This is a genomic window from Micromonospora sp. NPDC048830 (genome assembly GCF_043198215.1).
Classification (GTDB): Bacteria; Actinomycetota; Actinomycetes; order Mycobacteriales; family Micromonosporaceae; genus Micromonospora.
Map to the genome: position 1 here is coordinate 1 of NZ_JBICUP010000018.1, position 57671 is coordinate 57671.

The window sequence follows — 57671 nt, forward strand, 5'->3', positions numbered from 1 at the left end:
GAGGACGACGCGATCGAGTACGTCAAGGCGCTGCTGTCGTACCTGCCGTCGAACAACCTGGACGAGCCGCCGGTCTTCGACGCCCCGGCCGACCTCGACATCACCGACTCCGACCGGGAGCTGGACACGCTGATCCCGGACTCGGCCAACCAGCCGTACGACATGCACCGGGTGATCGAGCACGTCCTGGACGACGAGGAGTTCCTGGAGGTCCAGCCGCTCTACGCGCAGAACATGGTCGTCGGCTTCGGCCGGGTCGAGGGGCGGCCGGTCGGCGTGGTGGCCAACCAGCCGATGCACTTCGCCGGCACGCTGGACATCGCCGCGTCGGAGAAGGCGGCCCGGTTCGTGCGCACCTGCGACGCGTTCAACATCCCCGTGCTGACCTTCGTGGACGTTCCCGGGTTCCTCCCCGGCACGGGCCAGGAGTGGGACGGCATCATCCGCCGGGGCGCCAAGCTCATCTACGCGTACGCCGAGGCGACCGTCCCGAAGGTCACCGTGATCACCCGCAAGGCGTACGGCGGGGCGTACGACGTGATGGGCTCCAAGCACCTCGGCGCCGACCTGAACTTCGCCTGGCCGACCGCGCAGATCGCGGTGATGGGCGCGCAGGGCGCGGTGAACATCCTCTACCGGCAGGAGCTGGCCGCCGCCGAGGACCCGGCGGCGCTGCGCGCCGAGCTGATCGCCGAGTACGAGGACACCCTGGCCAACCCGTACATCGCGGCGGAGCGCGGGTACGTCGACGCCGTCATCGCGCCACACGAGACGCGCGCCCAGATCGTCCGCGCGCTGCGCGTGCTGCGCACCAAGCGCGAGACCCTGCCCCCGAAGAAGCACGGCAACATCCCGCTGTAGGGATGAGGAAGGGCCCCTGTCAACGCATCCGGTATGGCAGGGCGCCCTTCCCACCCCGCTCCGGTGAGCGGGATCGGTGTCGGGGGCCGGTCAGCAGGGCGGGTTGGCCGCCGCGCACATGCGGCTGGCCGCGACGGTGGCCAACCGGCGCAGGTCCCGCTCGGTGCCGTCCCGGCCGACGTTGATCACGGCAACCAGGTCACCGGCGCGGACCACCGCGGTGCTCGTGAGCCGCGCCGGTGACCCGAACCGCTGGCCGGTCTTCAGGTTTCGCGCCTGGCTGACCGAGTGCCGCAGCAGCACCGACTCACCGCCGGCGAAGTTCCGGTCCACCACCTGCCAGCGGTGGACCGCCTCGGCGTCGATCACCTTGCCCTGCCACTGCGTCGGACCGCGGGACCGCCAGTTGTCACAGGCCGCCAGCATCGTGTCGAGCCCGGCGAACAACCGCACGCCCACGTCTGGCGCGACCCGGTAGACGTCCTGGGACAGCACGAAATCACCCGGTACGGGTCCGGCACCGGCCGGGCCCTGCCGCACCAGGGTCACGGAACGCGAGTAGCGCGACGGTTCCCAGTCCGCGGTGAGCCGCTGGGACCGGTGACAGTAGATCAGCTGCTCGTCGACGCTGATCTTCTCGCCGAGCCCTGCCTGGCTCAGCGCCTTGCTCCTCGTGTGCACGTCGGACGGCACGAGCAGCACCTCCAGCGGCACCTCGGCCGGTACCCATGGCGACGGCCCGACCGTGGCCGCCACCGACGGCGACGGCCCGACCGTGGCCGCCACCGACGGCGACGGCCCGACCGTGGCCGCGACCGACGGCCGACGGGGTCCGGCCATCCCGCCGCTGACCGCGACGGCGGCCGACGCGACCACCAGCACGGCGGTCGCGGCGGCGATCACCGTACGCCGGCTGCGGCGGCGGGCCCGGGCCCGGATCTCCGCGGGCTCCGGCCAGCGCACCGCCAGCAGGCCCCGGTGCAACTGTTCGGCGAGCGTCAGGTCGTCACGCATCGGCGGCCTCCTCGAGGTCAGAGACGGCGAGCAGCCCGGCGAGCGCGGCACGCCCCCGGGAGAGTCGGGCCTTGACGGTGCCGACCGGGGCAGCGGTCTCCCGCGCCACCTCGGCGACCGGCATGCCGAGCAGGTAGTACAGGGCGAGGGCGATGCGCTGTTCCTCGGGCAGCCGGCGCAGCGCGGCGACCACCTCGACGGTGTCGGTGTTCGGCGGCGGGGCCGTCTCCTGCACCCCGTGCCGCAGGTACGCCCGGGCCCGGCTGCGCAGGCTGCGCCACCGGCTCACCGCGATCCGGCTGGCCACCACCCGCACCCACGCCTCCGGGTCGTCGTACCTGCTCACCGTCGACCAGCGCTGCCAGGCCCGGATGTACGCCTCCTGCACGGCGTCCTGGGCCTCGGCGAGGTTCCCGGTGAGCACGTAGACGAAGCCGAGCAGCCGTTGCCGGCTCCCCCGGTAGAACTCGTCGAACCCGTCGACGTCCGGCACCTGCTACCTCCCCCGCCTCGGTCTCAGGGGACACGCGCGGGACGGGGGCGGCGGTTGCCGGCTCAGCCGCCGGGTTTCCGACCCCGGCGTGATCCGGCTCCCGGCCTGCCCGTTCCGGTCCTCCGCCGCGATCAGAGCGCCCAGGCCGGTCCTCCGCCGAGATCAGAGCGCCCATGCCGGTCCTCCGCCGCGATCAGAGCGCCCATGCCGGTCCTCCGCCGCGATCAGAGCGTCCAGGCCGGCGCGCGGGAACCCGCCAGCGGGGGCGTGCGTCAGCCGGTGAGGCCGGCGTCGGTGAGGATCGGGCCGGCCAGCAGCGCGGCACCGGCGGCCAGGGCGAGCAGGTTGACCAGTGCGAACAGCGTCACCCACAGCAGCGGCGGGAACGGGGTGAGCCGGGCCAGTTGGTCGGCGTCCGACTCCGGCAGCCGGCCCCGGGCGCGCAGCCGCTGGAGTTCGGCCACCGGCCGTACGCCGCCGAGGAGCAGGAACCAGACGGACGTCCAGGCGAAGGCGGCCTGCACCTGCGGCGAGGCGTACCAGGAGACGGCGAGCACCACCCCGCCGGTGACCAGTAGCGACAGCACGCCGAAGACGTTGCGGACCAGCACCAGCATGGCCAGCAGCAGCGCCACGGCCACCCAGAGCAGCAGCGTGATCCGGTTGCCGCCGAGCAGCCAGGCCCCGGCCAGGCCGACCAGCGACGGCGCGACGTACCCGGCGAACAGGGTGAGGATCATCCCCGGGCCGCTGGGCCGACCGGCCGACAGGGTGAGGCCCGAGGTGTCCGAGTGCAGCCGGATGCCGTGCAGCCGGCGGCCGGTGAGCAGGGCCGCCAGGGCGTGCCCGCCCTCGTGGGCGATGGTGACGGCGTTGCGGGCGATCCGCCAGGGCGTACGGGCCGACACCACCAGCAGCGCCACCGCCGCGGTGACGAGCACGAGCAGCGGCGGCGGGTCGGGCTGCGCGGAGAACAGTCGGTCCCAGAGCGCCGTCAGGCCGTCGATCGACACCATGGGGCGCGAGCCTACCCGGCGCGGCTGCGGGCCGGCGGGTCGCCCGAGCAGGGGTGCCGCCCGTGCGAGACTGGGCGGTGACGCGCGGAGCAGGAGGTGTACGGGATGACCGCGGCGCCCCTTGAGCCCCATATCGGGCCGTGGACCGAGGCGGACTATTTCGCCCTCGGCCCGACGCTGGATCGCGTCGAACTGCTCGACGGGGGTCTGATCGTGAGCCCTGCCCCGAGCAAGCGACACCAGTCGGTGTCCCGCCGTCTCGCCAACGCCGTCGAGGCGGCGGCCGACGCGCAGGGGCTCCTGGTGTTCGAGGCCGTCAACGTCCGGCTCGGCGTCGACCGGATCGCCATCCCCGACCTCGTCGTGGCGGAAACCGACGACGAGGGCACGGTCGTGGAAGCCCCCGAGGTGGCCCTGGTCGGCGAGATCGTCTCCCCCGGCAACGCCGCAGCCGACCGGGTGGTCAAGATGCAGCTGTACGCCATCGCCCGGATCCCCTGGTATCTGCTCGTGGAGCCGGACGGCGACACCCACTCGCTGCGGCTGTTCCGGCTGGACGGCCAGCACTACGTCGAGGAGTCGGTGGCCAAGGCCGGCGAGGTGCTGGTGGTGACCGAGCCGTTCCGGCTCCGGATCGATCCCGCCGCGCTGCGCTGACGTGGCTCGCGCGTTCCGCGTCGCCCGTCTGTCGGGCTCCATGAGCGTGCGTTGGCGCCGCGACGTTCCAGGCGCATGATCGGATCGGACCTCTACGGTCGGGCGGCGGCCGGGGCCCTTCGGCCAGGCTTGACGTCGAAAGGAGGCCTCGTGATCGCGGCACTCAACCGGCTTGTCGACCTGGTCGAGAAGCACCTCACCGAGGAGTTCGACGTCAACGGATTGGCCGGGGCGCTCGGCACGACCGAATACCACCTGCGCCGGATGTTCTCGTCGTTGGCCGGCATGCCGCTGTCGGAGTACGTGCGCCGGCGCCGCATGACCGTCGCCGCTGCCGATGTCGTTCGGGGCGAGGACGATCTGCTGAGCATCGCCGTCCGCCACGGGTACGGCTCGACCGAGGCGTTCGGACGCGCGTTCCGGGCGGTCCACGGCGCCAACCCCGGTGACGTTCGCCGCCACGGAGGCCCCCTTCGCACACAACCGCAGCTCAGGTTCCGCCTGACCGTCGAAGGGAGCATCCCCATGGACACCCGCATCGTGGACCGCCCCGCGTTCCGGCTCGTCGGACACGCAACCCGGGTTCCGCTCATCCACCAGGGCATCAACCCGCACATCCAGCAGCACATCACCGCGCTGCCGCCGCAGGAGCATCTCCGGCTGAAGGCCCTCAGCGACACCGACCCCGGGGGGCTGCTACAAGTCTGCGACGACCTCGACTCCGACGGCACCGAGGGCAGCGAACTGACCTACCTGCACGGGGTCGCCGCGTCCCGGGACACGCCGGTCCCCGACGACCTCGACGCCATCGAGGTACCGGCCGGCAGGTGGGCGATCTTCCGCACCGCCGGACCCCATCCGCAGGCCCTGCAGGACACCTGGGCCGCAACCGCGACCGAGTGGTTCCCCTCCAACCCGTGGCGTCTGCGGCCGGGTCCCTCGATGGTTGCGATCCTCGAGCGCGCGGACGACTTCAGCACCGCGACCTGCGAGCTGTGGCTACCCGTCGAACCGACGTGACGGACCTGCACGGACCTGCGCGAATCCAGCACGGGCAGTGTCTCCGGCATCAGCGGCAACGTCGACGCCACTACTGGAACGGCGACCGTACCCGGCTGATCGCCCTGGCCCACAACACCGCCTGATCGTCGCGCCCGCCCGGTTCCGACTTCCCCGGGGAGAGCCGGTCGGCGGCGGCGGGATCGGCTGCGACCGTACGGTCGCGAGCTGGTCCTGCCGCCGCCGACCGATCCATCCGCGTTGCCGTCCGCCCGGTTGTCAGGCCCGCCGCCACGCGGTCCGCGAACGTCGCGGGCCGAGGTCAGGCCCGCCGCCGCGCCATGTGCGGCACCGTGACCGGCGCCGGCCGTCGCACGTCCTTCGAAGCCACCGTGGACCGTCGCGTCATCCGCCAGGCGGCCACCCCGGCGACGGTGACGGCCACGACGCTGAGCAGCGCGACCAGTACCGGAAGGCCCACGCCAACCAGCAGCAGCACCGCGTCGCCGAGCGCGACCAGCATCCACAGCGCCAGCCGGGGCCGGCGGTCGGTGAATCGGCGTCCCATGTCGTACCTCCTTCCGTCGTCGGGGTTCAGGTACCCCGCCCGATGGAAGGTCATGCGAATGGCTTTCGCGCCGGCCCGAATTCCCAGGCCGGCGGGCACCGTCAGTCCTGCCTGTCCGGCTCGAAGTTCTGCGCGATCAGCTCGAACTCGTCGAGGTTGGCCTCCCACTCGGAGGCGGCCACCTCCCAGCGGATGGCGTAGCCCCGGTCGCTGGCGGTGACGAAACCCCGGTTGCGGACATGGATCCGGGTGTTGTCCCGAGTCTCCAGCCACTCCCAGTCGGCGCAGGTCTTCCAGAACCCGTCGACGCTGCGGATGCTCAGGTACTTGTAGTCGTTGACCCTGCTCTTCCGGTCGGGCTCGATCGCCCGCCACGCGGCGGCGGCGTCGCGCTGCGGCGTGCTGGTCCGGTCGATGACAACCTCGCGGACGCCGTTCGGCTCCCGGAACTGCACCCAGGTTCCGCCCGCGCTGCGCCGCCAGCCCTCCGGCAGCGGCATCGAGAAGCCGGTCGGGTCCCGGTGCAGCTTCCACCCGGCGGGCAGCACCAACCCTGTCGGGCTGGCCGACGCGGTGGGGCTCGGCGGGGCGGCGCTGGTCGCCGACGGGGCGGGCGCGGAGGTGGGTGCCGTCGACGGCTCGCCGGGCCCCGCGCTCGTGGTGGCGCCGGCCTGCTGGCCGCCACCGCCGGGCTCATCCTCGTCGCCGCCGCGCAGCAGCGGTACGGCCACCAGCAGACCGAGCAGCAGCACCGCGACCAGCGCGCCGACGAGCAGGTTCCGGCGGCGGTTGTCGGGGCGCGTACCGGGAACGACGGCGGCCCGGCCCGACGGCGCCGGCGGGCTCACCGGGGCCGGCAGCACGGAGGTCCGCCCGGCCCGCTCCCGCGGCTCCTCGGCGGTCGGCTCGACGCGGGTGTCGTCGAGCGGCACGGGCGGGGCGACCTTGGCGGTGGGGTCGTTGTCCGGGCGCGACGCGGACGACTCGACCAGCGCGGTCGGGTCGGCGTCGGGACGCGAGGCCGGCGGCTCGACCTTGGCGGTCGGGTCGGCGTCCGGGTGTGACGCGGGCGGCGCGACCTTCGCGGTCGGTGCGGCGTCCGCGCCGTCGGCGACCCTGGCGGTCGCGTCGTCGCCGGTCGCCGCCGCGCTCGCGGAACCCGGCGGCGTGGTGGCCTGCGCGTTCGCGGCGGCGGGCGGCGAGACCGGCCGGTCCGCGGGCTGACCGGCGGGACGCGGCGCGGGCACGACGGTCGGTCGCGGCAGGCGCATCCCGTCCGGCTTCGGCCGGCGTACGCCCTCCAGCAGCGAAATGCCCTTGGACCGGCGCCCGGCGGCCCGGCGCAGCAGCCGCTCGGCCTCGTCGGCGTCGATCCGCTCGGCCGGGTCCTTGCGCAGCAGGCCGGTGAGCACCGACTTGAGCGGGCCGGCGTTCTTCGGCGGCGGCATCGGCTCGGTGGCCAGAGCCGCCAGCGTGCCGATCGCCGACGGCCGGGCGTACGGCGACTTGCCCTCGACGGCCGCGTAGAGCGTGGCGCCCAGCGACCAGAGGTCCGCCTCCGGCCCGGCGGTGCCGTCCTTCGCCCGCTCCGGCGCGATGTACGCCGGCGAGCCGAGCACCATGCCCGTCCGCGTGACGTTCGGGTCGCCCGGGATCGTGGCGAGGCCGAAGTCGGTCAGCACCACGCGACCGTCGTTGCCGAGCAGCACGTTGCCCGGCTTGACGTCGCGGTGCATCACCCCGGCCTTGTGCGCCGCCTTCAGCGCCCCGAGCACCCCGAGGCCGATCTCCACCGCCTTGGCCGGCGAGACCGGACCATCCTCGGCCAGAGTGTCCTGAAGGGACCTCGACGCGACATACTCCATGACGATCCACGGATCGCCGTCGGTGCGCAGCACGTCGAAGATGCGGACCACGTTGATGTGGTTGAGCCGGGCGATCGCCCGAGCCTCCCGAAGGGAGCGTTCGCGCATCTCGCGGCGCTCCTCGGGGGTCAGACTGGGCGGCGGGACGAGTTCCTTGATCGCCACGTCGCGGTGCAGCACCTCGTCGCGCGCCTTCCACACCCGGCCCATGCCGCCCTGGCCGAGCGGCGAGATGAGCCGGTACCGGTCGGCAACGAGTTGGGGAAGCGGGTTCGACATCGGGGGAGACGGTACCCGCACCGCGCACCGCGCACACCGCCGGCACGCCACTGTGCGGCGAAGGTCAAATTCTGGTACGCGTACGCTGGGGGCCATGCCTGCCGATGAGCCGCTGTTCCGGGTGACCCGGGGCGTACCGACCGCCGCGGAACTGGCCGCCCTGGTCGGCGTAATCGTCGCGCGGGCCCGCCCCGTCGCCGCGCCCGCGCCGGCCGCCGTCTCGGCTTGGACCCGCAGCGGCCGCCCGACCAGCGCGGCGCTCGCCGCCGGTCCCGGCGCGTGGCGCGCCTCCGGCCTGCCGCGCTGACGCTGAGGTGCCGTACGGGGCTGACGGGTGTCACGGGGAGCGGTTAACCTCACTCAGGGAGACGGCGCCGTGACGGGTAGGGAGGGCCATGATCCCGGAGGAGGACCTGCCAGCGCCCTGGTTGCGTGGCTATGGCGGCATCGAGGCAGACATCCGCCAGATGCGTGAGTTCGCCGACAAGCTCCAGGCCGAGGTCGAGCGGAACTACGCGCCGCACCTGTCGCACATCGCAGACGACATGAAGGCCCCGATCCCCAACCCGGCCGACGCGTTCGTCGAGCTGGTGCAGTTCCTCCAAGCCCACAACGAAACCCAGCAGGCCGCCGTCGCGATGGTCTGGTCCGTCGGTGGCGCCACCGGCCACCTGGCCGCCGCCGCCGACCGGATCGCCGCCCAGTACGCCGACGTCGACGCGTTCGCGGCCGCCCGCGTCTCCGACGTGGAGCATGCCCTCGCCGACCCCGGCACCGCCGCGCCGGCCCGACCCGCGCCCATCCTGCCCGATCCCACCAGCCCCGAGAGCGGGGCGGGGCGGCGGGTGCTGCCGTGATCGAGCGGGGCAGCGGCCGGACGTCCGGCCTCACCGACTGGCACCTGATGGACCTGCTCAGCATGTGGGCCTGCGTGCAGGACCACGACACCACCGGGCACTGGAAGCAGGTCGCCGGCTGGCGCAAGGTCTGCGACCTCGCCCAGGCCCACCTGGGCCGCCTCCAGGAGTACCGGCGCGGCCTGGCCGAGGCGTGGCCGCCGGCCACCAACGCCGCCGCCCGGACGTACATCGCCGAACTGGACGACCTGATCGAGAAGGTGCAACACACCCACGACGCGGCCGCCGCGAACTACGACGCGCTCGCCGCCGCCACCCGCGCCATCAGCAGCGCCCGTGTGGAACTCAAGCCGCTCTACGAGGCGTACGTCGACAAGCTCCAGCAGAAGCGGACGTACGAGGCGACGCTCGCCGACCCGAAGGCGTTGATGGGCAGCCGAATACCCGACAAGCCGGTGACCGACGCCGACCTGGAACGACTCAACGTTCAGGCGCGGAGCCTGATGTACGGACTCAGCGGCGAACTACAGCAGGCACAAGTAATGCTCCGCCAACCCCCACCGCCGCCAAAACTTTCAACTCGGGATCCTTCGAGCCCTGACCCGTATGGCACCTCCATAACTGCGCCGATCATTCCACCAATCGCACCAATGCCAATATCCGCGACACACGTCGCTCCGTCCGCCAGTCAAAGGTCAACGGTTTTGAGACCAGTCTCCGCACCAACAGCTTCAAGTATGGGTCCTGTACTTGGAGGCGCCGGCACTGGGACTGCTATCATTCCAACAACGCCTACTACTCCAAGTACTTCACCTACACCCGCCAACCCCTCAGCAGGCATCGGGATGCCACCGGCATTGCCGCCAACCTCAACCGGGGCAAATCGCCTCGGCGAAGCGAAGCAGCGATGGGGCCCCGGCTTTCCATCTAGTCAACTCGGAAGTGGCAGCCCGAACTCCGTTTCGCCCAGCCAGGGCGCGAAACCACTACCACCCAGCGGGGTCATCGGCGGAGCTCCAGGGGCAGTAACCGGCCAACCGGGGCAAAATTCACCCCGGCGAGTCAATCCGGTGGGTGGTGTCATCGGAGGTGGTGGCACTGGAACTTCACCGATCGGAGCCGTGGGTTCCCGACCAAGCAACGGCCGCGGAGCGCATGGGGCAGTTCGCACATGGCATCCGGTTAGCAGTCATAGCATGAACGACAGTGATGGGTTTAGCGGCTCCCGACGACGTCAACGGCCTGGCGAAGAGTCTCCGCGGTGGGACCCAGATCATCCGTGGGCAGTCGAAGAAGGAGTTCCTCCGGTAGTCCGTTCCCCTCAAGACGATGGCCCGGTCGATCCCGGAACAGCTATCGGCTTGGGTCGGTGAAACATCAACTCCGGCGGGCAGTCCTTGCCGCAACTACAATTCTTGCGGCAGGCGCGCTGACTCCGCCTCCGGTTCAAGCAATATCCCGAAACGAGGATCGCGTTCGTGGCGATCAGTGGCATTTGCGCTATTTAAGAACGGCCGAAGCTCATCGAATAAGCAAAGGGGACGGGACTATCGTCGCCGTGCCCGACACAGGGGTATACCCACATCCCGACCTGGCCGAAAATCTACTCTCCGGCAAAGACATCGTGGCCGGCGGAGGCAACGGATGGTCTGATGCGAGCGGCCACGGCACTGGAATGGCAGGGCTGATCGCAGCACATGGAAGAAAGAGTAATACTGGCGCCCTCGGAATCGCCCCCAACGCCAAGATCCTACCGATCTTTGTATCGCCACAAGGCGGTGCTGAGGCAGACGCCCTCGCGGCTGGCATCGAATTTGCCATCAACCGCCATGTCGACGTAATTAGCATTTCCAGCGGAGGAGGATTAACTGCAAGGCTCCGAACCGCCGTTGAGGCGGCAGTGCGAGCGAACATTGTTGTAGTAGCAGCGGCCGGCAACTATCCCGAAGACCCGGGAGTCATCTACCCGGCGTCACTTCCTGGAGTAATCGCGGCGGGTGGGATTACCCGCACAGGAGAGCACGCCGCCATATCGGTTACTGGACCAGAGGTAGATGTTGTCGCACCCGCTGTTGACATCTACAGCACCAGCATCAATGGCAAGTACCGGAAGGGCACCGGCACCTCCAGTGCTACCGCGATCGTCGCTGGTGCTGCTGCCCTCGTCCGCTCCAAGTACCCCGACCTTCCTGCTGACGAGGTCGTGCACCGGCTAACCGCCACCGCCGTCGACAAGGGTCCACCCGGCCGGGACGACCAGTACGGCTACGGCGTCATCGATCTCGTCGCGGCCCTGACGGCAGACGTGCCGCCGCTGGGGTTCGAATCGGCGGTGGCCAGCGCTCCGGCCGACGGCGGCGGGACCGCGACGGCCGCTGCGGAGGCCGCCGACGAGGGTGACGGTGGGGCGACGGCTCGCGGTCTCGCCACGCTGGGCGTGATCGTGGCGGCTGGGGGCGCGTGGGCACTGATCGCCCGCCGTCGTCGGCGCGGTGACGACCCGCCTCCACGCATCAGCAGGTGACCGGAGTCCACGTCAGCCGGCCCGAGGTGCTTTCCCCCGGCACCATGGCGGCGACATCGCGCCATCCCACTCGCCGGACACCGCCATATCGGCGACATTGGGCCATCCCGCGGTCCGGATGCCGCTATGTCGCCGACATGGGGCGCAGCGCCGGCCCCCGCCCGGCGGGCCCCCGCCCGGCGGGCGGGCGATCGGGCGGGCGGGCGATCGGGCGGGCGGGCGACCCGCCAAAGCGGTGTCGGGGTGCGGACCACCAAGCGCCGGGGATCAGCCGGTAGCGTCGGCGGCGTGCCGAACTCGATGCCGCTCCGTCTCGTGCTCGCCTCGGCGAGCCCTGCCCGTCGCAAGCTCCTCCAGGCCGGCGGGATCGAACCCGACGTGCTGGTCAGCGGCGTCGACGAGTCCCAGGTGGTCAGCGAGCGGGCCGAGGACCTGTGCCTGGAGTTGGCCCGGCTGAAGGCGCAGGCGGTCCTCGACCGGCTGCGGCCGACCCCGGACGCACGGACGCTGGTGCTGGGCTGCGACTCGGTGCTCGGTTTCGACGGCGAGATCCTCGGCAAGCCGGCGGACGCGGCGGACGCGACCCGGCGGTTGAGGCGGATGCGTGGACGCAGCGGGGTGCTGCACACCGGCCATTGCCTGATCGACGTGACCAGCGCGTCCCGCGCCGAGGCGGTCGCCTCGACCGTCGTCCATTTCGGGGACATCACCGACGACGAGATCGACGCGTACGTCGCGACGGGTGAGCCGCTCGCGGTGGCCGGTTCGTTCACGATCGACGGGCTGGGCGGGGCGTTCCTGAACGGTATCGAGGGCGACCCGGGGACGGTGGTCGGGTTGTCGCTGCCGCTGCTGCGCCGGCTGCTCGGCGAACTGGGCCTTCGGATCACCGATTTGTGGACGAAGGTCGCGCCCGGGGGCCAGTCCGTCGAGCCGCTCGGTTAGCGTCCATTTCATGACGACCAAGACGCTGCCGCTGACCCCGGAACTGCACGAGTACGTCGTCGCCCACGGGTCCACGCCGGACGACGTGATGCGGGACCTGGCACAGGAGACGCACGCCGCGCTGCCCGACCAGGCGACGATGCAGGTGGCGCCCGAGCAGGCCGCGTTCCTGACCTTCCTCACCCGGACGCTCGGGGTGCGGCGGGCGGTGGAGGTCGGGACGTTCACCGGGCTGTCGGCGCTGGCCATCGCCAAGGGGTTGGCCGAGGATGGCCGGTTGACCTGCTTCGACATCTCGGAGGAGTACACCGGCATCGCGCGGCGGTACTGGGCCCGGGCCGGCGTCGAGGACCGGATCGAACTGCGCATCGGTCCGGCCGGGGACACGCTGCGCGAACTGCCGTACGAGCGGCACCTGGACCTGGCGTTCATCGACGCCGACAAGGTCGGGTACCCGGTCTACTGGGCCGAACTGGTGCCCCGGATGCGTCCGGGCGGGGTGATCGCGGTCGACAACACGCTGCGCGGGGGTCGGGTGGTGGCCCCGCAGAACGCCGACGACCGGGCGATCGCCGCGTTCAACGACGAGATCATGGCCGACGTCCGGGTCGACGTGGTGATGCTGCCGATCGCCGACGGAGTCACGCTCGCCCGCGTCCGCTGATCGCCCACCCACGGGACTCCAGCCGCCATGTCGGCGACGTGGGGCCTTCGCACCCCGGGGACACCGCCATGTCGGCGACATGGCAAGGGCCCGAGCCCGCCCCGCCAGGGCCCGAGCCCGCCCCGCCAGGGCCCGAGCCCGCCCCGGTCAGGCGCCCACCGGGGCCGGTGCCGGGGTGTCGCTCGTACGGCCGGACCGCAGCGCGCGGCCGAGCCGCAGGGCGAGCAGCACCGCCGCCGCGATGAAGCCGGGCAGCAGCAGGAAGGCCAGGTGCGGGCCGACCATGTCGGCCACCCAGCCGAGCGCCACCGGCGCGATTCCGAAGCCGACCGCCATCGAGTACGACGCCCACCCTGCCGCCTTGTCGGCCGCCGGCCCGGCGACAGCCAGGGCGATCGAGATCGCCAGCGGGTAGTGCAGCGCGTTGCCGAGGCCGAGCACGACGAGTCCGCTGACCGCCAGCCAGCCGATCGGCGCCGTCCAGAAGACGGCGAACCCGGCCAGGGAGGTCCCGAGCGCGACCAGCAGCAGCGGCACGGGCGGGTAGCGCAGGGCGCCCCGGCCACCGACCAGCCGGCCGAGGAACATCCCGGAGACGATCGCCGCGACCGCCGCCGAGGCGACTCCGGCGCCGAGTCCGGAGTGCGAGCGGAGTACGTCGGCCGTCCAGAGCGACAGGCAGACCTCGATCGATCCGGTTGCGGCCATCAGAAACCAAGCGATCCAGTACGCCCTGGGCAGCGGTCCGCGACCGGCGCGGGACGCGACGGCCGGCGCGGTGGCGGGACCAGCAGGGGCGGCGAAGGAAGCAGCCGGAGCGCTGGAGGAAGCAGCCGGGGCGGCGGAAGAAGCGACCAGGGCGGTGGAAGAAGCGACCGGGGCGGCCGTGCCGGGCAGCCGTACCCGGAAGGCCAGGGCGGCGAGGGCGACCAGCGCGATCAGGCCTACCTCGACGGCCATCACCGGCCGCCAGCCGAGCCCCGCGCCGACGGTCGACCCGATGACCAGCGGGGCGAGGATGCCCATGCCGGCGCAGGCGGCGTTGGCCTCGGTGAGGGCGGCGGGCGCGGCCGGGCCATGGTGGGCGGTGAGCACGACGTTGACCCCGCTGACGACCATCATGCCGAAGGTGGCGATCACGACGACCGCGGCGAGGGTGGCGGGCAGTGTCCGCAGTGCACCGAACGCGGTGACGCCGGCGGCGACCCCGGCGAGGCCGAGCCAGGTGGCCGGGCCCCGTCCGACGCGGCGGGCGACCGGAGCGAACAGCGCCCCGCCGAGCATCGCGCCGACCGCGATGGCGGTGCTGTGCAGGCCGGCGACGGCGGCGCTGGTGCCCTGCTCGTCGCGCAGCAGCGGGACGACGGGGCCGAAGCCGTACAGGAAGAAGCCCCACAGTCCCAGTTGGGCGTAGACCAGCCAGGTGATCTTGTCATGGGCGAGGCGGGGCACGCTCGTTACGCTACGCGCGCCGCACGAGCACTCCGACCCTGGTGAGAGGCAATTCTCGCGGTTGGCTCACGGTGAGAAGGGGCGCTTTCCCTACCGGAGGGGTCCTTCCTGTCACGGTCGGCGGGCGTCGCGGGCGAGCTGAACGGGCGGGTCAGGCAGGCGACGAATCCCACACTGAGCGATCGTTAGGGCCGACGAGGGTGGCCGATACACTCCCGGTCAGTAGCCTCCCGGGGAGGAGCCCCAAGATGCGCAAGGTACTCATCGCCAACCGCGGCGAGATCGCCGTCCGCGTCATTCGCGCCTGCCGCGACGCCGGGCTGGGCAGCGTCGCCGTCTACGCCGACTCCGACCGGGACGCCCTGCACGCCACCCTCGCCGACGAGGCGTACGCCCTGGGCGGCGACACCGCCGCGGACAGCTACCTGCGCGTCGACAAGCTCATCGAGATCGCGGCCAAGGCTGACGCCGACGCGGTCCACCCCGGCTACGGCTTCCTCTCCGAAAACGCCGACTTCGCCCAGGCCGTCATCGACGCCGGGCTGACCTGGATCGGCCCCACCCCGCAGGCGATCCGCGACCTCGGCGACAAGGTCACCGCCCGGCACATCGCCCAGCGCGCCGGCGCCCCCCTGGTCCCGGGCACCCCGGACCCGGTGGCCAGCCCGGACGAGGTGATCGCCTTCGCCGTCGACCACGGCCTTCCGGTGGCCATCAAGGCGGCCTTCGGCGGTGGCGGGCGCGGGCTCAAGGTGGCCCGCACGATGGAGGAGATCCCGCAACTGTTCGAGTCGGCCACCCGCGAGGCGGTCGCCGCGTTCGGCCGGGGCGAGTGCTTCGTCGAGCGGTACCTGGACAAGCCCCGCCACGTCGAGGCGCAGGTCCTCGCCGACCAGCACGGGAACGTGATCGTGGTCGGCACCCGGGACTGCTCCCTGCAGCGCCGGCACCAGAAGCTGGTGGAGGAGGCCCCCGCGCCGTTCCTCACCGATGCCCAGCGCGCCCAGATCCACGACTCCGCCAAGGCGATCTGCCGGGAGGCCGGCTACCACGGCGCCGGCACGGTGGAGTACCTGGTCGGCGCGGACGGCACCATCTCCTTCCTGGAGGTCAACACCCGGCTCCAGGTCGAGCACCCGGTCACGGAGGAGACCGCCGGCATCGACCTCGTCCGGGAGCAGTTTCGCATCGCCGACGGCGAGAAGCTGCGCCTGACGGAGGACCCGATTCCGCGCGGGCACTCCATCGAGTTCCGGATCAACGGCGAGGACCCGGGCCGCAGCTTCCTGCCCGCCCCCGGCACCGTCGCCGCGCTGCGGTTGCCCACCGGCCCCGGCGTCCGGGTGGACGCGGGCATCTCGGCGGGCGACGTGATCGGCGGCAACTTCGACTCGCTGCTGGCCAAGGTGATCATCACGGGCGAGACCCGTACGGAGGCGCTGGAGCGGGCCCGCCGGGCGCTGGACGAGATGGTCGTCGAGGGCATGGCCACCGCGCTGCCGTTCCACCGCCTCGTCGTCCGCGACGAGGCGTTCACCGCCGAGCCGTTCGCCGTGCACACCCGGTGGATCGAGACCGAGTTCGACAACACCGTGCCGCCGTTCACCGCCGCCGGTGGCGCGGCCGGGGCGCCGGCCGAGCGCGAGACCGTCGTGGTCGAGGTGGGCGGCAAGCGGCTGGAGGTCACCCTGCCCGCCGGCCTCGGCGCGGGTACGGCGGCCGCGGCGCCCGCCGGGAAGAAGCCGGCCCGCCGGGGCGGTGGGGCCAGGGCCGGCGCGGCGGTCAGCGGCGACACGCTCGCCTCCCCCATGCAGGGCACGATCGTGAAGATCGCCGTCGCCGACGGGGACACGGTCGCCGAGGGCGACCTGGTGGTCGTGCTGGAGGCGATGAAGATGGAGCAGCCGCTGCACGCCCACAAGGCCGGTACGGTCAGCGGCCTGTCCGCCGAGGTCGGCGCGGTGATCTCCGCCGGCGCCGCGATCTGCACCATCGCCTGAGGTCTGCGGGCCCCTCCGCTTGGGAGGGGCCCTTCCCATGCCTGGACGGGCTCAGCGACGGGCTCAGCGACGGGCTCAGCGACGGGCTCAGCGACGGGCTCAGCGGAGCGCTTCGGCCGCCGCCGCGTGGACGGCGTCGGTCAGCGCCCCCAGCACCACCGAGTCCAGCCGCCAGTGCTGCCAGTACAGGGGGACGTCGACGGTCCGGTCGGGATCGAGGTCCACGCACGCCCCGCAGCCCAGGTCGGCGGCGGCGAGTTGTTCGGGTACGAGACCCCAGCCCAGCCCGAGCCGGATCGCCTCGCTGAACGCCGGCACGGACGGCACGTAGTGCACGGGTGGGGCGAGTTCCCGCCCGGTCACCGATCGCAGGAACCGGTGCTGCACCCGGTCCTTGCGGTCGAAGACGAGCATCGGCGCCTCGGCGAGCGCGGACGCGGTGAGTCCGTCGGGGAACCAGCGGTCGACCAGCGCGGGGGTGGCCAGCGCCCGGTAGCGCATGGCGCCCAGCGGGCGTACGCGGCAGCCCTGCACCGGCTCCCGCTGGGCGGTCACCGCCGCCATCACCGAGCCGTCCCGGAGCAGTTCGGCCGTGTGGTCCTGGTCGTCCTGGCGGATGTCGAAGGACAGTGCCAACTCCCCCGGCAGCCGGGCCAGCGCGCCGAGGAACCAGGTGGCGAGCGAGTCGGCGTTGACCACCACGGGCACCCGGGCCCGGGTGCGCGCGCTGCCCAGCGGGCTGCGCGCGTCGGCCAGCGCCTCGCGCTCCAGCAGGGCGAGCTGACCGGCGAGCCGGAGCAGGGGGCGGCCCGCCTCGGTCACCCGGCACGGCCGGGAGCGGCGGACGAGGACCTGCCCGACGGTCTCCTCCAGCGCCTTGATCCGCTGGCTGACCGCCGACTGGGTGACGTGCAGCAGCCGGGCGGCGGCCTCGAAGCTGCCCTCGCCGGCGACGGCGGCGAGCGTACGGAGCTGGGTGGAGTCGAGCCCTTCCATCAGCTCAGCTTATGAAACGTCAGAAAGTTCAGTTGGACGGGGCTTACCGTCCGGCCGTAGCGTCGCCGTCGTGCCGTACCCCGACCTGATCACCTCGGCGGCAGCCGGGTTCTCCGTCTCCCTCGCCCTGATCGTCGCGATCGGGGCGCAGAACGCGTTCGTGCTGCGCCAGGGCCTGCGGCGGGAGCACGTCGCGCCGGTCGTCGTCGCCTGCGCCGCCTCGGACGCGCTGCTGATCGCGGCCGGTGTGGCCGGGGTCGGCTCGGTCGTCGCGGGCCGGCCGGCGCTGCTGGCCGCCGTCCGGTTCGGCGGGGCGGCGTTCCTGCTCTGCTACGCGGTGCTCGCGGCGCGCCGCGCGCTGCGCCCCGACGCGCTCGTGCCGACCGACCGCCCGGCGGCCTCGCTGCGGGCGACCGTCCTGGCCTGTCTCGCGTTCACCTACCTCAACCCGCACGTCTACCTGGACACCGTGCTCCTGGTCGGCGGGATCGCCCAGCAGCACGAGCACCGGTGGGTGTTCGGGGCGGGCGCCGCGGCGGCCAGCGTCGTCTGGTTCACCGCGCTCGGCGCCGGGGCGCACCGGCTCGCGCCGCTGCTCGCCCGTACCGCCGCCTGGCGGGTGCTCGACGGCGCGGTCGCCGTCGTCATGGCCGGGGTGGCGGTGGCGCTGCTCGTGGGGTGAGCCCGCGGCGGCGGCGTTTTCCGCGGCCATCGGTCGGCGGGGACGCGGGGCAGCAGGAATGATGGCCCGGTGCGCTTCCTTCACGGCGCGGCTCCCGCGCACGACCTGACCTACAACGACGTCTTCATGGCCCCGGCCCGCTCGGAGGTCGGCTCCCGGCTGGACGTCGACCTGGCCACCGCCGACGGCACCGGCACCACGATCCCGCTGGTGGTCGCGAACATGACGGCGGTGTCCGGCCGGCGGATGGCCGAGACCGTGGCGCGGCGCGGCGCCATCGCGGTGATCCCGCAGGACATCCCGATCGAGGTGGTGGCCGACGTCGTCGCCTGGGTGAAGCGGCGGCACCTGGTGCACGACACCGCGATCACGCTCGGCCCGACCGACACCGTCGGGGACTCGATCCACCTGCTGCCCAAGCGCGCGCACGGCGCGGTGGTCGTGGTGGACGACGGTGGCCGGCCGCTCGGGGTGGTCACCGAGGCGGACACCGTCGGGGTGGACCGGTTCGCCCAGCTCCGGCACGTCATGTCGACCGAGCTGCACACGGTGCCGGCGGAGGCGGACCCGCGTACCGGGTTCGACCGGCTCTCGGCGGGCCGGCGGCGGCTCGCGCCGGTGGTCGACGGCGAGGGCCGCCTGGTCGGGGTGCTGACCCGGCAGGGCGCGCTGCGCGCGACCCTCTACAAGCCGGCGGTGGACGGCCGCGGCCGGCTGCGGATCGCGGCGGCGGTCGGCATCAACGGCGACGTCACCGGCAAGGCCGCGGCGCTGCTGGAGGCGGGGGTGGACACGCTGGTGGTGGACACCGCGCACGGCCACCAGGAGCGGATGATCTCCGCGCTGCGGGCGGTCCGCCGGCTCGACCCGGGGGTCCCGGTCGCGGCAGGCAACGTGGTCACCGCCGAGGGGGTACGCGACCTGGTCGAGGCGGGCGCCGACATCGTGAAGGTGGGCGTCGGGCCGGGTGCCATGTGCACGACGCGGATGATGACCGGCGTGGGCCGCCCGCAGTTCTCGGCCGTGCTGGACTGCGCGGCGGCGGCCCGCGAGTTGGGCCGGCACGTCTGGGCCGACGGCGGGGTGCGGCACCCCCGGGACGTCGCCCTGGCCCTCGCGGCCGGCGCGTCGAACGTGATGATCGGATCCTGGTTCGCCGGCACGTACGAGTCCCCGGGCGACCTGTACACGGAGGCGGACGGCCGGCGGTACAAGGAGAGCTTCGGGATGGCCTCGGCCCGCGCGGTCAGCGCCCGGACCGCCGACGACAGCCCCTTCGAGCGGGCCCGCAAGGCGGTCTTCGAGGAGGGCATCTCCTCCGCCCGGATGTACCTGGACCCGAGCCGGCCCGGCGTGGAGGACCTGATCGACGAGATCATCGCCGGGGTGCGCAGCGCGTTCACGTACGCCGGCGCGCGCGACCTGGCGGAGTTCCACGAGCGGGCGGTCGTCGGGGTGCAGAGCGCCGCCGGCTACACCGAGGGGATGCCGCTGCCGACGAGTTGGTGAGCACTGGGTGACGAAACGCGCCGCGGGCAGTGACTTGACCGCGGCGCGTACGTTGCGCAGGGCGGGGATTCACGGGCGGCCCGGGGAAATTCGTTTGGCCCCTTACTTTCAGGGAGCTAACGTGGAGCGCGTGAATCTGGTCTGCCTGGACGACGTGCCGCTCGGTCGCCTGCTGGCCATCGCCGGCCATGTGGTGGGCCAGCGGTGGAACCGCTACCTCGCGGAGGAACACGGCCTCACCCAGGCCGGCATGGCCACCCTGATGACCCTCGCCCGGTTCGGCGAGCTGCCGCACCGGGCGGTCGCCGAGCTCTGCTTCGTCCGCCCGGCGACCCTGACGGGCATCGTCGACACCCTCGAGCGCGACGGCCTCGTCGAGCGCCGGCGCGACGAGGCGGACCGGCGCAGCGTACGCCTGGCCCTGACCCCCGCCGGCCGGGAGCGGGTCGCGGCGGTCACCACGATCATCCATTCCGGCAGGCCGCTCACCTCGGTCGACGCCGACCCGGCGAAGGCGGCCGTGATCCGGGAGTTCCTGCTCGAAATCATCAGCCTGGGAGAGGAGCCGTACGTGACGATGCCCGAGGCGAGACCGGAGGGGCCACCGTGCTGATCCGGCTGCTCCGCGCCTTCCTGCGCCCGTACCGCCGGGCCCTCACGGCGGTGGTGGTGTTCCAGTTCGTCGGCACGATGGCCTCGCTGTACCTGCCGAGCCTCAACGCCGACATCATCGACCAGGGCGTGACCCGCGGCGACACCGGCTACATCCTGCGGACCGGCGGCTGGATGCTGCTGGTCAGCCTCGTGCAGATCGCCTGCTCGATCGCGGCGGTCTACCTCGGCGCGCGGACGGCGATGGGGTTCGGCCGGGACGTCCGGGCCGCGGTCTTCGGGCACGTCAACCGCTTCTCCGCCCGCGAGGTGTCCCGCTTCGGCGCGCCCTCGCTGATCACCCGCAACACGAACGACGTGCAGCAGGTGCAGATGCTCGTGCTGATGAGCTGCACCATGCTCGTCGCCGCGCCGATCATGAGCGTCGGCGGCGTGGTGATGGCGCTGCGCGAGGACGTCGGGCTGTCCTGGCTGATGCTGGTCTGCGTACCGGTGCTGGCGATCGGGCTGGGGCTGATCATCCGCCGGATGGTGCCCGGGTTCCGGCTGATGCAGACCCGCATCGACACGGTCAACCGGGTGCTGCGCGAGCAGATCACCGGCATCCGGGTGGTCCGGGCGTTCGTCCGGGAGCCGTACGAGACGGAGCGCTTCGGTCGCGCGAACGCCGACCTCACCGCGACCGCCCTGCGCACCGGCCGGCTGATGGCCCTGATCTTCCCGGTGGTGATGCTGGTCCTCAACGTCTCCAGCGTCGCCGTGCTGTGGTTCGGCGCGGAACGGGTCGACGCCGGCCAGATCGAGGTCGGCGCGCTCACCGCCTTCCTGCAGTACCTGATGCAGATCCTGATGGCGGTCATGATGGCCACCTTCATGCTGATGATGGTGCCGCGCGCCGCGGTCTGCGCCGAGCGGATCGTCGAGGTGCTGGACACGGAGTCGTCGGTGGTGCCGGCGGCGCGCCCGGTGACCGAGGTGGCCGCGCGGGGCGAACTGGAGCTGCGCGACGTGCGGTTCCAGTACCCGGGGGCGAGCGCGCCGGTGCTGCACGACATCTCGTTCCGGGCCACGGCCGGGCGCACCACGGCGATCATCGGCAGCACCGGCGCCGGCAAGACCACACTGCTGTCGCTGATCCCCCGGCTGGTGGACACCACCTCGGGCACCGTGCTGGTCGACGGGGTGGACGTCCGTGACCTGGCCCCGGACGAGCTGTGGCGGCGGATCGGGCTGGTGCCGCAGCGGCCGTACCTGTTCAGCGGCACGGTCGCCAGCAACCTGCGCTACGGCAACCCGGACGCCACGGACGAGGAGCTCTGGGCGGCCCTGGAGATCGCCCAGGCCCGCGACTTCGTCGCCGCGATGCCCGGCGGGCTGGACGCCCCGATCGCGCAGGGCGGCACGAACGTCTCCGGCGGGCAGCGGCAGCGCCTGGCGATCGCCCGGGCCCTGGTCCGCCGGCCGGAGATCTACCTCTTCGACGACTCGTTCTCGGCGCTCGACCTCGGCACCGACGCCCGGCTCCGGGCGGCGCTGCGGCCGGTCACCGCGGACGCGGCGGTGGTGATCGTGGCCCAGCGGGTCTCCACGATCGTCGACGCCGACCAGATCATCGTGCTCGAGGACGGGGGCATCGTCGGGATGGGCCGACACGCCGAACTACTGGAGAGCTGCCCGACGTACGCGGAGATCGTCGCCTCGCAGCAGACCGCGGAGGTGGCAGCCTGATGACCGCCGTACCTGAGCAGAAGCGCGCCCCGGAGGCGGCGGCGCCGAAGCGACTGCCGCCCGGCGGCCAGCGCGGCGGCCCGCCCTGGATGGGCGCCGGCATGCCGGCGGAGAAGTCGCTGAACTTCGGGCCGTCCGCCCGCCGGCTGCTGGGCCGGCTGCGACCGCACCGGCTCCAGCTCGTCGTCGTCATCGGCCTGGCCGTGGTCAGCGTCGGGCTCAGCGTGTACGGGCCGAAGGTGCTCGGCCACGCCACCGACCTCATCTTCAGCGGGGTGATCGGCCGGCAGCTGCCCGCCGGGACCACCGTCGAGCAGGCCGTCGCGGCGGCCCGGGCGAACGGCAACGACAACTTCGCCGACATGCTCGCCCGGATGGACGTGGTGCCCGGGGTCGGCATCGACTTCGCCGCGCTGGGGCGGGTGCTGCTGCTCGCGCTCGGGCTCTACCTGGCCGCGAGCCTGCTGATGTGGTGGCAGGGCTGGCTGCTCAACGGCATCGTGCAGCGCACGGTGCTGCGGCTGCGCGCCGACGTGGAGGACAAGCTCAACCGGCTGCCGTTGCCGTACTTCGACCGGCAGCCCCGCGGCGAGCTGCTCAGCCGGGTCACCAACGACATCGACAACATCGCGCAGAGCCTCCAGCAGACGCTGAGCCAGCTGCTCACGTCGCTGCTCACCGTGGTCGGCGTACTCGCCATGATGTTCTGGATCTCGCCGCTGCTGGCGCTGGTCGCCCTGGTCGCGGTGCCGCTGTCGGTGATCGTGACCGGGCAGATCGCGAAGCGGTCGCAGCGGAAGTTCATCGCCCAGTGGGCGCACACCGGCGAGCTGAACGGCCAGATCGAGGAGGCGTTCACCGGCCATGAGCTGGTCAAGGTCTTCGGCCGGCAGCGCGAGGTCGAGGCAGCCTTCCACGCCAAGAACGAGGAGCTGTTCCGGGCCAGCTTCGGCGCCCAGTTCATCTCCGGGATCATCATGCCGGCGATGATGTTCGTCGGGAACCTCAGCTACGTCGCGATCGCCGTGGTCGGCGGCCTGCGGGTGGCGTCCGGGTCGATGAGCCTCGGCGACGTGCAGGCGTTCATCCAGTACTCCCGGCAGTTCACCCAGCCGCTGACCCAGGTGGCCTCGATGGCGAACCTGCTCCAGTCCGGGGTGGCCTCCGCCGAGCGGGTGTTCGCGGTGCTCGACGCCGACGAGCAGAGCCCGGACCCGGCCGTGCCCGCGCGGGTGACCGACCCGCACGGCCGGGTCGAGTTCGAGCACGTCTCCTTCCGGTACGAGCCGGACAAGCCGCTGATCGAGGATCTGTCCCTGGTCGCCGAGCCGGGGCACACCGTGGCGATCGTCGGCCCGACCGGCGCGGGCAAGACCACCCTGGTCAACCTGATCATGCGGTTCTACGAGCTGGACGCCGGCCGGATCACCCTCGACGGCGTCGACGTCACCACCCTGGCCCGGGACGACCTGCGCGGCCGGATCGGCATGGTGCTCCAGGACACCTGGCTGTTCGGGGGCACCATCCGGGACAACATCGCGTACGGCCGGCCAGGCGCCACCGAGGAGGAGATCGTCGCCGCCGCCCGGGCCACGTTCGTGGACCGGTTCGTGCGCAGCCTCCCCGACGGCTACGACACGGTGATCGACGAGGAGGGCAGCAACGTCAGCGCCGGCGAGAAGCAGCTCATCACGATCGCCCGGGCGTTCCTGGCCGAGCCGTCGCTGCTCATCCTGGACGAGGCCACCAGCTCGGTGGACACCCGCACGGAGGTGCTGCTCCAGCGGGCGATGGCGGCGCTGCGCTCGGACCGCACCAGCTTCGTCATCGCCCACCGGCTGTCCACCATCCGCGACGCCGACCTGATCCTGATGATGGAGAACGGCCGGATCGTGGAGCAGGGCACCCACGAGCAGCTCCTCGCGGCGAAGGGGGCGTACCACCACCTCTACCAGTCCCAGTTCAGCCAGTCCGCGGTCCCGGAGGCCGGGCCGGACCCGGCCGCCGTCGAGCCCGCGTCCGTGTAGGGCGGGCATGACCGGGGGCCGACCGCCGACGACCCGCCCCGGACCGCGGGGCGGGTCGGGGCCGCGGCGGATCGCGCGGCCGTCGCGCAGCTGGAGGACGACCCATCTGCGGTTTCCGCGCCGTCGACGCCCCGTGCTCCCCGGCCAGCCGGAACCAGGTCACCGCCCGACGGTAGCCGGATGGTCACCTTTCGCGATTGGCTCCCGTGTGGTTGCATCGATGCACTACGGTCCATGGACATGATTCCGCCCCTCGACCCACGACGGGCCTCCTCCCCTCCGGGAGGTTTCCATGCACAGAGGCGGACATGTCGAGCCGCTTCGTCCACGCCGAGGAGTTCTCGACATTCGAAGAACCGCTCTGCCACGTGGGAGCGCCGGGAGGCGGGCCGGTAACGCGGACGCAGCGTATCCGACCTGCTCACCCAGCATGATCGCGGGCCGGAGAGGGGCGGGCGGCCGACACGGGACCTGCCGGCCGCCCGCGGCGGCCCGGTCGTCGGGAACGGGGGGCCCGACGCGCTCGGGGCCGCGCGCCGACAACGGTACGCGCACGCAGGCCGATCCGCCGCCCGCCACCGTCCGGAAGCCGAGGTCACGGGCCGGATGGCGGCCGGTCGTGGGGGCGGACACCTGCCGCGTCGTCACCTTTCGTCGCTTCGTTTCGTTCCATCCTGGTGGCCCCGCCGTGTGCGTAGTCACCACCGGCCAGGGGCGGTCCCGGTGACGCGGGGCACGGCGTCAGGCTCGGTTCACCCGATCAGCCGGACCCGGCGAGGTGACAGTGGTGCCCGAACTTCTCACTGACGTCACGTCGCCGCTGTGGGCGTACCTGGTGCTGCTCGGTCTGCTGGTCGTCGACGCGTTCGTGCCCGTCATCCCCACCCAGGCCCTGATGATCACCGTCGGGGCGCTCACCGTGTACGGCGGGCTGAGCCTGCCGCTGGCGATCGGGGTCGGCGCGCTCGGCGTGTTCGCCGGCGACCTCGCCTGCTACCTGCTGGGCCGCAGCGCGCCGGACCGCCGCCGGTCCCGGCAGGCCGAGCCGAGCCGCGCCCGCCGGGTGGCCTACCGGGTCACCCGGGGCCTGAGCCGCCCCGGCCCGCTGGTCATCCTGCTGTGCCGCTTCGTGCCCGGTGGCCGGATGGCGGCCTGCTTCGCCGCCGGGCGCAGCCGGTACCCGTACCGGCTGTTCCTCGCCTACGAGGCGGTGGCGGCGGGCAGTTGGGCGACGTACGGGGCGCTGGTCGGACACCTGGGCGGGATGGCCCTGACCGAGTCGGCCTGGCGGCTGCTGGTGGTGGCGGCGATCGCGGCGACCGGGTTCGCCGCCGCCGGGTGGGCGATGACCGCGATCGGCGCCCGTAACGCCGGCACGGAGGCCGGGACCGAGGTTCGGGTCGGAGCCGACCAGCCGGCGCACCCCAGCTCCTCCTCGCGTGTCCCCACCGACGGCGGGTGAGCTGTCCGTACGCCCGGAACATCCACCTCGACGTCGCCCGGCAGCGGCACAGCCGGTAGGGGAGGTCCCGGGGTCGGGGGTGGGTGGCCGTCCCGGATCCGTTTCGGGTGGCCCAGGCGACAGGCTGGGGCATGCCCGAGAACCGGACGTGCGGACTGTTGGCCCTCGGCGGGATCGCCCTGGCGGCGGCGCTCGCCGTGCTCGGCCACCTCGAGGTGAACGACGATCTGAACCCGTGGTCGCTGACCGTCAGCGACTTCGCCGTCTCCGACCGGGGCGGCGTCATCGACGTGGCCATGGCGGTGCTCGCCGCCGCTACGGCGCTGCTGATCCGGGCCCTCTGGCGTACCGGACCGGGGCCCGACGCCGGCGGGTCGCGGCCCGGCGGCAACGGTCCGGGGCCGGCCGGCGGCGGACCGTCCGGGCGGGCCGGGCGGCGGCGCGTCGCCGGGATGTTCCTGGCCGCCTGGACCGCCGGCCTGGTCACCGCCGCCGTGGTGCCCACCAACGAGCCCGGCCTGCCGATGGACACCGCGGCCTACCTGCACCGGTACGCCTCGGTGGTCGCCTTCCTCGCGTTGCCGGCCGCCGGCTGGCTGCTCGCCGGACTGCTGGGCGGCGGTGCCGGCGGCTGGGTGCGCGGACTCGCCCTGGCCAGCCTGCTGCTGGCCGGGGCGATGGTCTGGTCCGCCTATCCCGGCGAGCGCATGCTCATCGGGCTCGCCGAACGCCTGCTCATCCTCGCGGAGGTCGCCCTGCTCGGGGTGCTGGCGGCGAGCCTGGCCCGCCGACCGGCGCGGGAGATCACTCCAGTTCGTGGAGCATGAGCTGGCGGGCGGCCTCCGTGATCGAGCCGGACAGGCTCGGGTAGATGGTGATGGTCTGCGCCAACTCGTTGACCGTGAGGTTGTTCTCCACGGCCATCGTGATGGGCAGGATCAGCTCGCTGGCCTTCGGGGCCACCACCACGCCGCCGACCACCTGGCCGCTCGCCGGCCGGCAGAAGAGCTTGACGAACCCGTCGGCGAGGTCGTCCATCTTCGCCCGGGCGTTCCCCGACAGCGGCAGCATCACCTGCCGGGCGGGCACCTTGCCGGCGTCCACCTCGTTCTGGGAGACCCCGACCGTGGCCAGCTCCGGGTCGGTGAAGACGTTCGCCGCGACCGTACGCAGCCGCAGCGGCCGGACGGCCTCGCCGAGCGCGTGCCACATGGCGATCCGCCCCTGCATGGCGGCGACGCTGGCCAGCGGCAGCACGCCCGTGCAGTCGCCGGCGGCGTAGATGCCGGGCACGTTTGTCCGGGACACCCGGTCCACGCTGACGTAGCCGCCCCGGGCCAGCTCGACGCCGTACTCGGCCAGGCCCAGGCCGGCGGTGTTGGGGATCGAGCCGACGGCGATCAGCGCGTGCGAGCCGTACACCCTGCGGCCGTCGGACAGCTCGACCTCGACGCCGGTGGGCGAGCGGCGGACCGCCTCCGCGCGGGAGTTGTTGAGGATGCTCATCCCCCGGGAGCGGAAGACCCGCTCGATGGCCATGGCCGCGTCGGCGTCCTCGTGCGGCATCACCCGGTCCCGGCTGGAGACCAGGGTGACCTCGACTCCCATGGCCAGGTACGCGCTGGCGAACTCGGCGCCGGTGACCCCGGAGCCGACCACGACGAGATGCTCGGGCAGCTCGGGCAGGTCGTACACCTGGCGCCAGGTCAGGATGCGCTCCCCGTCGGGTACGGCGGTGGGGAGCTGACGCGGGGTGGCGCCGGTGGCGACCAGCACGGTGGACGCGTCGATCGGGTACTCCGCGCCCTCGGCCGGCGTGACGATCACGCGGTGGGTGTGGCCGAGCGTGTCCTCGCCCATCCGGGCGGTGCCGGGGACGAACGTGACGCCAGCCTTCACCAGCTTGGCGTGGATGTCGGCGGACTGGGCCAGCGCGAGCCGCTTCACCCGTTCGTGCACCGCCCGGGCGTCGACGGTGACCGCCTCCAGCCCGTCGGAGTGCACCCCGAACTCCTCGGTGTCCCGGTACCCGGTGACCACCTCCGAGCTGGCGATGAAGGTCTTGGACGGGACGCAGTCGGAGAGCACGCAGGCGCCCCCCGCGCCGTCCGCCTCCACCACGGTGACATCAGCGTCCAGCTGGGCGGCGACCAGGGCCGCCTCGTACCCGGCCGGCCCCCCGCCGATGATCACGATCTGGCTCACAGCGCCCGCCCCTCGCCCATGTTCACAGTGACTTTCTTCTCCCGAACGCGTCCGACACGCACCGTCGTATTCTCCCCCACCCGTCCGCCGGGCTATCGTCATCGCCGTGCGTCATTACGCCGCCTACGGCTCAAACCTGGACCCTGCCCGGATGCGCGCCTACTGTCCGCATTCGCCGATGGTGGGCATCGGCTGGCTGGAAGGCTGGCGCCTCACCTTCGCGGGCGAGGGCACGATGGGCTGGGAGGGCGCGGTCAGCACCGTCGTCGAGTCCCCGGGGGACCGGGTGTTCGTCGCGCTGTACGACATCCACCCGTACGACGCCGCCCAGCTCGACGAGATCGAGGGGGTGACCGCCGGGACGTACCGCAAGCTGCACGTCCGGGTCTCCACCCTCGACGGGGACGTGACCGCCTGGGTCTACGTCTTCGACGGCTACGAGGGCGGTCTGCCGACGTCGTGGTACCTGTCGGAGATCGCGACCGCGGCCGAGAAGGCGGGCGCGCCCGCCGACTACGTCAACGAGCTGCGGTCCCGGCCCACCGGCACCGCGTCGGCGTAGCGCGTCTCCCGCGCCCTGTCGGCGTAGCGCGTCTTCCACGCCCCAGTCTGCGCCGTCGGCGCGGCAGGCGGGCTGGCACCCCCCGCACCGGGTCGCCTGTCACACACCCGTGGCGGCGACCGTCCGCTCGTACATGTCGGTCCAGCGCACCTCGCTCAGCCCCACGGACCGGTAGAGGGTGACCGGGGCGGTCGGGTTGGCCAGGTCGACGCCGAGGCCGGCGGCGGCGCGGCCCTTCGCGGCGTACGTGGCGAACGCCCGGCGCAGCAGCGCGGCGCCCACCCCCCGCCGCCGGTACGCCGGCAGCACCGAGAGCGTGCGTACCCAGCCCGAGTCCTGCTCCAGCGCCTGGTCGGAGGACTGGAGGACGCCCGCCGGCTCCCCGTCGACCTCGGCGACGAACCACTCGTCCCAGACCTTGCCGGACGACGGGATCAGGTCCCGCCACGCCTCGAAGCCGAGCGGCTCGTAGTCCGGGGTGTCCCGGAACGCGGTGTCGAAGATCCGGTGGAACAGCCGCAGGTCGGCCTCGTCGTCGGCGCGCAGCGGCCGGACAGTCACCCCGGGCGGGGGCGCCGGCTCGGCGGGCAGGTCCGCGAGGGAGCGGCTCATCCGCACGTACCGCTTGACCCGGGCGAAGCCGGCCTCGGCCAGTTCGGCCGCCCAGCGGGTCTCCGGGGCGTAGACCCCGCAGCGGACGGTCAGCGCCGGCAGGCCGCGCTCGGCCGCCCGCTCGGCGACCCGGTCGAGCTGCCGGGCCAGCAGCGGGGCGCGCAGGTCCGCCCCGCGGTCGGGGTCGACGAGGACGTCGACGAACTCCCGGCCGGTCCCGCTCGGGTTGTCCACGAGGGCCCAGGCGACAGCGACGCCGTCCGGGTCGGTGACCAGCCAGGAGTCCCGGGCCGGGTCGAAGAAGGGTGCGGTCAGCACGGCCTTCACGTCTTCGGCGTCGAAGTCGGGGTGGCCGATCGCGAAGGTGTCGGCGACGTGCACGACGGCCAGGATCGCCGGCACGTCGTCGAGGGTGGGGCGGCGGGCGGTCCAGCCGGCGGGGAGAGTCACGGGGCGATCCTGGCAGCCGACCGTGGTCCGCGCCGCTGATTTTCCGCCCGCGTCGCGCCGCGTCGCTTGCGGCGGCGGCCCGCGGCGGCGCTCGCGTCCGGCGGCGGTACTCGGCGACGGCCCGCGTCCGGCGGCGGTACTCGGCGACGGCCCGCGTCCGGCGGCGGTACTCGGCGACGGCCCGCGTCCGGCGGCGGCGCTCGACGGCAACCGGCGGTGAGCGGGGTGTCCCGCCATACCGCAGGCGTCAGGAAGGGACTCTTGCCTGCACCTCGGCGCGGACGGCGGCGAGCAGCTCCAGCAGCTCCGCGCCCTCACCGGGGGTGAGGGCGCGGAACGCGACCGAGGCCAGCCGGGCGGTCACCGCCTCCGCCCAGAGCCGGCGACGCACCAGCGGGGCGACCCGCGGGTACGGCGGCGGCCAGCCGCACGCCAGCGCGCCCGCCTCGCCCTCCGGCCCGGCCAGCACCGCCTCCAGCGGCGTCATCCCGCCGGCCCGCACCGCCAGCAGGTACGCCCCGGCGAAGTGCTCGCGCAGCAGCAGCAGGCCGACGGCGGCGCGGGCGCCCGGGGAGTCGTCGGGCACCGGCATGGCCCGCCAGGCGGCGAAGAGCGGCATCGCGCTGTCGTCCGCCGCGTCGACCACCCGGTGCAGCAGCCCGGCCAGCCGGGCCACCCCCGGGAGCTCGGCCAGGTGCTGGACGCCCCACCGGCAGCACTCGGCGAGGTTCGCCGTCGCCACCTCGGCCGGGCGTACCACCCGGGTCGCGGCGTCCCAGCCGTCGGCGACCGCGTCGGGCGCGACGAAGCCGAGGGCGGCGGCCACCGTGGGCGCCCGGACGTCGCCGAGCGCGCCCGCCCGGCCGGTGATGTAGAAGGCCCACCCCGAGATGCCGAGCAGGCGGGCCCGGCGCAGGGTGCCCGGGCAGCGGCTGAACGCCTTCCCGAGTTCCAGCACGTACGGCTTGCTCGCGGCGGCGAGCTGCTCCGGCGTCATCGTCAGTCAGTCTGCACCGCCGTCGCCGCCGACGGCAGCCCCCTCTTCGGCGTCGAGCGCCTCGATGGCCCCCTCGACCTCGCCGGCGCGGCGCCTGGCGGTGGTGACCGCCCGCTCCGCCGAGCGCCGGGCCAGCTTCCGCCGGCTCAGCTCCTGCTCGGCCTCGGCCCGGCGGCGCTCCAGCTCGGCCAGGGAGCGCTCGATGTCGGCCAGTTCCTCCGCGCCGTCGCGCTCGGCGCCCGCGGCGGTGGCCAGCTCCGCCTCGGACCGCTCCTGCTCGGTACGCGCCTTCGTCAGCTCCCGTTCCAGCGCCCGGCGCTGCCGCGCCCGCTCGGCCCGGGCCGCCCGTTCCGCCGCCCGCTCGTCGCGTTCCCGCCGCGCCCGGTCCCGTTCGGCGGCGCGGTCCCGTTCGGCGGCGCGGTCCCGCGCGGCGGTCGGCTTCCGTTCGGCGGCGGGCTCCCGTTCGGCGGCGGGCTCCCGTTCGGTGGGGCGGCCGCCCCGCCGGGGGGCCGGTGCGGGCTCCTCGCCCCCGGTGACCAGGCGCAGCTGGGGACGGGGCACCTCACCAAAGCCGGCGTAGCTGGCGGCCCGCAGCAGCCGGCCGGACCGCACCTGCCCGGCCACCTCGGCGTCGGCCAGCGCGGCGTTGAGGGTGGCCTCCACCTCGGCCAGCGGCAGCTTCCCGGCCGGCGGGCCGCCGTCGGCCTCGGCGGCCAGGTGACGCACCTCGGCGACGAGCGCGGCGACCACCGCACGCCGCTGGGCGGACAGCTCCCGCAGCCGGGGGCCCCGCAGGTCGCGCTGGGCCGCGCGCAGCGCCTCGGCGAGCTGGGCCAGGTCGGCGACCAGCTCGGGGCGGCGGATGGCGAGCAGGTTGACCAGCCACGCCGCCACGGTCGGCCGGCGCAGCCCGGCGATCTCCCGGGCGGCGGCCGGATCGCCGGCCCGGCGGGCCTCGGCGACGGCGGCGTCCCGGGTGGCGACGAACCGGTCCGGCGGCTCCGCGTACAGGCGCCGGACCAGGTCCTGAGGGGGTGGCACCTCGGTCAGACGACGAACCGGCTGCCCGGCTCGAGGCGCTGGTACTCCGTCTTGGACAGGGCGGCGTACTGGCGGTTGTAGACGGCGAAGCCGTTGTCGTTGAGCAGCGCGTCGTGCAGGGCGTACGCGCGGCGCGGGGCGACGGCCCGGATGAAGTCGAGCACCTCGGAGAACTTGCACCAGGGGGCGTGGATGGGCGCGAAGAGGGTGTCCACCGGCGTGTCCTCGGGCACCACGAGGGAGTCGCCCGGGTGGTAGACGGCATCGTTGATCAGGTAGCCGATGTTGTCGATCACCGGGATGTCGGGGTGGATGACGGCGTGCCGCCCGCCGTACGCGCGCACCGGTACGCCGGCGGCGGTGAACGACTGGCCGGGGGTGACCGCATCCAGTGCCTCGGCCGCGTCGCCGAGGACGCCGGCCAGCGACGCCGGGCCGTGGACGCGGAACGGCCGGCGGTCGAGCTGCCGCGTGATCGCCTCGGCGTTCACGTGGTCGGGGTGCTCGTGGGTGATCAGCACCGCGTCCGCCCCGTCCAGCGCCGCCGGGTCGCTGAACACGCCGGGGTCGACGACGAGCACTCCCCCGTCGTGCTCGACGCGGAGGCAGGAGTGGGCGTACTTGGTGACCTGCATCGTGACTCCTGGGTTGTCGAATCGTGACGTCCTCAGCGCAGTCTGCCGGAACCGGCGCGACGGCGCGTCACGTCTGACGTATCGCCCGACGGCCGCCAGGCCCACGGGAAACCCGACGGCCGCCAGGCCCACGGGAAAGACGATCGGAGCAGGGATGGACGGACGGAACAGACGCACGCTGCTGGCCGCGCTGGGGCTGGCGGCCATGCTGGCGATGGGCGGGTGCAGTGGGTTCCGCGGGGACTCGAACGCTGAGGACTCCGCGGCGGTGGCGCCGGCGGGCGGGCCGGGGACCGGCCAGCAGGCGGCGGGCGGCGCGGACGCGAAGGCCGGCGCCGGCGGCGGCTCGCCGGACCTGCGGGTCGACCAGCGGTCGATCATCTACACGGGAACGATGCGGGTCGCCGTGGACGACGTGGACGCCGCCGCCCGCGCGGCCGTCGACCGGGTGACCGGGGTGGGCGGCTTCGTCGGCGGCGACGAGCGGCGCAGCGGGGGCGCCGACGCCCGGGCCCAGCTGACGCTGCGCGTGCCGGCCGACCGCTTCGCCGGCGTGCTGGAGGACCTGGCGAGGCTCGGCCGGCAGGAGCAGCGTTCGGTACGCACCGAGGACGTGACCGAGGAGACGATCGACCTGGACGCCAGGATCGCCACCCAGCGGGCCCGGGTGGAGAGCGGCCGCAAGCTGCTGGCCCGGGCGACCTCGATCGGCGACCTGGTGACGATTGAGGGCGAGGTGGCCCGGCGGGAGGCGGACCTCGCCTCGCTGGAGGCGAAGAAGCGCCGCCTGGCCGACCTCACGGCGCTGTCCACGATCACGCTCACCCTCGTCGGGCCGGAGGCGGGCGGCGCGGACGAGGAGCCCGGCACGGGCTTCCTGGCCGGCCTGCGCGGCGGCTGGAACGCCCTCGTGGCCTCGGTGAACGTCCTGCTGACCGTGCTCGGCGCGATGCTGCCCTTCGCGGTGCCGGTGGCCGTGGTGGTGGCGGTGCTGCTGCGGCTGCGCCGCCGCAGGCGGGCGCCGGCCGCGCAGCCGGCGGCCGGCGTCAGCCCCGGGGCCGTCAGCGAGCCGCCGCCAGTGCCCGCAGCGCGGTCTGCACCATGACCCGGACGCCGGCCGGAATCGCCCGCTCGTCCACGTCGAACGAGGCGCGGTGCAGGTCGACGTTCGGGCCGGACCGGCCGACGCCGAGGCGGGCCAGCGCGCCGGGGACGTACTCCAGGTACCAGGAGAAGTCCTCGCCGCCCATGCTCTGCGGGGTCTCCGCGACGCCGTCGGGGCCGAGCGCGGCGGCGGTGGCGGCGGTCAGCACCTGGATGGCCCTGGCGTCGTTGGTCACCGGCGGCCGGCCGCGCAGGTACTCCAGGTCGACGGTGGCGCCGGTGGGGGCGATGACGTCGCGGACCACCTGAGCGACGATCTTGGGCGCCTGCTCCCAGGTGTCGCGGTCCATCACGCGCAGGGTGCCGGAGGCGCTCGCCTCGGACGGGATGACGTTGTACCGGGTGCCGGCCGCGGCCTGGCCGAACACCAGCAGCAGCCCGCTGTTGGCCGGCACCCGGCGGCCGACCAGGGCGGGCACCTCGGTGACCAGCCGGCCCAGCGCGTCGACCAGGTCGACGGTCAGGTGCGGGCGGGCGGTGTGCCCGCCCGGGCCGGTGAGCCGGACGGTGACGTTGTCGGCGGCGGCGGTGATCGGGCCGACCCGCAGGCCGATCCGGCCGACCGGCTGGTTGGGGTCGCAGTGCAGGGCGAAGATCTGCACCACGTCGTCCAGGCCGCCGGCCTCGATGACCTCCAGCGAGCCGCAGGGCAGGATCTCCTCGGCCGGCTGGAAGATCAGCCGGACCCGGCCGTCCAGCTCGCCGAGGTCGGCGAGCTGGGCCAGCAGCATGCCGACGCCGAGCATGACGGTGGTGTGCACGTCGTGGCCGCAGGCGTGGCACACGCCGTCCTTCGTGGACCGGTACGGCACGTCCTTGACGTCGGTCAGCGGCAGCGCGTCGATGTCGGCGCGGAGCGCGACCACCGGGCCGTCGGGGCGTCCGTCGATGTCACAGATGACGCCGTTGCCCTTGGGCAGCAGCCGCGGGTTCAGACCGGCGAGCGACAGCTCGCGCGCGATCAGGGCGGCGGTCTCGAACTCCTCGCCGGAGAGCTCCGGGTGGGAGTGGATGTGCCGACGGGTGGCGATGAGGCGGGGTAGCCGGAGGTCGAGCAGGTCGTCGAGCCCGAAGGGCAGGGGCTGGGCCCCGGACGGGGCCTCGGACCAGGGGGACGACTCCAGCAGGCCGCTGTTCGGCCGCGTCAACGCACGCGTCACGTCGAATTCTCGATCACTAGAAATGGATGGATCTTCGGGCAGAACAGCAGACAGCCTAGACCTCCGAAGGTGACGCTGCGCACCATCATATTCGTGACGATTGGGACGCGCAGCGTCACGAATGTCCAGGTTCGAGGGCTCCAGAACCTGCGGGACAGCAGGTAGATCGCGGTCGAACGCCGTCATCTGCCCCACCTCCTACAACGCGTAACCGATTCGCGGTCACGAAGTCGCCGTCGACCCGGGGCCGTCGTTCCGAATTGTCGCATTAGTCGCGTCAATTAACGGCCGCTCGGACAACTAACCGACCACCACGAGCGGCCGTACGACTCCCGACAGTGACATGGCGGGGCGCCACGCTCCCGCACACGCTGTCCGTCCCCGGTCACCCGGACGGCTTACCCACCGCCCGGGGACCGCACACGGCGCGGGCGGGAGACCGGTCAGAAACGGTCACTGGGACGGTAGGTGCCCCAGACCTGGCGCAGGGTGCCGCAGACCTCCCCGACCGTGGCCCGGGCGCGCAGGGCCTCCTTCATCGGGTGGAGCACGTTCTGCGTGCCCTCGGCGGCGGCGCGCAGCTCGGCCAGGGCCCGCTCGACCGCGCCCGCGTCGCGCTCCGCGCGCAGCTTGGCCAGCCGCTCGGCCTGGGCCGCCTCGATCGCCGGATCCACCCGCAGCGGCTCGTACGGCTCGTCGGCGTCGACGGCGAACCGGTTGAGCCCGACCACCACCCGCTCCCCGGAGTCGATCTGCTGGGCGATCCGGTACGCCGACTGCTCGATCTCCCGCTTCTGGAAGCCGGCCTCGATCGCGTCCACCGCCGAGCCGTGCTCGAAGACCCGGCCCATCAGCTCGTCGACCGCCGCCTCGATCTCGGCCGTCATCGCCTCCACCACGTACGACCCGGCGAACGGGTCGACGGTGGCGGTCAGGTCCGTCTCGTACGCGAGCACCTGCTGGGTACGCAGCGCGAGCCGGGCGGCCTTCTCCGTCGGCAGCGCGATCGCCTCGTCGAAGCTGTTCGTGTGCAGCGACTGGGTGCCGCCGAACACCGCGGCCAGCCCCTGGATCGCCACCCGGACCAGGTTCACCTCGGGCTGCTGGGCGGTGAGCTGCACGCCCGCCGTCTGGGTGTGGAACCGCAGCATCATCGACTTCGGGTCCTTCGCCCCGAACTCGTCGCGCATCAGCCGGGCCCAGATCCGCCGGGCGGCGCGGAACTTCGCCACCTCCTCCAGCAGGGTCGTGCGGGCCACGAAGAAGAACGACAGCCGGGGCGCGAAGTCGTCCACGGCCAGCCCGGCCGCCAGCGCCGCGCGGACGTACTCGACGCCGTTGGCCAGCGTGAACGCGATCTCCTGCGCGGGGCTCGCGCCCGCCTCGGCCATGTGGTAGCCGGAGATGGAGATGGTGTTCCACTTCGGCACCTCGCCGCGGCAGTACGCGAAGGTGTCCGCCACCAGCCGCAGGGAGGGCTTCGGCGGGAAGATGTACGTCCCCCGCGCGATGTACTCCTTGAGGATGTCGTTCTGGATCGTGCCGTTGAGCGCCGTGCCCGGCACCCCGGACTCCTCGGCGACGAGCTGGTAGAGCAGGAGCAGCACCGACCCCGGCGCGTTGATCGTCATCGAGGTGGAGACCTTGTCCAGCGGGATGCCGTCGAAGAGCACCCGCATGTCCTCGATGGAGTCGATGGCCACCCCGACCTTGCCCACCTCGCCGTGCGCGATCGGGTCGTCGGAGTCGTACCCCATCTGGGTCGGCAGGTCGAAGGCGACGGACAGGCCCATCGTGCCGGCGCGCAGCAGCTGGTGGTAGCGCGCGTTGGACTCGGCGGCCGTGCCGAATCCGGCGTACTGGCGCATGGTCCACGGCCGGGAGGTGTACATGGTGGGGTAGACCCCGCGCGTGTACGGGAACCTCCCCGGGTCGCCGAGCCTGGCGTCCAGGTCCGCGGGCAGGTCGGCCGCCGTGTAGACGCCCTCGATCGGGAAGCCGGACTCGCTTGACCGCCGTTCGCTCATCCCCGGATGGTAGGACGCGTCGAGACATCGACGGGTGAGGGATTCGGCACGCCCCGGGCGCGGCTCGCGGGTGAACGGCCGGGCACGTACTGTCGGGTACGGTAAAGGTCCGCCGCGTCGGGTTTCGCATCGGGCGTCGGAACCAGCAAGATAGAGGGGTTGTGTCCCAGCCCCCTCGACTTCCCCCGGTGGCTTTTCTGTGACTCAGATCCCGACGTGGAGCGGCGGAGCGGCCAGCCCACCCCACGGACGCGCGGCACCCGGAACCACCATCGGTGACCGGTACTCGCTCCGGTCCCCGGTGGGCAACGGCGGCATGGGCACGGTCTGGCGTGCCACCGACACCCTGTTGCGGCGCGACGTGGCGGTCAAGGAGGTCGTCCTCCCGCCCGGGCTCGCCCCCAGCGACCGCGACGCGATGTACGAGCGCACCCTGCGCGAGGCCCGCGCCGCCGCGGCCATCCAGCACCCGGCCGTGGTCCAGGTGTACGACGTGGTCACCGAGGGTGGCCGGCCCTGGATCGTGATGGAGCTGCTGGACGCCCGCAGCCTCGCCGACATGGTGATCGAGGACGGGCCGGTCGCGCCCCGCGCGGTCGCCAAGATCGGCATCGCCCTGCTCGGCGCACTGGAGGTGGCGCACGCGATCGGCGTGCTGCACCGCGACGTGAAGCCGGCCAACGTGCTGATCTGCACCGACGGCCGGTGCGTCCTGACCGACTTCGGCGTGGCCCGGATGCCCACCGACGTGCAGCTCACCACGCCGGGGATGGTGCTCGGCTCGCCGCACTTCATCTCCCCCGAGCGGGCCATGGGCCAGGACTTCGGGCCGCCGAGCGACCTCTTCTCCCTCGGCGTGACGCTGTACACGGCGGTCGAGGGGCGGCCCCCGTTCGACCGGGGCGACCCGATCGAGACCATGCACGCCGTGGTGGAGGACCCGCCGGCCACCCCGCAGCGCAGCGGCCCGCTGACCCGGGTGCTGATGGGCCTGCTGGAGAAGGACCCGGCCCGCCGGCTCGACGTGCACACCGCCCGCGCCATGCTGCGCGAACTGCTGGCCGGCCCGCTGACCAGCACCGCCACGGCGGTCAACTCGGTCACCGACCCGTACGCCGTGGTGCCGGTTCAGCCGCGGCCGGTCGCCGTCCCGCCGCCCCCCGCCGCCGCCGAGCCCAAGCCGACCGGCAAGATCGGCGGCCGGGCGATGCTCGGTCCCGGCGAGTCGCTGACCGACCGGCTGGCCGCGCTGCGCCGGGGCGAGCAGCCGAAGACCACCGCCGCCACCGCCCCCGCCGGGCCCGACGACACCAGCGCCGACGCGCTCGCCGGCCCGCTGAGCACCCCGACCGGGGCGATGCCCGCGCCGGTGGCCCTGCCGGCGTCGGCCGCCCTGCCGAAGCCGCCCGCCCTGCCGAAGCCGCCCGCCGGCCGCACGTACGGCGGCGGGTCGGAGACCACCCAGCGGGTGGACGCCACCGCCGCGCCGGAGGCCACCCAGCGGGTCACGTACGGCTCCCCGGAGGCCACCCAGCGCGTGCACGGCGCCGCGCCCGACGCCACCCAGCGCGTGCCGTACGGCGGCGCGCCAGACGCAACCCAGCGGGTCCCGTACGGCGGCGCGCCCGACGCCACCCAGCGCGTCCCCTTCGGTCCCCGGCCGGACGCCACCCAGCCCGTGCCGGGGTACCCGGGCGCGCCCGAGGCGACCCAGCCGGTCGGCGCGTACGGCGCGGGCCCGTGGGCGGTGCCCGGCACCGGCCAGCCGTGGACGGTCCCGGCCCCCGCGCCCGCCCCGGCCGGGGGCGGCGCGCTCGGCGGGGTACGCCGGGCCGGCGACCAACTCCTCACCACCGTCAAGGGCTGGCCGCGCAAGGCGCAGTTGGCCGCGGCCGGCGGCCTGGCCGTGCTGCTGCTGATCGGCGCGGTCGTCCTGTTCAGCGGCGGCGACCCGGAGACGCCGTCGACCCCGCAGGCCCAGCCGACCGCCCCCGCCGCCGGGCCCGGGGTGGAGATGCAGGAGCACTCGACCAAGGGCATCACGGTGCGGGTCCCCAAGGGGTGGGAGCGCAGGAGCGCCGGCGGCTTCTGGGTCGACTTCGTCGACCCGGACGACAGCGGGCGCAAGGTGCGCATCCTCGCCGAGAAGTGGAGCGGCACGTCGATGAGCTGGGCCGAGACGGCCGCCCGGGGCCTCAGGGGCAACTCCAGCTCCTGCAAGAAGCCGTACAACCAGGTCGCGATGAGCGAGCAGGAGTTGGCCGGGCAGGCGGCGGCCGAGTTCGAGTACACCTGCGGCGAGGGCGACGCCATGCGCCACGGCGTGTGGCGCGGGGTGGTCCACGACGGCAGGGTCTACTCGTTCTACCTCTCCGCCACCCACGCCCGGTTCGCGGAGAGCAAGCCGATCTTCGACGAGATGGTGAAGTCCTTCCAGCTCACCGGGGCCAACTGAGGACATCGAGCCGGCCGGATCAAGGCCGACGGGACGCAGTGATCCGCCGCCGTGCTATCAAGTGGCAATGGCGGCGGAAACCACTGACATCGACGACATTCGCGCGCGGGCCCAGCGGTGGCTCGACGACGACCCCGACCCGGCCACCCGCGAGGAGCTGCGGGCCGTGCTCGACCGGCTGCCGGCGAGCGCGCCGGAGCTGGCCGACCGGTTCGCCGGGCCGCTGACCTTCGGCACCGCCGGGCTGCGTGGGCCAGTGCGCGCCGGCCCGAACGGGATGAACCTCGCCGTGGTCACCCAGGCCGCGGCCGGGCTGGTCGGCTGGCTCGCCGCCCAGGGCGCCACCGGCCCGCTGGTGATCGGGTACGACGCCCGGCACGGCTCCCGGGAGTTCGCCGAGCGCACCGCCCAGGTCGCCACCGGCGCGGGGCGGCCGGCGCTGCTGCTGCCCCGCCCGCTGCCCACGCCCGTGCTGGCGTACGCGGTGCGGCACCTGGACGCGGCGGCCGGCGTGATGGTGACCGCGAGCCACAACCCGCCGCAGGACAACGGCTACAAGGTCTACCTCGGCGCGCAGCTCGGCGGGGCGCTGGGCGCGGGCGCGCAGATCGTGCCGCCGGCCGACGCCGGGATCGAGGCGGCCATCCGGGCGGTCGGTCCGCTGGCCCAGGTGCCGCTCGGCCCCGCCGGCCAGGTGCTCGGCGACGACCTGGTGGTCTCGTACGTGGACCGGGCCGCCGCCGTGGTCTCCCCCGACGGGCCGCGTGACCTGGCGGTGGCGTACACGCCGCTGCACGGCGTGGGCGCGGCGGTGCTGGCCGCCGCCTTCGTACGGGCCGGGTTCGCGGTCCCCGGGGTGGTGCCCGAGCAGGCGGAGCCGGATCCGGCGTTCCCGACCGTCTCCTTCCCCAACCCGGAGGAGCCGGGCGCGGTGGACCTGCTGGTGGCGCTCGCCGAGCGGACCGGCGCGGACATCGCCGTCGCGAACGACCCGGACGCGGACCGCTGCGCGGTGGCGGTACGCGACGCCTCGGCCGGCGGGTGGCGGATGCTGCGCGGGGACGAGGTGGGCGTGCTGCTCGCCGACCACCTGATGCGCCGGGGCGTCAAGGGCCTGTACGCCACCACGATCGTGTCGTCGTCCCTGCTGCGGACGATGTGCGCGGCGCGTGGCCTGCCGCACGACGAGACGCTGACCGGGTTCAAGTGGATCGTCCGGGCCGGTGGTGGCGCGGAGCCGCTGGTGTACGGCTACGAGGAGGCGCTCGGCTACTGCGTCGCCCCCGACCGCGTGCGGGACAAGGACGGCATCACGGCCGCGCTGACCGTCGCCGAGCTGGCCGCCGACCTGAAGGCGCGGGGGCGCACGCTCACCGACCGGCTGGACGAGCTGGCCGCCGAGTTCGGGGTGCACCACACCGACCAGCTCTCGGTGCGGGTGGACGACCTGCGGGTGATCGCCGACGCGATGGCCCGGCTGCGGGCGGCCACCCCGACCCAGCTGCTCGGCCGGCCGGTGACCGAGACGCGGGACCTGCTGCCCGGGGCGGACGTGGTGATCCTGTGGACCGGGGCGGCCCGGGTGGTGATCCGGCCGTCGGGCACGGAGCCGAAGCTGAAGGCGTACCTGGAGGTGGTGGAGCCGGTCGCGGACGGCGACGTGGCCGCGGCCCGGACCCGCGCAGCCGCCGCCGTCGCGGCGCTGCGTGCCGAGACGGCCGCCGCCCTCGGCCTCTGAGCCCGGCGGCCCCGCCGGGCGGCCACGCTCCGCACCCCCGCCCCACCGCCTGCGGGCCCTTTGCTCTGCACCCGCCGACGCGGCGGTCACCGTACGTGGCCGTCGCGCGGACGGGTGCAGAGCAAAGGGGCCAAAGCGAGTGGTGGGTGGTCGGGCAGACCCGCCGGGACCGGCGCTGGCGCGAGCGCGCTCCCGGGCTCGCGGCCCGGTCCCGGTGGGCGGTCAGACGCGCTTGCCGAGGGCGGCGTCGACCGCCTTGCCAAGCGCGGCGACGACGAGGCTGACGGACGGGCGGACCACCGAGTCGTCCAGGCTGACGGTGCCGGAGAAGCCGGCGCCGCCGGCGATCTCCTCCAGCCGGACGTGCGCGTCCCGGGCCGCGTCGCCGGCCAACCCGAGCGCCGGCTCCATCCGCAGCACCGCCACCAGCGTGGCCAGCGCGGCGGTCCGCTCGTCGGGGACCTGCCCGCCGGCCAGCGCCTCGGCCAGCCGGCCGCGGGTGTCCGCCTCCACCGCCGCGTCCGCCAGGGGGTAACGGTGCACGTGGATGAACCCCAGCTCGGTCTCGTCGACGTCCCGCACCACGCCCCTGCCGACGAGGTCGCCGAGGATGCGGTCGCGCAGACCGTGGCGCAGCCGCTGCACCCAGGAGGAGGGGCTGTGCGGGGTGTCGGCGGCGATCCGGGCCAGCACGTCGTCGAGGATCGGCTCGCCGGTGGGGGTGGGGTCGGTGGCCGCCAGGTTCCCCTCGACGTACGCGATCCGGCCGGCCAGGGCCAGCTCGATCAGGACCGCGGCGGCCATTCCCAGGTCGAGGCTGATCCGCGGCATGGTCGCCTTGCCGGATTCGTCGTCATAGGCGAGGAGCAGCAGCTCTTCGGCCAGCGCAACACCAGTCATGGCCCGAGACGGTAGCGCCTGACCGCACCTCCGCGCGCCCTGACCCGCCCGGCGGAGAGGCGCGCCCGCGGGCCGCCCCGGACGGGGGCGGCCCACCGGGGTCAGAAACGGGGCATTCCGCCGAACTGACGGTCGCCGGCGTCGCCGAGGCCGGGCACGATGAACATCTTGTCGTTCAAGCCCTCGTCGATCGAGGCGGTGACCAGACGCAGCGGCAGCCCGGACCGCTCCAGCCGTTCGATGGCCAGCGGCGCCACCAGCACACAGAGCACGGTGATGTCGGTGCAGCCCCGGTCGGCGAGCAGCCGGCAGCAGTGCTCGAGCGAGCCACCGGTGGCGACCATCGGCTCCAGGACCAGCACCGGCAGGCCGCTCAGGTCACGGGGCAGCGACTCCATGTACGCGCGCGGGGCGAACGTCTCCTCGTCCCGGGCCAGGCCGACGAAGCCCATGGAGGACTCGGGCAGCAGGCCGAGCGCGGCGTCGGCCATGCCGAGACCGGCCCGCAGCACCGGCACGAGCAGCGGCGGGTTCGCCAGCCGGGTGCCCAGGGTGTCGGTCACCGGGGTCCGCACCGGGTACTTCTCGACGGGGAAGGAGCGCGCAGCCTCGTACACCAGCATGGTGGTGAGTTCGTGCAGCGCCGCCCGGAACGACGAGGAGTCGGTGCGCGCGTCCCGCATGGCGGTCAGCCGCGACTGGGCGAGCGGGTGGTCAATGACGTGTACGTCCACGATCGCCCAACCTACCGAACCGTCCGTGCGGGCGGCGCGGGAGCGGCGCACCGACGACGCCGCCCACCAGGCGGGCCGGCGGCCCGCGCACCCGCGACAGTGACAGTTATCACTGCACCGCGCCGGCTGCGTAGACTGCGGGGCATGACGGCGACAGCGACGTCGGCCCGGTCGGACCTCTCCGAGCTGGGACGATCCGAGACCGCTCTGCGGACCTTCCTGCGCGGCCTGCCGGGCGTGGACCAGGTCGGCGCGGAGCAGCGGGCGGCGCAGCTCAGCACCCGCTCCATCAAGACCACGGCCAAGGCCCAGGCGATCGATCTGGCGATCCGGATGGTCGACCTGACGACCCTGGAGGGGGCGGACACCCCCGGCAAGGTGCGGGCGCTCGCGGCCAAGGCGCTGCGCCCCGACCCGGCCGACCCGTCCTGCCCGCACGTCGGCGCCGTCTGCGTCTACCCGGCGATGGTCCCGCACGTGGCCGAGGTGCTGCGCGGCACGGGCGTGCACCTGGCCAGCGTGGCGACGGCCTTCCCCTCGGGCCAGGCGCCGCTGGAGGTCAAGCTCGCCGACACCCGGGCCGCCGTCGCCGACGGCGCGGACGAGATCGACATGGTGATCAACCGGGGGGCGTTCCTCGCGGGCCGGTACAAGGAGGTCTACGACGAGATCGTCGCCGTCAAGGACGCCTGCGGCGGCGCTGATGCCGGTCGCCAGGGGCGACCGCGAGCCCACCTCAAGGTGATCCTGGAGACCGGCGAGCTGGCCACGTACGACAACGTGCGGCGGGCCTCCTGGCTGGCCATGCTGGCCGGCGGCGACTTCATCAAGACCTCCACCGGCAAGGTCCCCGTGGCGGCCACCATGCCGGTGACGCTGGTGATGCTGGAGGCGGTCCGGGACTTCCGCGCCGCCACCGGGCGGCAGGTCGGCGTGAAGCCGGCCGGCGGCATCCGCGCCAGCAAGGACGCGATCAGATACCTGGTGATGGTCAACGAGACCGTCGGCGCGGACTGGCTCGACCCGGACTGGTTCCGCTTCGGTGCGTCCAGCCTGCTCAACGACCTGCTCATGCAGCGCACCAAGCTGAAGACCGGCGTCTACCCCGGTCCCGACTACTTCACCCTGGACTGAGAGCGATGTTCGAATACGCGCCCGCCCCCGAGTCCCGCTCGGTGGTGGACATCAAGCCCTCGTACGGGCTGTTCATCGACGGGAAGTTCGCCGACCCGACCGACGGCGGCAACTTCAAGTCGGTCAACCCGGCCACGGAGGAGGTGCTGGCCGAGGTCGCCGAGGCCGGCGCGGAGGACGTGGACCGCGCCGTCCGCGCCGCCCGCCGGGCGTACGAGAAGGTGTGGGGCCCGATGCCGGGCCGGGACCGGGCCAAGTACCTGTACCGGATCGCCCGGATCATCCAGGAGCGCTCGCGCGAGCTGGCGGTGCTGGAGTCGCTGGACAACGGCAAGCCGATCAAGGAGTCGCGGGACGTCGACATCCCGCTCGTCGCCGCGTACTTCTTCTACTACGCCGGCTGGGCCGACAAGCTCAACCACGCCGGCTTCGGCCCGGACCCGCGGCCGCTCGGCGTGGCCGCCCAGGTCATCCCGTGGAACTTCCCGCTGATGATGCTGTCCTGGAAGATCGCCCCGGCGCTGGCCGCCGGCAACACGGTGGTACTCAAGCCGGCCGAGACCACCCCGCTGACCGCGCTGCTCTTCGCCGAGATCTGCCAGCAGGCCGACCTGCCCGCCGGCGTGGTCAACATCGTCACCGGCGCCGGCGACACCGGCCGGACGCTGGTCGAGCACCCGGGCGTGGACAAGGTCGCCTTCACCGGCTCCACAGAGGTCGGGCGGGGCATCGCCCGGTCGGTCGCCGGCACCCGCAAGAAGCTCACGCTGGAGCTGGGCGGCAAGGCCGCCAACATCGTCTTCGACGACGCCCCGGTCGACCAGGCGGTCGAGGGAATCGTCAACGGCATCTTCTTCAACCAGGGGCACGTCTGCTGCGCCGGCTCCCGCCTGCTGGTCCAGGAGTCGGTCGCCGACGTGGTGCTGGAGTCGCTGAAGCGCCGGATGGTTCAGCTGCGGGTCGGCGACCCGCTGGACAAGAACACCGACATCGGGGCGATCAACTCCGCCGTCCAGCTCGCCCGGATCCGGGAGCTGTCCGAGGCCGGCTCCGCCGAGGGCGCCGAGCGCTGGTCGCCCACGTGCGAACTGCCCGACCGGGGCTTCTGGTTCGCGCCGACCATCTTCACCGGGGTCACCCAGGCGCACCGGATCGCCCGGGAGGAGATCTTCGGCCCGGTGCTGTCCGTGCTGACCTTCCGTACCCCGGCCGAGGCCGTCGAGAAGGCCAACAACACGCCGTTCGGGCTGTCGGCCGGGATCTGGACCGAGAAGGGCTCCCGGATCCTCTGGATGGCCGACCGGCTGCGCGCCGGCGTCGTCTGGGCCAACACGTTCAACAAGTTCGACCCCGCCTCGCCGTTCGGCGGCTACAAGGAGTCGGGCTACGGCCGCGAGGGCGGCCGGCACGGGTTGGAGGCGTACCTCAATGTCTGAGCGCGTCGCGGTACGCAAGACGTACAAGCTCTTCATCGGCGGGAAGTTCCCGCGCAGCGAGTCGGGACGGTCGTACATCGTGCAGGACTCCAACGTCGTACTGGCCTCGCGCAAGGACGCGCGCGACGCCGTCGTCGCCGCCCGGGCCGCCGTGCAGGGCTGGGCCGGGGCGACCGCGTACAACCGGGGGCAGATCCTGTACCGGGTCGCCGAGATGCTGGAGGGTCGCCGCGAGCAGTTCGTGGCCCTCGGCGTGCCGGGCGAGGAGGTGGACGCGGCGACCGACCGCTGGGTCTGGTACGCCGGGTGGTCCGACAAGCTCTCCCAGGTGTACGGCGGCGCGAACCCGGTCGCCGGTCCGTACTTCAACCTGTCCGACCCGGAGCCGACCGGGGTGGTGGCCGTGGTGGCCCCGGAACGGCCGGCGCTGCTCGGCCTGGTCAGCGTGATCGCGCCGGCGATCGTCACCGGCAACACGGTCGTGGTGGCGGCTTCGCCGGCGCAGCCCCTAGCGGCGGTGACGCTGGCCGAGGTGCTGGCCACGTCCGACCTGCCCGGCGGCGTGGTGAACATCCTGACCGGCCGGCTCACCGAGACGGTGCCGACACTGGCCGGGCACATGGACGTCAACGCGATCGACCTGACCGGGGTGACCGACGCGGAGCTGGCGGCGGAGCTGGAGGTCAAGGCGGCGGAGAACCTGAAGCGGGTGCTCCGGCCCGCCCCGGCCGACCACGACTGGACGGCCGACCCGGGCCTGACCCGGATGACGTCGCTGCTGGAGACGAAGACGGTCTGGCACCCCAAGGGGGTCTGACGTCCTGCGCTTGTGGGGTCTACTACGCGGGGTAGGATTGGCTCGTGACTCGGCTGGGGGATCTTGAGCGTGCGGTGATGGACGTGCTGTGGGACAAGGTCCCGGCCACGTCGGACGGGGCGACCGTACGCGAGGTCGCCGACGCGCTGGACGGCCGCGAGCTGGCGTACACGACGGTGATGACCGTGCTGGACCGGCTCGCCGGCAAGGGCATGGTGCAGCGCCAGCGGGAGGGGCGGGCCTGGCGCTACCGGGCCGCGGCCAGCCGCGAGGCGCACATCGCCCAGCTCATGCTCGACGCCCTCGAGCTGGGCGGCAGCCGGGACGCCGCGCTCGTGCGCTTCGCCCGCTCGGTGAGCGGGACCGAGGCCGACGTGCTGCGGGCCGCCCTGGCCGACGAGGCGACGGACCGGTAGGGCGGGCGTCATGGCGTACGCCGCGCATTTCGCCGCGACGGTCCTGGCCTGCTACCTGACCGCGCAGGTCCTGGCGTCCTCGACCTGGACGTGGCGCGCCCCCCGGGTGGCGATCGTCTGCTGGCAGGCGGTCGGGCTGGCGCTCGGCCTGTCCGCGATGGGCCTGCCGATGGCGCTCGGCCTGGCCGCGTACGACCGGCCGACCGGTGGCGCCCTGCTCGCCCTCGCCACCGACCTGGCCCACGGCACCCTTCCGGCCGATCTCGGGGAGGTCCACCTCGGGCTGGTCGGCGTCGGCTTCGGCATCGGCGCGGTGCTGCTCACCACGACGGTACGCAGCGTCCACGCGACCGTCCGGGCCCAGCGGCGGCACCGGGATCTGCTCGCCCTGGTGGCCCGGCGGGATCCCGCCGTCCCGGGGGCGCTGGTGCTGGACCACCCGAGCGCGGCGGCGTACTGCCTGCCGGGGGTGAAGCCGCGGGTGGTGGTCAGCGCGGGTGCGCTCGACCTGCTCGACCGGGCCGAGCTGGAGGCGGTGCTGACCCACGAGCGGGCGCACGCCCAGGAGCGGCACGATCTCGTGCTGCTGCCGTTCACCGCGCTGCGCCGGGCGCTGCCCTGGTTCCGCTGGGTGCGGGACGCGCACGAGCGGGTCGCCCTGCTGGTCGAGATGCGCGCCGACGACAAGGCCCGCGAGCTGCACGCCGAGGCGCCGCTGGCGGGCGCGCTGCGCCGGTTCGCCGCGGCCGGCCACCGGATCACCCCGGCCGGCGCGCTCGGCGTGGGCGACCGGGACCTGGACGTCCGGGTCCAGCGGCTGCTGGTCGCCGACCGGCCGCCCCGCCTGCTGGGGGCCGCCGCGCTGGCGGTGGCGACGACTCTGGTCGCGCTACCGGTCTCCCTCTTCCTGAGCTGAGTTCATCCCGCGGCGGCGCCTGTTCCGGGCTCGACGCTCCGGCTCACCAACCGGGCCGTGGTGGACCAGTCGGTCGCACTGTGGAGCTGCCCCATCTGTGCTACCGGCCCACCACCGCCCGGTACGGGCGCGAGGCACAGACCCGCGCCTGATCCGCCGGCAGGTCGTACGACAGGCACCGACGAACGGGCCGCGACCACAGCGGGATCGGGCCGACCGCGCCCGGCGGAGGGATCAAGCCTGACCGCCCGGAGCCGGGCGTGGTCGGCCCGATCCCCGAGCTCAGCCACCCGCAAGCCGGCCACCCACCATGGCCCGCCCGGCCAATAGGTAGAGAGACTACGTGTAGGCTAACTATGTCAAGCCAGCCAACATTTGGAGGGCGACCATGGATCCCCTGCTCCTCGCCCGTCTGCAGTTCGCCACCACCACCTCGGTGCACTTCCTCTTCGTCGTCGTCACCCTGGGGCTGGTCACCCTGCTGGTGGGGCTGCAGACCGCCTGGGTGGTCACCGGCAACCCGGCGTACGAGCGGCTGACCCGATTCTGGGGCCAGCTCTACGTGATCAACTACGTACTGGGCATCGCCACCGGCCTGGTGATGGAGTTCCAGTTCGGGTTGAACTGGAGCGGGCTGTCGCGCTACGTCGGCAACGTCTTCGGGGCGCCCCTCGCCATCGAGACGCTGGTCGCGTTCTTCCTGGAGTCCACGTTCCTCGGCATGTGGATCTTCGGGTGGCACCGGCTGCGCCGGGGCGTCCACCTGGCGTTGCTGTGGGGCGTGGCGCTGACCGCGTACGCCTCGGCGTTCTGGATCATGGTGGCCAACTCGTGGCTGCAGAACCCGGTCGGCTACGAGCTGCGCGACGGGGTGGCCCACCTCACCGACTTCGGCGCCCTGCTCACCAACCCCACCCTCGGCATGGCCTTCGGGCACGTGGTGTCCGCCGCACTGCTCACGGGCGGGATGCTGATGGCGGCGGTCAGCGCGTACCACCTGATCCGGCGCACCCCCGACCACGCGGTGTTCCGCACCTCGCTGCGGATCGGGCTGGTCACGGCGACGCTCGCGATCACCCTCGTGCAGGGCTTCGGCTTCGCCCAGTTCGGCCCCGTGGGGCGGGTGCAGCCGACCAAGTTCGGCGGCAGCCCGGAGCAGGAGGCACTGGTCGCCGAGTGGACGGCGCGGTTCGGGCCCGGCGACTACACCCCGCCGGTGCTCGCCAACGTCGGGCTGGGCTTCATGATCCTGATCGGCTTCGCCCTGGGCTGCCTCTGGCTGCTGCTGCCGCTGCTCTGGCGGGACGCGATCATCCGGCTGCGGTTCCCGCTGTGGCTGTTGCTGCTGGCGCTGCCGCTGCCCTTCGTGGCGGTGCTCCTGGGCTGGATCTCCCGGGAGGTGGGCCGCCAGCCGTGGGTGGCGTACGGGCTGCTCCCCACCGGGCAGGCGGTCTCCCCGGTCGGCGCACCGGTGATGTTCGTCTCGCTGATCGGCTTCACCGCGCTGCTCGGCACGCTCGCCGTCGCCAACTGGGTGCTGCTCGCCCGGCACGCCGCCCGGGGCGCCGCGGACCCGGCGCTCGGCCGCCCGCCAGGTCCGGGCACCGACGACACCCGCCCCGTGCCCGTCTTCAGCTGAGGAGCCCCCCGTGGAACTCGCCTGGTATGCCCTGCTCGGCTTCTTCTTCGCCACCTACCTCGTGCTCGGCGGCTACGACTACGGCGTCGGACTGCTGCTCGCCCGGGGCGGCGGGACGTCCCGCCGCGCCACGCTCACCGCCCTCGGCCCGTTCTTCCTCGGCAACGAGGTGTGGCTGGTGGCCACCGCCGGCATCCTGTTCGGCGCGTTCCCCGCCCTGGAGGGTGAGCTGCTCTCCGGGTTCTACCCGGTGGTCGTCACCGCGCTGGTCGGGGTGATCGCGGTGACCGTCGGCGTGCAGTTGCGTGGTCGCCCGGCCACCCCGTCGGCCCGGGCCCGCTGGGACCGCGTGGTCGTCGCCGGCAGCCTGCTCGCCGCGCTCGGCTGGGGTGCACTGCTCGCCGGCCTGCTCCAGGGGGTGCCGCTGACCGCCGCCGGGCACGTCGCCGGGGTCGGGCACGTGGTCACCCCGTTCGTGGCGGCCGGCGGGCTCGCCATGGCGGCCCTGGTCGCCGTGCACGGTGCGACGTTCCTCACCCTCCGGCTGCCGGTCGCCGAGGCCGCCGCGCTCGCCCGTACCGCCCGCCGGCTGGTGCCGGTGGCGCTCGCCGCGGTCGCCCTGGCCGCCGTCGCGGGCGGGCTCTCCGTCGGGGTACGCGCCGCGGCGCAGCGCCCGATGTTCGCCGTACTGCTGCCGGTTGCGCTGTTCGCGGCGCTGCTGGCGGCCCGGGTGGCGCTCGCCCGGCGGCGGCCGGGGCTCGCCTTCGCGGCCACGAGCGCGGCGCTGGCCCTGCCGGTGGCGGCGGTCGGCGCGACGCTGTGGCCGTACGCGCTGGTCTCCACCGTCGACCCGGGGGCCTCGCTGGCCGTCGCCGACGCGGCGGCGAGCCGGCCGACCCTGTCCCTGCTGGGCTGGCTCACGGTGCCGCTCCTGCCGGCCCTACTAGGCTTTCAGGCGATGTGCTGGTGGGTGTTCCGGGGACGGACCGACGGCAGGGCACCGGTGTACTGGTGAACCGCCGCCCCTTCGACCCGCGTCTGCTGCGCCGGGTCCCCGCGGCCCGGCGCGACCTCGCCGTGCTCGCGGTGCTCGGCGGGCTGGCGGCGCTGCTGGTCGTGGGGCAGGCCACCGCGCTGGCCACGCTGCTGGCGACCGCGTTCCACGGCCGGCTGGACCGGCCCGCGCTGGCCGGCTTCCTGGCCGCCGTCGCCGGTCGGGCGCTGGTCGCCTGGGCGCAGGGCACGGTGGCGGCGCGGGCCGCCGCGACCGTGAAGGCGACGCTGCGGGAGGACCTGCTGGCCGCCGTCGGCCGACACGGGCCCGCCTGGGTCGCCGGGCAGCGGGCCGGGCAGCTCGCCACGCTGGCCGGGCGCGGGCTGGACGCGCTGGACGCCTACTTCACCGGGTACCTGCCGCAGCTCGTGCTCAGCGTCACCGTGCCGCTGGCCGTGCTGGCCCGGATCACGCTCGCCGACTGGGGCTCGGCGGTCATCATCGCGCTTACCCTGCCGCTGATCCCGGTGTTCGGCGCGCTGCTCGGCTGGCAGGCGCAGGCCGCCACCGAACGCCAGTGGCGCCGGCTGTCGCTGCTCGGCGGGCACTTCCTCGACATGGTCGCCGGGCTGCCCACCCTGCGCGCGTTCGGCCGGGCCCGGGCCCAGGTCGACGTGGTACGCCGGATGGCCGACGGGCACCGGGCCGCCACCATGCGCACGCTGCGCATCGCGTTCCTGTCCGCCCTGGTCCTAGAGCTGGTGGCCACCCTCTCGGTGGCGCTGGTGGCGGTGCCGGTGGGCATCCGGCTGCTCGGCGGCGGGCTGACCCTGTCCACCGCGCTGCTGGTGCTGCTGCTCACGCCGGAGGCGTACCTGCCGCTGCGGGCGGCCGGCAGCCGGTTCCACGCCAGCATGGAGGGGCTGACCGCGCTGGACGAGGCGCTCACCCTCTCCGCCACCGGGCCGGCCGTTACCCCGACGGCCGGGCCGCGACCGGTGCCGGACGGGCGGGGCGAGATCCGGTTCGAGGGCGTGACCGTCGCGTACGAGCGGACCGTCGCGCTGCGGGACGTGTCGCTGACCATCCGGCCCGGGGAGCGGATCGCCGTCGTCGGGCCGAGCGGGGCCGGCAAGAGCACCCTGCTCAACCTGCTGCTCGGCTTCGTCGCCCCGACGGCGGGCCGGGTGACGGTCGGCGGGGTCGACCTGGCCGGGGCCGACCCGGACGCGTGGCGGCGCCAACTGGCCTGGGTGCCGCAGCGGGCCCACCTGTTCGCCGCGACGCTGGCCGACAACATCCGGCTCGGCGCCCCGGACACCCCCGGCGACGCGCTCGCCGCGGCGGTCTCCGCCGCCGCGCTGGACGAGGTGGTCGCCGCCCTGCCCGACGGGGTCGACACCGTGCTCGGCGAACGCGGCCACGGCCTGTCCAGCGGCCAGCGGCAACGGGTCGCGCTGGCCCGGGCGTTCCTCCGGGACGCCCCCGTCGTCCTGCTCGACGAGCCCACCGCCCGGCTGGACAGCGCGAGCGAGGCCGCGGTGCTGGCCGCCACCCGCCGGCTCGTCGCCGGGCGCACGGCCGTGCTGGTGGCGCACCGGCCGGCCCTGCTGGAGGACGCCGACCGGGTCCTGCGGGTCGAGGACGGCCGGGTCACGGAGCTCACGCCGGCCCCCGCGCAGGAGGTGGCGCCATGAGTGCGGCCGAGCGGACGGTGCTCCGGCTCGCCCGGCCGTACCTGGGCCGGCTGCTCGGGGCGGGGCTGCTCGCCGCCGCCACGGAGTTCGCCGGGCTGGCCCTGATGGCCACCGCGACCTGGCTGCTGATGAGCGCCGCCGGCCGCCCGCCGCTGGACCGGCTCACCGTGGCGATCGTCGCCGTCCGCGCGCTGGCGATCGGCCGGGGCGTGTTCCGCTACACCGAGCGCCTGGCCGGCCACGACGCCGTGCTGCGGATGGTCACGGACGTCCGGGCCCGGGTCTTCGCCACCCTCGCCGGCCGGCGCGACGCGGCGCGACCGCGCACCGGGGACGCGCTGAGCCGGCTGGTCTCCGACGTGGACGCGGTGCAGGACCTGCTGCTCCGGGTGCTCGTGCCGGGGGCGGCCGCCGCGCTGGTGAGCGTGCTGGCGGTGGCGGGGGCCACGGCCGTCTCCCCCGCGGCGGCCGGGGTGCTCGCCGTCGGGCTGCTGGTCGCCGGGGTCGGGCTGCCGGTGGCGGCCACCGCGCTGACCCGCCGTGCGGCCGACGAGGTCGCCCCGCTGCGCGGCGCGCTCGCCGCCGACGCGATCGACCTCACCCACGGCGCCGCCGACCTGGCCGCCTTCGGCGCGACCGGGTACGCGCTGGACGCCGCCGCCGGGCGGGCCCGTCGGCTGGCCCGGCTCGAACGGCGGCTCGCCGCGACGGGTTTCGCGGTCGACGCGGCCGGGGTGCTGGTCGCCGGGGCGACCGCCGGGGCGGTGGTGGTCATCGCACTCCGCGCGGGGGTCGGCGGGGTGCTGGTCGGGGTGCTGGCGGTCGGCGCGCTGACCGCCGTCGAGGTGGCGCTGGCCCTGGTCGGTGCCGCCCGGCAGCGGGCCGGGCTGCGGGCCGGGCTGGTCCGGGTGGCCGCCCTGCTGGCCGCCCCGGCGGCCGAGCGACCGGAGCCGTCGGCCGCGCCCGCCGCCACGGTCGTGGACGCCCCGCACGACGTGCGCTTCGATCGGGTGACCGTCCGGTACCGGTCGGACGCCGCGCCCGCGCTGGACGGGTTCGCCCTGGACCTGCCGGCCGGCCGGCGGGTCGCCGTGGTCGGGCCGAGCGGGGCCGGCAAGAGCACCCTCGCCGCCGTCCTCACCGGCGCGGTGCGCTCCGACAGCGGGCGGGTCACCCTGGACGGGGTGGACCTGTCGGCGTACCCGCCCGAGGAGCTGCCGCGGGCGGTCGGCGGGCTGCTCGCCGAGGCGTACGTCTTCCACGCCACCGTCCGGGAGAACCTGCTGCTCGGCCGGCCCGGCGCGGACGAGGCCGAGCTGGCCGACGCGGCCCGGGCGGCCGGCCTGCTGGACTGGGTACGCGCCCAGCCCGCCGGCTGGGACACCGTCGTCGGTGAGGAGGGCGGCCAGCTCTCCGGCGGCCAGCGGCAGCGCCTCGCGCTGGCCCGGGCGCTGCTCGCCGCGCCCCGGGTGCTGGTGCTGGACGAGCCGACCGAGGGGCTCGACCCGGCCGCCGCCGACGCGGTGCTCGCCTCGGCGCTGGCCGCCACGCCGGCCGGGCACTCCGTGCTGCTGATCAGCCACCGGCTCAGCGGGCTGGCCGGCCTCGACGAGATCGTGGTGCTCGACGCCGGCCGGGTGGCGCAGCGCGGCCGGCACGCCGAGCTGGTCGCGACGCCGGGCTGGTACCGGGACCAGTGGCTGCTGCAGGAGGCGGCCGAGCGGGGCTACCTGGCCCTGACCCCCCGCCCCTGAGCCGGGATTCGGGGAATCTCCCCGACGCGCCGGCCGCCCGGGCGTGGCAGGCTCGCCCCATGGCCCGCTGCGACGTCGTACGCGTCGAGGATCGGCTGCGCGAGCTGGACGACCGGCTGCGCGGCCCCGCTCGGCTCAAGGCCGACCTGCTGACGGAGGCCCGGCACGCGTTGGAGGACGCCGTCGAGGCGTACCGGGACCGGGGGCTGTCGGCGGCGGAGGCCGAGCGGCGGGCGGTGGCCGAGTTCGGCGACCCCGCCGGCCTCGGTCCGGCCTACCAGGCGGAGCTGGCGGCCGGCTCGCTGCGCGGCCTGGCGCTGCGGGTGCTCGCGGTCGCCGGCGTGCTGGTGGCCGCGGGCGACCTGACCTGGCGGGGGTCGAGCTGGAGCGGCACGGGCCCGCGGCCACCGGCCGGCTACCTGCTGCTGTCCGGCTCGCTCGACGCGATCTGGCTGGCGATCGCCCTCCTCGCGGCGGCCGGGCTGCTGCTGGTGGCCGCCTCGGCCCGGTCGGCGCACCCCGCCCTGCCCCGGCTCGCCCGGCTGGTCGGGCTCGGCCTGACGGCGGCGCTCGGCCTGGGCGCGCTCAACGGCGCGGCCCTGTACGCGTGGTCGCTGGGGCTGTGGGAGGCGGCCCTCACCTGGCCGCCGATGATCGTCGGCGGGGTCGCGGTCACGGCCGCCCTCCTGTGGCTCGCCCGGGCGGCCCGGTCCTGGCTGCTCGCGGCCCGCTGAGCTGCTCGCGGCCCGCTGAGCTGCTCGCGGCCCGCTGAGCTGCTCGCGGCCCGCTGAGCTGCTCGCGGCCCGCTAGCGGGCGGCGGATCACTCCGGTTACCCCGCCGACGGACGGGGGTGGGGCGAACCGGTGCGGCTCGGGGCCGCGGGTCAGGCCCGGGAGACGGGGCTGTCGCCGAGGAAGCGGCCGACGGTCGCGCTGAACTCGCGCCAGCCGTCCCGCTCGCCGGCCAGCGCGCGGCGCCCCGAGTCGGTGAGCTCGTACGTCCGGCGTTCCCGGCCGTTGACCGTGCTCCAACTGCTAGCCACGTGCCCGGCCCGTTCCAGCCGGCGCAGCGCCGGGTAGATGGTCCCGGTGGGCAGGTCGAGGTGTCCCTCGCTGCGGGCCCGCAGCGCCTCGATGATGGCGTAGCCGTGCAGCGCGCCCCGCTCCAGCACCGCGAGCAGCAGCGCGTCGAGGTGTCCGTGCAGCGCCTGGGCCTTCACGTGTAGCAACGCTACTTGTTCATCAGCCGGACCGCTACCGGGGTGCGGGCAGCAGCCGGCCGGAGCCGCCCACTAGGGTATGTGCCCAGAGTCACTCGGCGGTCGGACGTCGCCGGGTGGGCAGCCCGAAGCACACGGAGGTCAGCGTGGCCCGCCAGTCGCCCCAACGGCCCGACGCCGACGAGCCCGAGCTCGACGACACCGACGCCACCGTCGAGGAGAACGCCGCCGCCACCGCCGAGGAGGACGCCGACGGCCCGGCGGCGCGGAACGTCGACCGCTCGCTCTGGGACGAGCTGCGGATCGACCCGGTGGAGATCAACCTGCCCGCCGGCACCGGCTTCACGCTGCGGGCGTACCGGCCGGCGCGGGAGCTGACCCCCACCGACGTCACCGAGCGGGACCAGGACGACCCGTTCCTCGCCCGCCGACAGGTGGTCGAGGTGGAGGACGACGAGGTCGTGATCCTCGACGAGGAGGTGGCCGCCGAGTTCGCCGAGGCCGACGAGGCGGAGGCGGCCAAGGCGAAGTCCCGGGCCAAGGACACTGACGCCGAGGCCGACGAGGCGGACGAGGACGCCGAGGACGAGGCGGGCGAGGACGCCGAGGACGAGGCGGGCGACGAGGAGTGCGACGAGGAGGTGCCGATCTTCCTCAGCCACCGGGGCCGGCTGCTGCTGTTCAAGTCACCGGAGTCGCTGGTCAGTTTCGTCCGGTCCGGCGCGCCCAACGACATGTCCCAGCTGGACAGCTGGAATGAATTGGCCGAACGGGTGGAGCCGGCCGACATCGCGCCGCTCGACGAGGACACGTACGAGCTGGACCTGGTCGTGGAGAACCTGCGCGGCGGGCACGACACCTGGGACCCGCCCCTGCTCATCGAGGCCGGCGAGGTGGCCCGGGACGTCGCGTACGCGCTGCGTATGCCCGCGGTGCTGGACATGCTCTCCGCCGGGTCCAGCCTGGACGATCTGGACGAGGCGCTGCGCGCCTCGGTCAACGGCGGGCTCGGCGGATTCCTCGGCCGGCGGCGGCTGAAGAAAATCGGCGCGCAGACCGCCAGCCTCGGTTGGCGCACCATTGTCGGCAAGATCTCTGCGGTCGTGGACTGGCGCGACTGACGCGTACCAGGGAGCATCAGTCTCTGGCAGAGAAGACCTCAGTCCCGGGAGGAGGACGACGCCGTGGCGCTCGTGCGCGTGTACTGCGGTCTGGCCTCGGCGGATCCGGCCGACCGACCGGCCTCGGCCGGTTCGACACTGACGTCCGCTGTGGTCGACGACGCAGGCCGGCTGCTCCATGTCTGCGAGGTCGGCGACGACCCGGCCGGCTACGCCCAACTGGTCGCGCTGCTCGTGGAGCGGTCGGGCGGGCCGAGCGGCGCCGCGATCGCCGCCGACAGCGACGACCACACGGTCACCTCGCTGCTCAGCGCCGCCGGTCGTCCCCTGGCGATCGCCGACGACGACTCGGTGGACGACTTCGCCGAGCGCTTCGCCGACGACGACTCGGTCGAGGAGATCCAGTCCCCGCCGGCCGAGCGGCGCGCCGTCGGGCTGGCCCGCGCCCTCCAGGCCGGCGCGCTCTCCGCCGTCACCCTGCCCGCCCCCCGGGACCTCGCCGGCTACAAGCAGGTCCTCGCGGCGCACGCCGCGCTCGCCAACGGCCGGCACTCCGCCGCCGTGGCGCTGCGCGAGGTGCTGCGTGAGCTCTATCCGGCCGCGCTGCGGGCATACCCCGACCCGGCCGAGCCGGTCGCGCTGGCCGTGCTGGACGCCCTGCCCGAGCCGGGCATGCTCGCCGGCACCATCGCCCGCGGCCGGGACGTCTCGGTGGCGGCGGACGCCATCGCCGCCCATCTGACCGCCGACGGTGTCGCGGACGCAGACTCGATCAACGACGCGGTGACCGCGCTGCGGGTGGCCATCTCCGAGACCCCGCGCCGCGCCGCGGTCAGCCGGGCCCTCACCTCGGCCGCGGCGGAGACCGTCCGCCAGGCCGTCGCCTCGGTGCGGGCCTGCGACGCGGGCTGCGAGGCGCTGGTCGGCGCGCTGAGCGCCCGGGGCACGACCCCCGCTCAGGCTCCCGGCCGGCGGGGCGAGCCGGGCGAGCGACCCGGCCCCACCGGCGGCACCAGCGGCGGCCTGCGCACCATCCGGCCGAACCAGTCCGAGCAGGGGCCCACCGGTGGCCGGCGCACCCCGACCGACTCCCTTCTGGCCGGGGGTCGGCGCAGCCAGACCGACCCCGTTCCGGTCGGTGGCCGGCGCAGCCTGCCCGAGCCGGTCTCCGGCGGCAACCCACCCCTGCCGCCCCGGCCGCTCGGCCCGCCGCCGGTCGCGCCGGAGCCCGTCGCGCCACCGCCGGTAGCCCCCCGCCCGGTGGCCCCGGCCGCCTCGGCCACCCCGCCGGTGTCCGCGCCGCCCGTGTCCGCGCCGCCGGTGTCCGCGCCGCCGGTGTCCGCGCCGCCGGTGTCCGCGCCGCCGGTGTCCGCGCCGCCGGTGTCCGCGCCGCCCGTGTCGGCCCCGCCGCGTTCCATCGTGGACGCCCCGACCAACCGTCCGGTCTCCGCGCCACCGCCCCCACCACCGGGCATCACGCCGATCGCCCCGGCCCAGCGGGAACGGCCCGTGCCGCCGGCCGAGGCGGGCGAGCCCTTCCGGCCCACCCTCACCACGGCGGCGATCCAGAACGCCCGCGCGGAGCGGCAGCGCATGGTCATCCCGCCCCGGCCCAAGACGACCGACGACGCCGGCCCGCCGACCGGTGCCTTCAGCGCGACCGACCTGAGCATCCCGGTGCCGAGCCCCCGTCCCGGCCCGGAGTCCGCTCCCCCGGGTTCGCGGGCGAACTGGCCGCTGGTCAACAACGCCGACGACCTCGCCGACAGCGGCGCCGACAACCCCGGGGCACGGCCCTTCGGTGAGCGGGGTCCCCGTCAGGTCGACGCGCCGACCGATCCGGGCACGGGCGAGGGCCGGGTCACCCCGCCCTGGCTTGCCGACGACCTGCCGCAGGAGCCACCGATGCTGCGGCTGGTCGAGCCGCCGCCGTTGGCCGACCGGGCGCTGCGGGAGGGGCCGATCCCGGCCACCGACCCGCACCTGGAGAACCCGCCGCTGCGGCTCGTCGACCGGGGGGACCTCCACCGGCCGGAGCCGGAGCGCCCCGCCATGGAGCAGCGGCCGGCGCGTCCCGCCCCGCTGGAACGGCGGACCGCGCCGGTCTCGGACGAGGGCGACGGCGACCTGCTGATCTTCGCGGCCACCAAGTCGGCCTGGTTCGTCGGTCACGGTGACGACGCCGAGCCGGACTGGTCGAGCACCGCCGACAGCGGCTGGCAGGCGGCCGAGCAGGCCGCCCGCCCGGCTGTGGGCGCCGAGACGAAGGCCGGTCTGCCCAAGCGGGTTCCGCAGGCCAACCTGGTGCCCGGCTCGCCGCTGCGGGAGGAGCGTCCACTGCGGATCGTCCGCGACGCGGCCAGCCTGGCCGAGAACACCACCGGCTACTTCCGCGGCTGGCGCCGGGGACAGGAGATCGGCGGGTTCGCGGTCGGCGGACGCCCGGGGCGGGAGGCGGCCGGCGGCTGGGACTTCACCCGGGACACCGGCGACCGCGACGACGACCGGGAGTACGAGTACCGCTCCGCCGGATACCGATCCTGACGAACCGGCGGTCGGGGTGAACCGACACCCATATCGGCGACATCGGGGTATTTGAGCCCACGCGATGCCGCCATGTCGGCGACATGGGTGTGG

At 74.1% G+C, this 57671-nt stretch carries 49 protein-coding genes; 32 read left to right on the forward strand and 17 right to left on the reverse strand.

Going from position 1 to position 57671, the window contains the following annotated elements:
* The coding region (locus ACGFIZ_RS17010) for an acyl-CoA carboxylase subunit beta (RefSeq protein WP_393420196.1) at nt 1–861 on the forward strand (861 nt) is incomplete at its 5' end.
* A gap of 90 nt (nt 862–951) precedes the next feature.
* Here the strand turns inward: ACGFIZ_RS17010 and ACGFIZ_RS17015 are convergent.
* The 3 genes from ACGFIZ_RS17015 to ACGFIZ_RS17025 all read right to left on the reverse strand — a co-directional run bounded on the left by ACGFIZ_RS17015 (nt 952) and on the right by ACGFIZ_RS17025 (nt 3384).
* Entirely contained in the window at nt 952–1875 is a 924-nt protein-coding gene (locus ACGFIZ_RS17015) for a hypothetical protein (RefSeq protein ID WP_393420198.1), read from the reverse strand.
* On the reverse strand, nt 1868–2368 hold the full coding sequence (locus ACGFIZ_RS17020) for a SigE family RNA polymerase sigma factor (RefSeq protein ID WP_347665929.1): 501 nt from the start codon (nt 2366–2368) through the stop codon (nt 1868–1870). Before ACGFIZ_RS17020 ends, ACGFIZ_RS17015 begins: the two co-directional genes overlap by 8 nt.
* 272 nt (nt 2369–2640) lie before the next feature.
* On the reverse strand, nt 2641–3384 hold the full coding sequence (locus ACGFIZ_RS17025) for a M50 family metallopeptidase (protein ID WP_393420200.1): 744 nt from the start codon (nt 3382–3384) through the stop codon (nt 2641–2643).
* A 105-nt stretch (nt 3385–3489) separates the two neighbouring features.
* On the opposite strand from ACGFIZ_RS17025, the gene ACGFIZ_RS17030 reads away from it, so the two are divergent.
* Nucleotides 3490–4041, forward strand: coding sequence for a Uma2 family endonuclease (locus ACGFIZ_RS17030; RefSeq protein ID WP_393420202.1), 552 nt, complete (start codon nt 3490–3492; stop codon nt 4039–4041).
* Between the two features lie 150 nt (nt 4042–4191).
* Nucleotides 4192–5061: a GyrI-like domain-containing protein gene (locus tag ACGFIZ_RS17035; protein ID WP_393420204.1), complete on the forward strand. Its 870-nt coding sequence runs from the start codon at nt 4192–4194 to the stop codon at nt 5059–5061.
* Between the two features lie 301 nt (nt 5062–5362).
* On the opposite strand, the gene ACGFIZ_RS17040 is transcribed toward ACGFIZ_RS17035, so the two are convergent.
* Nucleotides 5363–5608, reverse strand: a complete 246-nt coding sequence (locus ACGFIZ_RS17040) for a hypothetical protein (RefSeq protein WP_145775191.1) — start codon at nt 5606–5608, stop codon at nt 5363–5365.
* Between the two features lie 101 nt (nt 5609–5709).
* A complete protein-coding gene (locus ACGFIZ_RS17045) occupies nt 5710–7752 on the reverse strand; it encodes a protein kinase (protein WP_393420207.1) in 2043 nt (680 codons plus the stop codon).
* A gap of 94 nt (nt 7753–7846) precedes the next feature.
* Between ACGFIZ_RS17045 and ACGFIZ_RS17050 the strand changes: the two genes are divergently transcribed.
* From ACGFIZ_RS17050 to ACGFIZ_RS17070, 5 genes are all read left to right on the forward strand, one after another.
* A complete protein-coding gene (locus ACGFIZ_RS17050; protein ID WP_393420209.1) occupies nt 7847–8059 on the forward strand; it encodes an acyl-CoA carboxylase subunit epsilon in 213 nt (70 codons plus the stop codon).
* An 88-nt stretch (nt 8060–8147) separates the two neighbouring features.
* Complete coding sequence (locus ACGFIZ_RS17055) at nt 8148–8609, forward strand: hypothetical protein (protein ID WP_393420211.1); 462 nt, start codon at nt 8148–8150, stop codon at nt 8607–8609.
* Nucleotides 8610–9978: 1369 nt separating this feature from the next.
* A complete protein-coding gene (locus ACGFIZ_RS17060) occupies nt 9979–11133 on the forward strand; it encodes a S8 family serine peptidase (RefSeq protein ID WP_393420213.1) in 1155 nt (384 codons plus the stop codon).
* Between the two features lie 288 nt (nt 11134–11421).
* Nucleotides 11422–12078, forward strand: coding sequence for a Maf family protein (locus tag ACGFIZ_RS17065; protein ID WP_393420215.1), 657 nt, complete (start codon nt 11422–11424; stop codon nt 12076–12078).
* A gap of 10 nt (nt 12079–12088) precedes the next feature.
* On the forward strand, nt 12089–12742 hold the full coding sequence (locus ACGFIZ_RS17070) for an O-methyltransferase (protein ID WP_393420217.1): 654 nt from the start codon (nt 12089–12091) through the stop codon (nt 12740–12742).
* Between the two features lie 147 nt (nt 12743–12889).
* On the opposite strand, the gene ACGFIZ_RS17075 is transcribed toward ACGFIZ_RS17070, so the two are convergent.
* Nucleotides 12890–14194, reverse strand: coding sequence for an MFS transporter (locus ACGFIZ_RS17075; protein WP_393420219.1), 1305 nt, complete (start codon nt 14192–14194; stop codon nt 12890–12892).
* A 248-nt stretch (nt 14195–14442) separates the two neighbouring features.
* On the opposite strand from ACGFIZ_RS17075, the gene ACGFIZ_RS17080 reads away from it, so the two are divergent.
* Nucleotides 14443–16194: an acetyl/propionyl/methylcrotonyl-CoA carboxylase subunit alpha gene (locus tag ACGFIZ_RS17080; protein ID WP_393420221.1), complete on the forward strand. Its 1752-nt coding sequence runs from the start codon at nt 14443–14445 to the stop codon at nt 16192–16194.
* A gap of 99 nt (nt 16195–16293) precedes the next feature.
* Here the strand turns inward: ACGFIZ_RS17080 and ACGFIZ_RS17085 are convergent, their stop codons facing one another.
* Complete coding sequence (locus ACGFIZ_RS17085; RefSeq protein ID WP_393420223.1) at nt 16294–17190, reverse strand: LysR family transcriptional regulator ArgP; 897 nt, start codon at nt 17188–17190, stop codon at nt 16294–16296.
* 85 nt (nt 17191–17275) lie between these two features.
* Between ACGFIZ_RS17085 and ACGFIZ_RS17090 the strand changes: the two genes are divergently transcribed.
* The 7 genes from ACGFIZ_RS17090 (at nt 17276) to ACGFIZ_RS17120 (ending at nt 26037) form a co-directional block, all read left to right on the forward strand.
* Complete coding sequence (locus ACGFIZ_RS17090; protein ID WP_393420393.1) at nt 17276–17872, forward strand: LysE/ArgO family amino acid transporter; 597 nt, start codon at nt 17276–17278, stop codon at nt 17870–17872.
* Nucleotides 17873–17941: 69 nt separating this feature from the next.
* Nucleotides 17942–19381: a GuaB1 family IMP dehydrogenase-related protein gene (locus tag ACGFIZ_RS17095; protein ID WP_393420225.1), complete on the forward strand. Its 1440-nt coding sequence runs from the start codon at nt 17942–17944 to the stop codon at nt 19379–19381.
* 121 nt (nt 19382–19502) lie between these two features.
* Nucleotides 19503–19994 carry a MarR family winged helix-turn-helix transcriptional regulator gene (locus tag ACGFIZ_RS17100; protein ID WP_393420227.1) on the forward strand — a complete coding sequence of 164 codons (492 nt, stop codon included), beginning with the start codon at nt 19503–19505 and terminating at the stop codon, nt 19992–19994.
* Nucleotides 19988–21721 carry an ABC transporter ATP-binding protein gene (locus tag ACGFIZ_RS17105; protein WP_393420229.1) on the forward strand — a complete coding sequence of 578 codons (1734 nt, stop codon included), beginning with the start codon at nt 19988–19990 and terminating at the stop codon, nt 21719–21721. Before ACGFIZ_RS17100 ends, ACGFIZ_RS17105 begins: the two co-directional genes overlap by 7 nt.
* Nucleotides 21721–23748 (forward strand): ABC transporter ATP-binding protein, encoded by a 2028-nt coding sequence (locus ACGFIZ_RS17110; protein ID WP_393420231.1) that lies wholly within the window; start codon nt 21721–21723, stop codon nt 23746–23748. The genes ACGFIZ_RS17105 and ACGFIZ_RS17110 overlap by 1 nt, the downstream gene beginning before the upstream one ends.
* 787 nt (nt 23749–24535) lie before the next feature.
* Nucleotides 24536–25210, forward strand: coding sequence for a DedA family protein (locus tag ACGFIZ_RS17115; RefSeq protein WP_393420233.1), 675 nt, complete (start codon nt 24536–24538; stop codon nt 25208–25210).
* Nucleotides 25211–25341: 131 nt separating this feature from the next.
* Nucleotides 25342–26037 carry a DUF998 domain-containing protein gene (locus tag ACGFIZ_RS17120; protein WP_393420235.1) on the forward strand — a complete coding sequence of 232 codons (696 nt, stop codon included), beginning with the start codon at nt 25342–25344 and terminating at the stop codon, nt 26035–26037.
* On the opposite strand, the gene ACGFIZ_RS17125 is transcribed toward ACGFIZ_RS17120, so the two are convergent.
* Complete coding sequence (locus ACGFIZ_RS17125) at nt 26015–27415, reverse strand: NAD(P)H-quinone dehydrogenase (RefSeq protein ID WP_393420237.1); 1401 nt, start codon at nt 27413–27415, stop codon at nt 26015–26017. The genes ACGFIZ_RS17120 and ACGFIZ_RS17125 overlap by 23 nt on opposite strands.
* A gap of 106 nt (nt 27416–27521) precedes the next feature.
* Here ACGFIZ_RS17125 and ACGFIZ_RS17130 point away from each other — a divergent pair, with 106 nt between their 5' ends.
* Nucleotides 27522–27977, forward strand: coding sequence for a gamma-glutamylcyclotransferase (locus ACGFIZ_RS17130; protein WP_393420239.1), 456 nt, complete (start codon nt 27522–27524; stop codon nt 27975–27977).
* 99 nt (nt 27978–28076) lie between these two features.
* Here ACGFIZ_RS17130 and ACGFIZ_RS17135 read toward each other — a convergent pair whose 3' ends face one another.
* The 4 genes from ACGFIZ_RS17135 to ACGFIZ_RS17150 all read right to left on the reverse strand — a co-directional run bounded on the left by ACGFIZ_RS17135 (nt 28077) and on the right by ACGFIZ_RS17150 (nt 31712).
* Nucleotides 28077–29039, reverse strand: coding sequence for a GNAT family N-acetyltransferase (locus tag ACGFIZ_RS17135; RefSeq protein ID WP_393420241.1), 963 nt, complete (start codon nt 29037–29039; stop codon nt 28077–28079).
* A 247-nt stretch (nt 29040–29286) separates the two neighbouring features.
* The gene (locus ACGFIZ_RS17140; RefSeq protein WP_393420243.1) at nt 29287–30036 is read right to left on the reverse strand and encodes a hypothetical protein; all 750 of its coding nucleotides are present in this window, start codon (nt 30034–30036) and stop codon (nt 29287–29289) included.
* A gap of 6 nt (nt 30037–30042) precedes the next feature.
* On the reverse strand, nt 30043–31086 hold the full coding sequence (locus ACGFIZ_RS17145; RefSeq protein ID WP_393420394.1) for a hypothetical protein: 1044 nt from the start codon (nt 31084–31086) through the stop codon (nt 30043–30045).
* Entirely contained in the window at nt 31083–31712 is a 630-nt protein-coding gene (locus tag ACGFIZ_RS17150; RefSeq protein WP_393420245.1) for an MBL fold metallo-hydrolase, read from the reverse strand. Before ACGFIZ_RS17150 ends, ACGFIZ_RS17145 begins: the two co-directional genes overlap by 4 nt.
* A gap of 154 nt (nt 31713–31866) precedes the next feature.
* On the opposite strand from ACGFIZ_RS17150, the gene ACGFIZ_RS17155 reads away from it, so the two are divergent.
* Nucleotides 31867–32817: a DUF4349 domain-containing protein gene (locus ACGFIZ_RS17155; RefSeq protein WP_393420247.1), complete on the forward strand. Its 951-nt coding sequence runs from the start codon at nt 31867–31869 to the stop codon at nt 32815–32817.
* Here ACGFIZ_RS17155 and ACGFIZ_RS17160 read toward each other — a convergent pair.
* Together ACGFIZ_RS17160 and ACGFIZ_RS17165 are read right to left on the reverse strand one after the other, a co-directional pair.
* Complete coding sequence (locus tag ACGFIZ_RS17160; RefSeq protein WP_393420249.1) at nt 32774–34036, reverse strand: amidohydrolase; 1263 nt, start codon at nt 34034–34036, stop codon at nt 32774–32776. The two genes, ACGFIZ_RS17155 and ACGFIZ_RS17160, sit on opposite strands and share 44 nt — an antisense overlap.
* 443 nt (nt 34037–34479) lie before the next feature.
* Complete coding sequence (locus ACGFIZ_RS17165; protein ID WP_393420251.1) at nt 34480–36063, reverse strand: methylmalonyl-CoA mutase; 1584 nt, start codon at nt 36061–36063, stop codon at nt 34480–34482.
* 199 nt (nt 36064–36262) lie between these two features.
* Here ACGFIZ_RS17165 and ACGFIZ_RS17170 point away from each other — a divergent pair, with 199 nt between their 5' ends.
* Both ACGFIZ_RS17170 and ACGFIZ_RS17175 read left to right on the forward strand, forming a co-directional pair.
* Nucleotides 36263–38518 carry a protein kinase gene (locus tag ACGFIZ_RS17170; RefSeq protein WP_393420253.1) on the forward strand — a complete coding sequence of 752 codons (2256 nt, stop codon included), beginning with the start codon at nt 36263–36265 and terminating at the stop codon, nt 38516–38518.
* Nucleotides 38519–38585: 67 nt separating this feature from the next.
* Nucleotides 38586–40256 (forward strand): phospho-sugar mutase, encoded by a 1671-nt coding sequence (locus ACGFIZ_RS17175; RefSeq protein WP_393420255.1) that lies wholly within the window; start codon nt 38586–38588, stop codon nt 40254–40256.
* A gap of 222 nt (nt 40257–40478) precedes the next feature.
* Here ACGFIZ_RS17175 and ACGFIZ_RS17180 read toward each other — a convergent pair whose 3' ends face one another.
* On the reverse strand, nt 40479–41156 hold the full coding sequence (locus ACGFIZ_RS17180; RefSeq protein WP_393420256.1) for a GPP34 family phosphoprotein: 678 nt from the start codon (nt 41154–41156) through the stop codon (nt 40479–40481).
* Nucleotides 41157–41257: 101 nt separating this feature from the next.
* Nucleotides 41258–41890, reverse strand: coding sequence for a uracil phosphoribosyltransferase (gene upp / locus ACGFIZ_RS17185; RefSeq protein ID WP_347665961.1), 633 nt, complete (start codon nt 41888–41890; stop codon nt 41258–41260).
* A gap of 144 nt (nt 41891–42034) precedes the next feature.
* Between upp and deoC the strand changes: the two genes are divergently transcribed.
* From deoC to ACGFIZ_RS17235, 10 genes are all read left to right on the forward strand, one after another.
* Nucleotides 42035–43024, forward strand: coding sequence for a deoxyribose-phosphate aldolase (deoC, locus tag ACGFIZ_RS17190; RefSeq protein WP_393420259.1), 990 nt, complete (start codon nt 42035–42037; stop codon nt 43022–43024).
* A gap of 5 nt (nt 43025–43029) precedes the next feature.
* Complete coding sequence (locus ACGFIZ_RS17195; protein WP_393420261.1) at nt 43030–44460, forward strand: aldehyde dehydrogenase family protein; 1431 nt, start codon at nt 43030–43032, stop codon at nt 44458–44460.
* On the forward strand, nt 44453–45277 hold the full coding sequence (locus ACGFIZ_RS17200; protein WP_393420263.1) for an aldehyde dehydrogenase family protein: 825 nt from the start codon (nt 44453–44455) through the stop codon (nt 45275–45277). Before ACGFIZ_RS17195 ends, ACGFIZ_RS17200 begins: the two co-directional genes overlap by 8 nt.
* Nucleotides 45278–45321: 44 nt before the next feature.
* On the forward strand, nt 45322–45693 hold the full coding sequence (locus ACGFIZ_RS17205) for a BlaI/MecI/CopY family transcriptional regulator (protein ID WP_393420265.1): 372 nt from the start codon (nt 45322–45324) through the stop codon (nt 45691–45693).
* 10 nt (nt 45694–45703) lie between these two features.
* The gene (locus ACGFIZ_RS17210) at nt 45704–46609 is read left to right on the forward strand and encodes a M56 family metallopeptidase (protein ID WP_347665965.1); all 906 of its coding nucleotides are present in this window, start codon (nt 45704–45706) and stop codon (nt 46607–46609) included.
* Between the two features lie 388 nt (nt 46610–46997).
* Nucleotides 46998–48248, forward strand: a complete 1251-nt coding sequence (locus ACGFIZ_RS17215; protein WP_393420267.1) for a cytochrome ubiquinol oxidase subunit I — start codon at nt 46998–47000, stop codon at nt 48246–48248.
* A gap of 10 nt (nt 48249–48258) precedes the next feature.
* Nucleotides 48259–49263 carry a cytochrome d ubiquinol oxidase subunit II gene (locus ACGFIZ_RS17220; protein ID WP_393420269.1) on the forward strand — a complete coding sequence of 335 codons (1005 nt, stop codon included), beginning with the start codon at nt 48259–48261 and terminating at the stop codon, nt 49261–49263.
* Nucleotides 49260–50939 carry a thiol reductant ABC exporter subunit CydD gene (gene cydD / locus ACGFIZ_RS17225; protein ID WP_393420271.1) on the forward strand — a complete coding sequence of 560 codons (1680 nt, stop codon included), beginning with the start codon at nt 49260–49262 and terminating at the stop codon, nt 50937–50939. Before ACGFIZ_RS17220 ends, cydD begins: the two co-directional genes overlap by 4 nt.
* Nucleotides 50936–52693 (forward strand): thiol reductant ABC exporter subunit CydC, encoded by a 1758-nt coding sequence (cydC, locus tag ACGFIZ_RS17230; protein ID WP_393420273.1) that lies wholly within the window; start codon nt 50936–50938, stop codon nt 52691–52693. The genes cydD and cydC overlap by 4 nt, the downstream gene beginning before the upstream one ends.
* Nucleotides 52694–52752: 59 nt before the next feature.
* Nucleotides 52753–53427 (forward strand): permease prefix domain 1-containing protein, encoded by a 675-nt coding sequence (locus tag ACGFIZ_RS17235; RefSeq protein WP_393420275.1) that lies wholly within the window; start codon nt 52753–52755, stop codon nt 53425–53427.
* A 150-nt stretch (nt 53428–53577) separates the two neighbouring features.
* Here the strand turns inward: ACGFIZ_RS17235 and ACGFIZ_RS17240 are convergent, their stop codons facing one another.
* Entirely contained in the window at nt 53578–53913 is a 336-nt protein-coding gene (locus ACGFIZ_RS17240) for a helix-turn-helix transcriptional regulator (protein ID WP_347665970.1), read from the reverse strand.
* 116 nt (nt 53914–54029) lie between these two features.
* Between ACGFIZ_RS17240 and ACGFIZ_RS17245 the strand changes: the two genes are divergently transcribed.
* A complete protein-coding gene (locus tag ACGFIZ_RS17245) occupies nt 54030–55034 on the forward strand; it encodes a DNA primase (protein ID WP_393420277.1) in 1005 nt (334 codons plus the stop codon).
* Nucleotides 55035–55049: 15 nt separating this feature from the next.
* Nucleotides 55050–57578, forward strand: a complete 2529-nt coding sequence (locus ACGFIZ_RS17250; RefSeq protein WP_393420396.1) for a transposase — start codon at nt 55050–55052, stop codon at nt 57576–57578.
* The last annotated feature ends 93 nt before the right edge of the window (nt 57579–57671 follow it).

Excerpts from the sequence above, each read along its gene's own strand:
- ACGFIZ_RS17200 (WP_393420263.1), top strand. The coding sequence starts at position 44,453 with ATGTCTGAGCGCGTCGCGGTACGCAAGACGTACAAGCTCTTCATCGGC.
- ACGFIZ_RS17155 (WP_393420247.1), top strand. The coding sequence starts at position 31,867 with ATGGACGGACGGAACAGACGCACGCTGCTGGCCGCGCTGGGGCTGGCG.
- ACGFIZ_RS17150 (WP_393420245.1), bottom strand. The coding sequence starts at position 31,712 with ATGCAGGTCACCAAGTACGCCCACTCCTGCCTCCGCGTCGAGCACGAC.
- ACGFIZ_RS17175 (WP_393420255.1), top strand. The coding sequence starts at position 38,586 with ATGGCGGCGGAAACCACTGACATCGACGACATTCGCGCGCGGGCCCAG.
- ACGFIZ_RS17140 (WP_393420243.1), bottom strand. The coding sequence starts at position 30,036 with ATGACGCCGGAGCAGCTCGCCGCCGCGAGCAAGCCGTACGTGCTGGAA.
- ACGFIZ_RS17030 (WP_393420202.1), top strand. The coding sequence starts at position 3,490 with ATGACCGCGGCGCCCCTTGAGCCCCATATCGGGCCGTGGACCGAGGCG.
- ACGFIZ_RS17180 (WP_393420256.1), bottom strand. The coding sequence starts at position 41,156 with ATGACTGGTGTTGCGCTGGCCGAAGAGCTGCTGCTCCTCGCCTATGAC.
- ACGFIZ_RS17215 (WP_393420267.1), top strand. The coding sequence starts at position 46,998 with ATGGATCCCCTGCTCCTCGCCCGTCTGCAGTTCGCCACCACCACCTCG.
- ACGFIZ_RS17235 (WP_393420275.1), top strand. The coding sequence starts at position 52,753 with ATGGCCCGCTGCGACGTCGTACGCGTCGAGGATCGGCTGCGCGAGCTG.
- cydC (WP_393420273.1), top strand. The coding sequence starts at position 50,936 with ATGAGTGCGGCCGAGCGGACGGTGCTCCGGCTCGCCCGGCCGTACCTG.
- ACGFIZ_RS17165 (WP_393420251.1), bottom strand. The coding sequence starts at position 36,063 with ATGAGCGAACGGCGGTCAAGCGAGTCCGGCTTCCCGATCGAGGGCGTC.
- ACGFIZ_RS17045 (WP_393420207.1), bottom strand. The coding sequence starts at position 7,752 with ATGTCGAACCCGCTTCCCCAACTCGTTGCCGACCGGTACCGGCTCATC.
- ACGFIZ_RS17080 (WP_393420221.1), top strand. The coding sequence starts at position 14,443 with ATGCGCAAGGTACTCATCGCCAACCGCGGCGAGATCGCCGTCCGCGTC.
- ACGFIZ_RS17070 (WP_393420217.1), top strand. The coding sequence starts at position 12,089 with ATGACGACCAAGACGCTGCCGCTGACCCCGGAACTGCACGAGTACGTC.
- ACGFIZ_RS17025 (WP_393420200.1), bottom strand. The coding sequence starts at position 3,384 with ATGGTGTCGATCGACGGCCTGACGGCGCTCTGGGACCGACTGTTCTCC.
- ACGFIZ_RS17120 (WP_393420235.1), top strand. The coding sequence starts at position 25,342 with ATGCCCGAGAACCGGACGTGCGGACTGTTGGCCCTCGGCGGGATCGCC.
- ACGFIZ_RS17085 (WP_393420223.1), bottom strand. The coding sequence starts at position 17,190 with ATGGAAGGGCTCGACTCCACCCAGCTCCGTACGCTCGCCGCCGTCGCC.
- ACGFIZ_RS17110 (WP_393420231.1), top strand. The coding sequence starts at position 21,721 with ATGACCGCCGTACCTGAGCAGAAGCGCGCCCCGGAGGCGGCGGCGCCG.
- ACGFIZ_RS17050 (WP_393420209.1), top strand. The coding sequence starts at position 7,847 with ATGCCTGCCGATGAGCCGCTGTTCCGGGTGACCCGGGGCGTACCGACC.
- deoC (WP_393420259.1), top strand. The coding sequence starts at position 42,035 with ATGACGGCGACAGCGACGTCGGCCCGGTCGGACCTCTCCGAGCTGGGA.
- ACGFIZ_RS17195 (WP_393420261.1), top strand. The coding sequence starts at position 43,030 with ATGTTCGAATACGCGCCCGCCCCCGAGTCCCGCTCGGTGGTGGACATC.
- ACGFIZ_RS17040 (WP_145775191.1), bottom strand. The coding sequence starts at position 5,608 with ATGGGACGCCGATTCACCGACCGCCGGCCCCGGCTGGCGCTGTGGATG.
- ACGFIZ_RS17055 (WP_393420211.1), top strand. The coding sequence starts at position 8,148 with ATGATCCCGGAGGAGGACCTGCCAGCGCCCTGGTTGCGTGGCTATGGC.
- ACGFIZ_RS17015 (WP_393420198.1), bottom strand. The coding sequence starts at position 1,875 with ATGCGTGACGACCTGACGCTCGCCGAACAGTTGCACCGGGGCCTGCTG.
- ACGFIZ_RS17210 (WP_347665965.1), top strand. The coding sequence starts at position 45,704 with ATGGCGTACGCCGCGCATTTCGCCGCGACGGTCCTGGCCTGCTACCTG.